57 protein-coding genes, 6 tRNA genes and 1 other RNA gene (2 of these 64 running past the window's edge) are annotated in these 56215 nt (G+C 56.9%); 22 read left to right on the plus strand and 42 right to left on the minus strand.

Translation table 11 applies throughout. The annotated features are described in order from the left end of the window. The 11 genes from N3G78_03915 to N3G78_03965 form a co-directional block, all read right to left on the minus strand. Positions 1-1428, minus strand: the 5' portion of a protein-coding gene (locus N3G78_03915; protein ID MCX8117069.1) for a long-chain fatty acid--CoA ligase. It extends 297 nt beyond the left edge of the window; 1428 of the gene's 1725 nt are visible here — the first part of the coding sequence; its start codon is at positions 1426-1428; its stop codon lies beyond the left edge, outside the window. Between the two features lie 91 nt (positions 1429-1519). Then, positions 1520-2560, minus strand: coding sequence for a branched-chain amino acid ABC transporter permease (locus tag N3G78_03920; GenBank protein MCX8117070.1), 1041 nt, complete (start codon positions 2558-2560; stop codon positions 1520-1522). Position 2561: 1 nt separating this feature from the next. Continuing rightward, complete coding sequence (locus N3G78_03925; GenBank protein MCX8117071.1) at positions 2562-3437, minus strand: branched-chain amino acid ABC transporter permease; 876 nt, start codon at positions 3435-3437, stop codon at positions 2562-2564. A gap of 137 nt (positions 3438-3574) precedes the next feature. Next, complete coding sequence (locus tag N3G78_03930) at positions 3575-4894, minus strand: ABC transporter substrate-binding protein (GenBank protein ID MCX8117072.1); 1320 nt, start codon at positions 4892-4894, stop codon at positions 3575-3577. Between the two features lie 54 nt (positions 4895-4948). After that, positions 4949-7078 carry a 3-hydroxyacyl-CoA dehydrogenase NAD-binding domain-containing protein gene (locus tag N3G78_03935; protein ID MCX8117073.1) on the minus strand — a complete coding sequence of 710 codons (2130 nt, stop codon included), beginning with the start codon at positions 7076-7078 and terminating at the stop codon, positions 4949-4951. A 12-nt stretch (positions 7079-7090) separates the two neighbouring features. Then, positions 7091-8293: an acetyl-CoA C-acetyltransferase gene (locus tag N3G78_03940; protein MCX8117074.1), complete on the minus strand. Its 1203-nt coding sequence runs from the start codon at positions 8291-8293 to the stop codon at positions 7091-7093. 102 nt (positions 8294-8395) lie between these two features. Beyond that, positions 8396-9874, minus strand: coding sequence for an aromatic ring hydroxylase (locus N3G78_03945; GenBank protein MCX8117075.1), 1479 nt, complete (start codon positions 9872-9874; stop codon positions 8396-8398). Continuing rightward, positions 9871-10449, minus strand: a complete 579-nt coding sequence (locus N3G78_03950) for a TetR/AcrR family transcriptional regulator (protein MCX8117076.1) — start codon at positions 10447-10449, stop codon at positions 9871-9873. Before N3G78_03950 ends, N3G78_03945 begins: the two co-directional genes overlap by 4 nt. A gap of 90 nt (positions 10450-10539) precedes the next feature. Beyond that, positions 10540-11439, minus strand: a complete 900-nt coding sequence (locus N3G78_03955) for a 3-hydroxyacyl-CoA dehydrogenase family protein (GenBank protein MCX8117077.1) — start codon at positions 11437-11439, stop codon at positions 10540-10542. A 15-nt stretch (positions 11440-11454) separates the two neighbouring features. Then, positions 11455-12237, minus strand: coding sequence for an enoyl-CoA hydratase-related protein (locus N3G78_03960; protein ID MCX8117078.1), 783 nt, complete (start codon positions 12235-12237; stop codon positions 11455-11457). A 59-nt stretch (positions 12238-12296) separates the two neighbouring features. Next, positions 12297-14075 carry an acyl-CoA dehydrogenase family protein gene (locus N3G78_03965; protein MCX8117079.1) on the minus strand — a complete coding sequence of 593 codons (1779 nt, stop codon included), beginning with the start codon at positions 14073-14075 and terminating at the stop codon, positions 12297-12299. Positions 14076-14341: 266 nt separating this feature from the next. Here N3G78_03965 and N3G78_03970 point away from each other — a divergent pair, with 266 nt between their 5' ends. The 6 genes from N3G78_03970 (at position 14342) to fsa (ending at position 17827) form a co-directional block, all read left to right on the plus strand. Next, positions 14342-14830 (plus strand): helix-turn-helix domain-containing protein, encoded by a 489-nt coding sequence (locus N3G78_03970; protein MCX8117080.1) that lies wholly within the window; start codon positions 14342-14344, stop codon positions 14828-14830. Positions 14831-14974: 144 nt separating this feature from the next. After that, positions 14975-15068, plus strand: a tRNA-Sec gene (locus N3G78_03975). A gap of 86 nt (positions 15069-15154) precedes the next feature. Beyond that, a complete protein-coding gene (locus N3G78_03980) occupies positions 15155-15346 on the plus strand; it encodes a twin-arginine translocase TatA/TatE family subunit (GenBank protein MCX8117081.1) in 192 nt (63 codons plus the stop codon). 26 nt (positions 15347-15372) lie between these two features. Next, positions 15373-15867, plus strand: coding sequence for a 2-amino-4-hydroxy-6-hydroxymethyldihydropteridine diphosphokinase (gene folK, locus N3G78_03985; protein MCX8117082.1), 495 nt, complete (start codon positions 15373-15375; stop codon positions 15865-15867). 341 nt (positions 15868-16208) lie between these two features. Next, positions 16209-17075, plus strand: a complete 867-nt coding sequence (locus tag N3G78_03990) for an OmpA family protein (GenBank protein MCX8117083.1) — start codon at positions 16209-16211, stop codon at positions 17073-17075. A 98-nt stretch (positions 17076-17173) separates the two neighbouring features. Further along, a complete protein-coding gene (gene fsa / locus N3G78_03995; GenBank protein ID MCX8117084.1) occupies positions 17174-17827 on the plus strand; it encodes a fructose-6-phosphate aldolase in 654 nt (217 codons plus the stop codon). A gap of 51 nt (positions 17828-17878) precedes the next feature. On the opposite strand, the gene N3G78_04000 is transcribed toward fsa, so the two are convergent. The 15 genes from N3G78_04000 to tadA form a co-directional block, all read right to left on the minus strand. After that, positions 17879-18328: an Hsp20/alpha crystallin family protein gene (locus tag N3G78_04000; GenBank protein ID MCX8117085.1), complete on the minus strand. Its 450-nt coding sequence runs from the start codon at positions 18326-18328 to the stop codon at positions 17879-17881. Positions 18329-18498: 170 nt separating this feature from the next. Further along, a complete protein-coding gene (locus tag N3G78_04005) occupies positions 18499-19212 on the minus strand; it encodes a 2Fe-2S iron-sulfur cluster-binding protein (GenBank protein ID MCX8117086.1) in 714 nt (237 codons plus the stop codon). 36 nt (positions 19213-19248) lie between these two features. Beyond that, entirely contained in the window at positions 19249-21120 is a 1872-nt protein-coding gene (locus tag N3G78_04010; protein MCX8117087.1) for an NADH-quinone oxidoreductase subunit NuoF, read from the minus strand. Further along, entirely contained in the window at positions 21107-21595 is a 489-nt protein-coding gene (nuoE, locus tag N3G78_04015) for an NADH-quinone oxidoreductase subunit NuoE (protein ID MCX8117088.1), read from the minus strand. Before nuoE ends, N3G78_04010 begins: the two co-directional genes overlap by 14 nt. A 1-nt stretch (position 21596) precedes the next feature. Beyond that, positions 21597-22529 carry a pyruvate synthase subunit PorB gene (gene porB / locus N3G78_04020; GenBank protein ID MCX8117089.1) on the minus strand — a complete coding sequence of 311 codons (933 nt, stop codon included), beginning with the start codon at positions 22527-22529 and terminating at the stop codon, positions 21597-21599. Next, positions 22526-23701 carry a pyruvate ferredoxin oxidoreductase gene (porA, locus tag N3G78_04025; GenBank protein MCX8117090.1) on the minus strand — a complete coding sequence of 392 codons (1176 nt, stop codon included), beginning with the start codon at positions 23699-23701 and terminating at the stop codon, positions 22526-22528. The genes porB and porA overlap by 4 nt, the downstream gene beginning before the upstream one ends. Before the next feature lie 2 nt (positions 23702-23703). Further along, positions 23704-23997 (minus strand): 4Fe-4S binding protein, encoded by a 294-nt coding sequence (locus N3G78_04030; GenBank protein MCX8117091.1) that lies wholly within the window; start codon positions 23995-23997, stop codon positions 23704-23706. 52 nt (positions 23998-24049) lie between these two features. Next, a complete protein-coding gene (locus tag N3G78_04035; protein ID MCX8117092.1) occupies positions 24050-24595 on the minus strand; it encodes a pyruvate ferredoxin oxidoreductase subunit gamma in 546 nt (181 codons plus the stop codon). 174 nt (positions 24596-24769) lie between these two features. Then, on the minus strand, positions 24770-25369 hold the full coding sequence (gene recR, locus N3G78_04040; GenBank protein MCX8117093.1) for a recombination mediator RecR: 600 nt from the start codon (positions 25367-25369) through the stop codon (positions 24770-24772). A 32-nt stretch (positions 25370-25401) separates the two neighbouring features. Next, on the minus strand, positions 25402-25716 hold the full coding sequence (locus tag N3G78_04045; GenBank protein MCX8117094.1) for a YbaB/EbfC family nucleoid-associated protein: 315 nt from the start codon (positions 25714-25716) through the stop codon (positions 25402-25404). A gap of 17 nt (positions 25717-25733) precedes the next feature. Then, entirely contained in the window at positions 25734-27482 is a 1749-nt protein-coding gene (dnaX, locus tag N3G78_04050; GenBank protein ID MCX8117095.1) for a DNA polymerase III subunit gamma/tau, read from the minus strand. Between the two features lie 89 nt (positions 27483-27571). Further along, positions 27572-27670, minus strand: an RNA gene (gene ffs / locus N3G78_04055) — signal recognition particle sRNA small type. Positions 27671-27792: 122 nt separating this feature from the next. Continuing rightward, positions 27793-27885 (minus strand) — tRNA-Ser (locus N3G78_04060). A 51-nt stretch (positions 27886-27936) separates the two neighbouring features. Then, positions 27937-28025: transfer RNA gene (locus N3G78_04065), tRNA-Ser, on the minus strand. A gap of 15 nt (positions 28026-28040) precedes the next feature. Next, positions 28041-28520 (minus strand): tRNA adenosine(34) deaminase TadA, encoded by a 480-nt coding sequence (gene tadA / locus N3G78_04070; GenBank protein ID MCX8117096.1) that lies wholly within the window; start codon positions 28518-28520, stop codon positions 28041-28043. A 262-nt stretch (positions 28521-28782) separates the two neighbouring features. Between tadA and N3G78_04075 the strand changes: the two genes are divergently transcribed. After that, on the plus strand, positions 28783-30696 hold the full coding sequence (locus N3G78_04075) for a hypothetical protein (protein ID MCX8117097.1): 1914 nt from the start codon (positions 28783-28785) through the stop codon (positions 30694-30696). Beyond that, positions 30693-31475, plus strand: coding sequence for a hypothetical protein (locus N3G78_04080; protein MCX8117098.1), 783 nt, complete (start codon positions 30693-30695; stop codon positions 31473-31475). Before N3G78_04075 ends, N3G78_04080 begins: the two co-directional genes overlap by 4 nt. A gap of 290 nt (positions 31476-31765) precedes the next feature. Here the strand turns inward: N3G78_04080 and N3G78_04085 are convergent, their stop codons facing one another. The 9 genes from N3G78_04085 to uvrA all read right to left on the minus strand — a co-directional run bounded on the left by N3G78_04085 (position 31766) and on the right by uvrA (position 38157). Continuing rightward, the gene (locus N3G78_04085; GenBank protein ID MCX8117099.1) at positions 31766-32167 is read right to left on the minus strand and encodes a hypothetical protein; all 402 of its coding nucleotides are present in this window, start codon (positions 32165-32167) and stop codon (positions 31766-31768) included. Positions 32168-32179: 12 nt separating this feature from the next. Beyond that, positions 32180-32256, minus strand: a tRNA-Arg gene (locus N3G78_04090). 5 nt (positions 32257-32261) lie between these two features. Continuing rightward, positions 32262-32414, minus strand: a complete 153-nt coding sequence (locus tag N3G78_04095) for a hypothetical protein (GenBank protein ID MCX8117100.1) — start codon at positions 32412-32414, stop codon at positions 32262-32264. A 356-nt stretch (positions 32415-32770) separates the two neighbouring features. Further along, positions 32771-32864, minus strand: a tRNA-Ser gene (locus tag N3G78_04100). 29 nt (positions 32865-32893) lie between these two features. Beyond that, positions 32894-32979 (minus strand) — tRNA-Ser (locus tag N3G78_04105). Positions 32980-33002: 23 nt separating this feature from the next. Next, positions 33003-34280 (minus strand): serine--tRNA ligase, encoded by a 1278-nt coding sequence (gene serS, locus N3G78_04110; GenBank protein ID MCX8117101.1) that lies wholly within the window; start codon positions 34278-34280, stop codon positions 33003-33005. A gap of 75 nt (positions 34281-34355) precedes the next feature. After that, complete coding sequence (locus N3G78_04115) at positions 34356-34934, minus strand: GerMN domain-containing protein (GenBank protein ID MCX8117102.1); 579 nt, start codon at positions 34932-34934, stop codon at positions 34356-34358. Between the two features lie 9 nt (positions 34935-34943). Beyond that, the gene (locus N3G78_04120; protein ID MCX8117103.1) at positions 34944-35276 is read right to left on the minus strand and encodes a DUF4870 domain-containing protein; all 333 of its coding nucleotides are present in this window, start codon (positions 35274-35276) and stop codon (positions 34944-34946) included. Between the two features lie 64 nt (positions 35277-35340). After that, positions 35341-38157: an excinuclease ABC subunit UvrA gene (gene uvrA, locus N3G78_04125; protein MCX8117104.1), complete on the minus strand. Its 2817-nt coding sequence runs from the start codon at positions 38155-38157 to the stop codon at positions 35341-35343. Positions 38158-38291: 134 nt separating this feature from the next. Here uvrA and N3G78_04130 point away from each other — a divergent pair, with 134 nt between their 5' ends. The 5 genes from N3G78_04130 to speB all read left to right on the plus strand — a co-directional run bounded on the left by N3G78_04130 (position 38292) and on the right by speB (position 42757). Further along, positions 38292-39485: a saccharopine dehydrogenase family protein gene (locus tag N3G78_04130; protein MCX8117105.1), complete on the plus strand. Its 1194-nt coding sequence runs from the start codon at positions 38292-38294 to the stop codon at positions 39483-39485. Next, positions 39485-40618: a carboxynorspermidine decarboxylase gene (gene nspC, locus N3G78_04135; protein MCX8117106.1), complete on the plus strand. Its 1134-nt coding sequence runs from the start codon at positions 39485-39487 to the stop codon at positions 40616-40618. The genes N3G78_04130 and nspC overlap by 1 nt, the downstream gene beginning before the upstream one ends. A gap of 157 nt (positions 40619-40775) precedes the next feature. Further along, the gene (locus N3G78_04140; GenBank protein MCX8117107.1) at positions 40776-41312 is read left to right on the plus strand and encodes an XRE family transcriptional regulator; all 537 of its coding nucleotides are present in this window, start codon (positions 40776-40778) and stop codon (positions 41310-41312) included. A 37-nt stretch (positions 41313-41349) separates the two neighbouring features. After that, the gene (locus N3G78_04145) at positions 41350-41829 is read left to right on the plus strand and encodes an arginine decarboxylase, pyruvoyl-dependent (protein MCX8117108.1); all 480 of its coding nucleotides are present in this window, start codon (positions 41350-41352) and stop codon (positions 41827-41829) included. A gap of 73 nt (positions 41830-41902) precedes the next feature. Next, positions 41903-42757: an agmatinase gene (speB, locus tag N3G78_04150; GenBank protein ID MCX8117109.1), complete on the plus strand. Its 855-nt coding sequence runs from the start codon at positions 41903-41905 to the stop codon at positions 42755-42757. Positions 42758-42985: 228 nt separating this feature from the next. On the opposite strand, the gene N3G78_04155 is transcribed toward speB, so the two are convergent. The 4 genes from N3G78_04155 to N3G78_04170 all read right to left on the minus strand — a co-directional run bounded on the left by N3G78_04155 (position 42986) and on the right by N3G78_04170 (position 46714). Next, on the minus strand, positions 42986-43462 hold the full coding sequence (locus N3G78_04155; protein MCX8117110.1) for a hypothetical protein: 477 nt from the start codon (positions 43460-43462) through the stop codon (positions 42986-42988). Between the two features lie 49 nt (positions 43463-43511). Further along, a complete protein-coding gene (locus N3G78_04160) occupies positions 43512-44606 on the minus strand; it encodes a 4Fe-4S binding protein (GenBank protein MCX8117111.1) in 1095 nt (364 codons plus the stop codon). A gap of 108 nt (positions 44607-44714) precedes the next feature. Further along, entirely contained in the window at positions 44715-45647 is a 933-nt protein-coding gene (locus tag N3G78_04165) for a D-2-hydroxyacid dehydrogenase (GenBank protein MCX8117112.1), read from the minus strand. Then, positions 45644-46714, minus strand: a complete 1071-nt coding sequence (locus N3G78_04170; GenBank protein MCX8117113.1) for a reductive dehalogenase — start codon at positions 46712-46714, stop codon at positions 45644-45646. Before N3G78_04170 ends, N3G78_04165 begins: the two co-directional genes overlap by 4 nt. Before the next feature lie 331 nt (positions 46715-47045). On the opposite strand from N3G78_04170, the gene N3G78_04175 reads away from it, so the two are divergent. The 5 genes from N3G78_04175 (at position 47046) to N3G78_04195 (ending at position 50941) form a co-directional block, all read left to right on the plus strand. Next, entirely contained in the window at positions 47046-47603 is a 558-nt protein-coding gene (locus tag N3G78_04175; protein ID MCX8117114.1) for an NUDIX hydrolase, read from the plus strand. After that, a complete protein-coding gene (locus N3G78_04180) occupies positions 47600-48478 on the plus strand; it encodes a DMT family transporter (protein MCX8117115.1) in 879 nt (292 codons plus the stop codon). The genes N3G78_04175 and N3G78_04180 overlap by 4 nt, the downstream gene beginning before the upstream one ends. A 72-nt stretch (positions 48479-48550) precedes the next feature. Continuing rightward, positions 48551-49306: a histone deacetylase family protein gene (locus N3G78_04185; GenBank protein ID MCX8117116.1), complete on the plus strand. Its 756-nt coding sequence runs from the start codon at positions 48551-48553 to the stop codon at positions 49304-49306. 88 nt (positions 49307-49394) lie between these two features. Continuing rightward, positions 49395-50729, plus strand: a complete 1335-nt coding sequence (locus N3G78_04190; protein ID MCX8117117.1) for a phenylacetate--CoA ligase family protein — start codon at positions 49395-49397, stop codon at positions 50727-50729. 32 nt (positions 50730-50761) lie between these two features. Then, positions 50762-50941, plus strand: coding sequence for a hypothetical protein (locus N3G78_04195; GenBank protein MCX8117118.1), 180 nt, complete (start codon positions 50762-50764; stop codon positions 50939-50941). A gap of 13 nt (positions 50942-50954) precedes the next feature. On the opposite strand, the gene glgC is transcribed toward N3G78_04195, so the two are convergent. Genes glgC through N3G78_04210 form a run of 3 tightly spaced genes read right to left on the minus strand, consistent with a single transcriptional unit; the run spans position 50955 to position 52812 of the window. After that, the gene (gene glgC / locus N3G78_04200; GenBank protein MCX8117119.1) at positions 50955-52157 is read right to left on the minus strand and encodes a glucose-1-phosphate adenylyltransferase; all 1203 of its coding nucleotides are present in this window, start codon (positions 52155-52157) and stop codon (positions 50955-50957) included. Then, positions 52154-52519: a response regulator gene (locus N3G78_04205; GenBank protein ID MCX8117120.1), complete on the minus strand. Its 366-nt coding sequence runs from the start codon at positions 52517-52519 to the stop codon at positions 52154-52156. Before N3G78_04205 ends, glgC begins: the two co-directional genes overlap by 4 nt. A 56-nt stretch (positions 52520-52575) precedes the next feature. Further along, positions 52576-52812 (minus strand): DUF2180 family protein, encoded by a 237-nt coding sequence (locus tag N3G78_04210; GenBank protein MCX8117121.1) that lies wholly within the window; start codon positions 52810-52812, stop codon positions 52576-52578. A 209-nt stretch (positions 52813-53021) separates the two neighbouring features. Here N3G78_04210 and N3G78_04215 point away from each other — a divergent pair, with 209 nt between their 5' ends. The 4 genes from N3G78_04215 to N3G78_04230 all read left to right on the plus strand — a co-directional run. Further along, the gene (locus tag N3G78_04215) at positions 53022-53870 is read left to right on the plus strand and encodes a MoxR family ATPase (GenBank protein MCX8117122.1); all 849 of its coding nucleotides are present in this window, start codon (positions 53022-53024) and stop codon (positions 53868-53870) included. A gap of 9 nt (positions 53871-53879) precedes the next feature. Then, complete coding sequence (locus tag N3G78_04220) at positions 53880-55073, plus strand: hypothetical protein (protein MCX8117123.1); 1194 nt, start codon at positions 53880-53882, stop codon at positions 55071-55073. A gap of 126 nt (positions 55074-55199) precedes the next feature. Then, positions 55200-55580: a cytochrome c family protein gene (locus tag N3G78_04225; protein MCX8117124.1), complete on the plus strand. Its 381-nt coding sequence runs from the start codon at positions 55200-55202 to the stop codon at positions 55578-55580. A gap of 164 nt (positions 55581-55744) precedes the next feature. Further along, positions 55745-56215: the start of an NTP transferase domain-containing protein gene (locus N3G78_04230; protein MCX8117125.1), read on the plus strand. Its footprint extends 618 nt past the window's final position; the window shows 471 of its 1089 coding nt (coding positions 1-471); it begins with the start codon at positions 55745-55747; its stop codon lies off the right edge, out of view.

Below are 56215 nucleotides of genomic sequence, written 5' to 3' on the forward strand. Positions count from 1 at the left end.
CTTGATGAGGTCCCGTTTCCGATCGAAGAAGTGGAAGTAGCCCTCTTCGTCCATGCTGACCAGATCTCCTGTCCTGAGCCACCTCTCTCCGTCGATCTCGATGAAGGCCTCCCGGGTCCCTTCCTCCCTCTTCCAGTAACCCTTCATGATATTGGGGCCGTTGAGGATCAGCTCTCCCACCTCGCCCGGAGGCAAAAAACGGGTCCCCTCGTGTTCGATGATGGCGGCCCTGACTCCGGGAAGGGGCACGCCGAAGGATCCCTTTTTAGGCCGGTGGATCGGGCTTCCATGGCTGATGGCCGTGGTCTCGGTCATCCCGTATCCCTCGAAGATCTTCGTCCCGGTTCTCCGCTCCCAGGCATCGATCGTCGATTCGTGGAGGGTATCGGCGCCGCAGGCGATCAGCTTGAGCCTCTTCCAATTGACCCGGTCCGTCTTTTCGTAATCCTTGAGGTATTCGAAGAGGGTGGGCACGCCGTAGAAGGCGGAGGCCTGGTATCGCTCCATGGCCGAAAGGATGTCCTCGATATCCGGTGTGGTGAAGAGGACCATGGTGAAGCCCTGGCAGAGGCTTCCCAGCATGACGACGACCTGGCCGTAGATATGGAAGAAGGGCAAAAAGGCCATGACCGTCTCGTTCCCTTCCTCGAAGAAGGGCCAGAAGGCCCTCACCTGTGCCTGCAGGGCCACCATGTTTCCGTGGGTGAGGATGGCGGCCTTGGGAAGGCCTGTCGTTCCTCCGGTGTAGGGCAGGGCCACGATGTCCTGCTCCGGATCGATCGTAATCTTTGGAGGTCGGGCCGGATACTTCTTGAGCAGTTCCTGAAAGTGAATCAGCCCCGCCTCCCTGATATATTTCGGCGTGGGCACATGGAGATCCCGGTAGACCTTGCCTAAGGCGCTCTTTCCTAAGAGCCTTTTGAGGGGTGGAAGGTACTCCGAAATATTGGTGAGGATCACATTCTTCAGGGAGAGGCCTGTCTTGTCCACATTGTCATAGAGGATGTCCTGACAGACCACGGTCGTGGCCTCGCTGTCGAGGAGCTGATGTTTGATTTCGTGGCTCGTATAGACCGGGCTGATCGGCGTGACCTTGGCACCGACCTTTAGGGAGGCGAAATAGGCGATCACATACTGGGGGCAGTTGAGGAGGTAGAGGGCGACCGTATCTCCCTTGTTCACGCCCAGCTCGGAGAGGGCGGTGGCAAAACGGTCGACCTGATCCCGCAGTTCTCCGTAGCTCACCTTTTTTCCATAAAAGATCATGGCCGTTTTCTTCGCATACTTCTCCACGACCTGATCGAAGAGATCCGGAACGGAGAGACGGGGGATTTCGACAGTCTCAGGGACGCCCTGTGGATAGTGCTTCAACCAGGGTTTGGAGACGTAGATCTCTTTCGGGTCCATTCTCTTATCCTCGCGGTTCATTCGTGGCCTTTCGGTAGGCCATCCATCCCACCTGATCTCCCTTCATTTAAAGGGATGGGAAAATCCCCTCTGCAACCGGAGACAAAAGGTTTTAATCGAGCGCTGCCGTGCAGATGCGGCAGGTTTGGCGAAAGGCCACGTTTCGGATCTTGCATCGAGGACACTCCTTCTCGGTCTTCTCCCTCAGCCACCGGAAGAGCCCGTCAGGCATGTAGAGGAGGATGATCAGGACGATCAAGGCGAAGATCAGGATTCGGTACTCCTGCCAGAACCGGAGGATCTCCATCAGAGGGAAGAGGACGAAGACGCCGCCCACCGGTCCATAGATCGTCGCGATGCCTCCGAAGATGGCCCAGATGACGACCTGAAAGGAGAGGGAGACCTCGAGCGTCGATGGCCCGGCCACCCTCATGAAGTGGGCGTAGAGGCCACCGGCGATGCCCGCAAAGAAGCCGCTGATGGAGAAGGCCAGGAGCTTGTATCGGGTGGTATTGATGCCCGAGGCCCTGACCGCCAGCTCGTCCTCCCGGATGGCGTGGAAGAGGATGCCCGTTTTGGAATCGGTGATCTTCCACATGACCGTGCAGAGGCCGAGCATGACGACGACCACGATGTAGTAACTGACGATGCGGGAGCGGGCCAACCTCGCGATCCCTGAGATCCCGAGTTCCCCTCCCGTGAAGTCGGGGAAGGCAAAGACGATCCCCAAGAGGATGATGGGAAAGGCGAGGGTGGCCAGGGCCAAATAAGTCCCCCGCAGCCTCAAACAGGGGATGCCGATGATCAATCCGGCCAGGACCGCGGCCAGGGCACCGAGAGGGATCGTCCCCCAAGGAGGGATGGCCATATGTTTATTGAGCAGGGCCGCCCCATAGGCGCCCACCCCGAAGAAGAGGGCGTGTCCGAAATTCATCTGTCCGGTAAATCCGGAGAGAAGGTCCCAGCTTGCGGCCAGGAGGGCGAAGATGCTGGTGAGGGTGAGGATGCGGAGGAGGTAGGGGTCTTCCGTGAAGAGGGGCAGCAGGAGGAGGATGGCGAAGAAGCCCAGAACGGCAATGCGGAAGGGGAGGACGAAGACCTCTTTCCTCAAAATGGTAAGGAGTCTTCGTAGATAGAAGGCGATGAAGGTCATCCTACCTCTCCTCCTCAAAAGCCACACCGAAGAGGCCCTCGGGCCTGAGAAGGAGGGCCAGGATCATGATGGAGAGGGCCACCGAGCCCTTTAAGAAGGCTCCCATGGGAGCGAGAAAGACGACCAAAGCTTCGGCGAAGCCGAGGATATAGGCCCCCAGAAAGCTCCCCTTGAGGCTTCCCAGTCCTCCCAGGACGACCACGGCCATCATCATGATGAGGGGGTGCATCCACATGTGGGGTTCCAAGACCTTCAGAGGGACGATGATGGCCCCGGTCACGGCTGCCAGCCCTACGGAGAGTCCCATGGTCAAGAGGGCGACCCGAGATTCATCGATCCCCATGAGGTTGGCCACCTCCCTGTCCTGAGCGGTGGAGCGGATGGCCAGGCCCAATTTCGTCTTCATCAAGAGGGCCCAGAGGCCGGCCAGGATGAGGAGGGCCACCCCGAAGGTCAGCAGCTGTTGATAGAAGACCTTCACCCCGAGCAGGATGAAGTATCCCTTGATCAGGGAGGGGACGCTCAGGTAGGAGCTCCCGAAGAGGAGGGACATGGCCTCCTGGAAGATCATGGCCAGGGCGATGGTGGCGATCAGCACCGCTCCGTGATGCTCCCGGATGGGATGGATGAGAAGCTGGAAGGAGAGGAGGCCTAATCCCGTCACCAGAACGACCGCGGCCAGCATCGCCCATAGAGGGGCCATCCCCATCCGGGTGGTGATGAAATAGATGAAGTACGAAGCCACCATGTAGAAGGCGGTATGCGCGATATTGACGATGCGCGCCACGCCGAAGATCAGGGAGAAGCCGATGGCGAGAAGGGCCAGCATGCTTCCGCTGATCAGGCCGCTCACCAGGATGTCGATGAGAAGGGACATCTTCGTTAAAATTGGAGGCTCGGAATCCGAAAACCGGAGCCAACTTTCAGATCGGGTTGAGCTTATTCGAGAGTAGCGACCTTCGGCTCTCCGAGGCGATTTCCAATGGCGATATTCGGCCTTCGGATCTGTACGGCCTATTTCTTATACTTTTCCACCACCCAGGGTGGGATCTTGTATGGGACCACCCCTTTGTAGGTGATCTCGGGCGCCTCTGCAGTCGGTTTCCAGCGATTGGGCCAGAAGGCCTTCAGCTCGCCGTCCTGCCACTGGACGCCGAGGGCGGTCAGGTAACCAGGTCCCCAGGTCAATTCGTGGAGGTGTCTCCCCTGGGCATCCTTCATGTATTTGATCGTTCCGGAAGGGGTCTTGTAGACCCGTTCCTCGAGGATGGAGACGATCTTGTCCGGGTCGAGGGAGCCCGCCTGTTCGATGGTCGGCGCAAGTCCATAGACGATGGCCGCATACGTATCGGCCGTATAGGTCGGCGTCTCGCCGAATCGTTTGACATAGGTGTCGACGAAGGGCTTGGTCAATTCGTTCACCTCGACCCCCCGGGCGTAGGTGTTCATCGTGGCCACATAGTTTCCCATCCCTCGGGTGGCCTGCCAGAAGCCGTCCTTCTGGGCCTCGACGTTGATTCCGACCTGGACAGCCGGGATCTTCAGCTCCCCTGCCTGTCTCGCAAAGGGAATCCCGACGGTGGCCGAGAAGATCGTGAAGATGATGTGGGCCTCGGAGCGCTGAATGGCGGAGAGCTCCGCTGTCACGTCGGTGGCCACCTGGGAGGGTCTCCAGACGCCTGCGAGCTCCATCCCCATGCCCGGGATGGCCGTCTCCGCCGCCTTGATCATGGGTTCGGTCCATTCGGCCTTTTCGGCGGCGATCGCCACCTTCACCTTTGGGATGTTGAGAGAACCTTTCAGGATGGCCCCCACCGTCCCTAAATGGATGAAGCTCGTCCGGCCGAGGAAGGTAGAATTGAAGGGTGAGCCCCGGAACCAGTATTTGTACGTTTTATAATCCTTCGCCACCCTCAGACAGAGCTCGTCGTGGGCCGCGCCGACGCCGATGAAGATCTTCTTGTGCTCCATGGCGATGTCCTGCATGGCCAGAACCGCTTCCGTCCTGAAGCCTCCCACGATGAAATGGACCTTGTCCCTCGTGATGAGCCGTTCCATGGCCGTGGTGGCATCGGGGATGCTCAAGAATTCATTGGAGTCGGCCTGGACCAATTCCACCTTCATCTTTTTCGGGCCGACCTGGATCCCGCCTTTGGCATTGAGCTCCTCGGCGGCCATGGTCGCTCCGTTCCAGTGGCCGATGCCCTGGACGAATTTCATCGGGCCGATGACGCCGATCTTGATCACGTCCTGCCCCAAAGAGTCCGCGAAAGAAAATGATAAAGATAAGACGACGATCCCCATCATCAGAAGTCCTCTTTTCCACCTCTCCATCTTCAGACCCTCCTTTCTTTTTGGATCTCGGATCCCTCAGGTTGAAGGGCGTGGCTACCCTTCATAGAACGTCCTTCCGGCTTCGGCCATCTCTTTGAGCAAGGCCGAGGGCTTGAACCGAACCCCATGCTCCCTCTCCAGTTTCAGAAGATGTTCATACACATTGCGGATCCCCCATGAATCGGCATAGCGGAGGATCCCACCCCGATAGGGCGGAAACCCCGTGCCATAGACCATGGCGAGGTCCATGTCCTGGGGCCTGTCGCAGATCCCCTCCTCGATCATGTAGGCGGCCTCGTTGATGGCCCTGGCAAGCATCCGCTCTATGATCTCTTTGTTCGAAACCTTCTTCGGTTGAATGCCCTTCTCCTTCCAATACCTTCGGATCACCTCGAGGACTTTTGGGTTGGGAACCGGCTTTTCTCCGCTGTAATCGTACCAGCCGGCCCCGGTCTTCCGGCCGAAACATCCGGTCTGATAGATCCGTTCGTAAATGGGCGAGACGGTCCAGCGCTCCCCGAGGTTTCGCTCGAAATTCTTGATCACGTGGTAGTTGATGTCGAGGCCGGTGAGGTCACCGAGGGTGGCGGGCCCCATGGGAAGGCCGAAGTCGAGGACGGCCTCCTCGATCTGGGCTGGATCGACGCCCTCGCCCACCAGGAAGGTCGATTCTCCCAGGAGGGCGCCCAATTGTCTCGAGACATAGAAGCCAGGGCCGTCGTTGACCACGATCGGGATCTTCCGGATCGCCCGCGCAAAGGCCACGCTCGTGGCCAGGGTTTGATCGGAGGTCTTCCTTCCGCAGATGATCTCGAGCAGTTGCATCCGCTCCGCGGGATTGAAGAAGTGAAGCCCGATCATTCGGCCCGGGTCTTCCAAGACCGAGGCCATTTCCGTGATGGGAAGGGCTGAAGTGTTGGTGCCGAAGATCACGCTGGGACGACAGATCCCTTCCAGTTTTTTCCACAATCCCTGTTTGATCTCCATATCCTCGAGAACCGCCTCGATGACGAGGTCCACGGGAGCCAGCTCCCCGAGGTCGGTGGTGGGGAGGAGCCGTTCTCCCATCAGCCGTTCCCGTTCCTCCTGGGACATCTTTCCCTTCTTGATGGGGTAGTCGAAGGTCTTCCGGATGGCGGCAAGCCCCTTCTGGATCGCCTCCTCGTCGATGTCCCAGAGGATGGTCCGAAAACCGTTGCTGAGAAGGAGGTTGCAGATGCCCGAGCCCATCGTGCCTCCGCCGAGCATGGCGACCGTTTGGATAGGCTGGGGTTCGATCCCTTTGATCCTCGGAAGCCTGCCTGCAGCCCTCGTATGGAGGAAGATCCCGATGAGGTTCTTTGCTACATCCGAGACCGCGCACTCGCAGAAGAGCTCAGCCTCGATCTTCAGGTCGGCCTCGAAGTCGTCCGAGAGGCCCCGTTCGACCGCCTCGATCGCCTTGAAGGGCGCGATGTAGCCCTTTCCCTTCTTCTCGGCCTCGGCCCGGGCATAGGAGAGGATCATCTTCTTGGAGACGAAATTGGGAAGTTTATCCTTTCGGAAGCGGGTGATCCGGTCTTTATGAGACCACTGGCCGGAGATGAAGCGCCGGGCCGCCTCCAGGGCCTTGGGGAGGAGAGAGTTCAGGGGGACGACCTCGTCGATACACCCCTTTTTCAACCCCTCCTCTGCGGAGATGGGCTGGCCGGTCGCGATCATCTGTAAGGCATCGGGAAGTCCAACCAGCCTGGGAAGCCTCTGGGTCCCGCCCGCTCCGGGGATCAGGCCAATCTGGACCTCGGGCTGTCCGATCTGAACCCCCTCCGCTGCGATCCGGTAGTGGCATGCCATGGCGGTCTCGAGGCCGCCGCCGAGGCAGTTGCCGTTGATGGCGGCGATCACCGGTTTGGGTCCCAGTTCGATCGAGTTGAGAAACCGGTTGTTCTCCATGACGAAGGGGAGGAGGGCCTCCTTCTCTTTAAAGGGCTGGATCTCCGTGATGTCCGCGCCTGCGATAAAGTTCTTTTCGGTCCCCGTGAGGACGACCGCCTTGACCTCATCCTCTTTGAAGGCCTCTTCGAAGGCCATCCGCATCTCCTCTACGAAGGGTTTGGAGAGCTGATTAACAGGCGGATTATTTAAGGTCAGGACCGCCACTCCCCCATCCAGTTCGACTTTTAACGTTCGGTACTCGGTTCTCATCTTTCCTCCGGGCTATCCCTCTCGTTCGATCACGGTCGCCACTCCCTGACCGCCGCCCACGCAGGCATTGGCCAGGCCGTAGCGGCCGTTCTTTACCTTAAGGATCCGGGCAAGGGTCCCCACGAGGCGGATGCCCGTGGCTCCGAGGGCATGTCCGATGGCGATGCCCCCTCCCATGACGTTGACGCGGTCGGGATCGATGCCCAACTCCTTGATGCAGTTGAGGGTGACGATGGCGAAGGCCTCGTTGATCTCCCAGTAGTCGATGTCCTTGACCTGAAGCCCTGCTCGCTCGAGGGCGATGCGGCTTGCCGGGACAGGGCCGATCCCCATGAGGGTCGGATCCACACCGGCAAAACCCATGGAACGGATGGTGGCCAGGGGTTCGATTCCCTTCTTCCGGGCCGTCTCCTTGGCCATGAGGATCATCGAGGCCGCGCCGGCATTGAGGGGCGAGGCGTTTCCGGCGGTGATCACCCCATCGGGCTTGAAGGCGGGTTTAAGATCCCGCATCCCTTCGAGGGTGGCATCGTCCCGAACCGTCTGGTCCCGATCGACGAGGATCGTCTTGCCATCGGCCTGTTCGGCCTCCACGGGCAGGATCTCCTCCTTGAAAAACCCCTCTTTCTGGGCCTTCGAGGCCAACTGATGGGCGCGGGCTCCCCAGGCGTCCATCTCCTCCTTCGTGATCCGCCTCAGAGAAAAGAGCTTTTCTGCGGTGAGCCCCATATTGGTTGAGGTGACCATATCCCAGTGCTTGTAAGCCGGATCGGTAAAGAGCGACGGGTTTAACGAGACGATGCCCTTCTCCTTGAGGGGAGCGCCCATGGGGACGCGGGTCATGTGTTCGAATCCGGCCACCATCACGATGTCCGCATTGCCCGTGGCGATCTCCATCGTTCCGATGTGGATGGCGGCCATTCCCGAACCGCACTGTTGGTCCACAAATTTGGAGGGGATCTTCTCCGGCAGGTTGGCCAAAAAGAGGGGGGTCCTTCCCCCGTAGGTCCATTGCTCGCTCACGCCGTAGGCAGAGCCAATGATGAAGTCGTCGATCTCCTCCGGTTGGAGGCCTGTCCGTTTGATCAATTCCGGGAGGAGTCTGGCCATCAGCTCATCGGCCCTCAATTTATGAAACCAGTCCCTTGCCGGATCGTTGGGCCGCGATCGGGAAAGGGCCGTCCTCAGGTATCCGGCGATCACCACCTCTCTCATCCTCGTCTCTCCTTTGTCTTGAAGTTCAGCCGGTTCAACGATTGTTTGAGGGCCGATCCCACGAGCTCCTTCGATCTCCTCGGAGGCCATCGATAGGTCCTTTTACCGACCTGGCTTCTTATCCTCGATCCCTGCCAGCCGTTTCACCATCCTCTTTCTCGATTCGATGTCGTACTGGGAGGTGATGGCGATGGCCTCCATGACCGGCGAGCCGCCTCCGTGATACGATCCCATCAGATGGATCCCGCCGCTTGCCGAGCAGAGGATGTCTCCGATGTAGCGCCAGAGCTGGGCCGCATCCTCAGGATGGACCTCGGGATTTCGGGTGATGTATTTGTAAAGAAGGTCCCTTGTCTCGGGGTTGAGGAAGTCCCCTTCGTAGGGGAAGGTGGCGGGAATGCCGCCGGCCACGTCGCAAAGGATCTCCGCTTCCCGGTAGACCGCCTCTCCGGTCAAACATCGGCCCACGTTGGCATAGATCGAATGGGGGATGTAACTGCCGGGGCCATAAGGGACGAACCCCACGCCCGGGACGTAGAGCTCGGGTTTTCCGAGCTCCGAGGCGGTAAATCCCGCTGCATAGCCTAATTCCGAAATGAGGATGATCTCGGCCAGTTTATCCCGAACATGGGGGGCCTTGGCGATGCCGTTATATTCCGCGGCCAGGGCCACGGCCCCGAGCATCAAATCTCCCATGGCCGGTTTGCAGCCCGAGTAGCTATGGCGGTGAAAGAGGGCGAAGAGGAGGGCGCAGGCCCCTCCGTGGAGGGTTTCCCCGCAGAGAAAGACCCTCTCCCATGGGACGAAGCAGTCGTCGAAGATGACATAGGAGTCGGTATAGCCCGGCGTGAAGCCCCTTTTAAAATGTTGCCGTTCCCTTAAGTTGTGAACCGAGACGATCTGTTTGATCCCCTCCCAGTCCGCCGGAAGGGCGAAGGCCACGGCCCAGTCCTTCTCTTCGGGAAGAAGGGCCCGGGTGGGAACGACCAGGATCTCATCGGCCACCGAGGCCTCCGAGATGTGGAGCTTTGCCCCGCGGACGACGATCCCGTCGCTCTTTCTCTCGACGACCCGGACATAGAGGTCGGGATCTTTCTGTTCGCTCGGCCGTTTCATCCGGTCGCCCTTCACATCGGTCTGGGCACAACAACCCACGAGGTCCTCCCTCTGAAATCGTTCGAGCCATTGGATAAAATTCCGATGATACTGGGTGGCGCCGTTGTTCTGTTTGTCGGCTTCGTAGGAGACGGCATAGAGGGCGTTGGCCGCATCGATCCCCATGCACCGCTGGATGCAACCGCCCGCAACCTGGCAGAGGAGGCGGGTCATGTCCTGTTTCTTGTGGAGATCCTCTTTGCTCTGGTGGATATGGCAGAACCGGTTGATCTTCTCGCCCGTAAGGTGGGAGGTGGCCGTGCAGAGGCCTTCGTATTTCGGGTCGTGGGCATAGTCGAAGGTCAAGGCCATGGTGTTGATCGTCGGCATCTGGATCTCGTCGTCCCGGGCGATCTTCTCGCCGTTCAGGTAGAGATTCCTCCTCATCTTTCGGAGCCCTTCGAGGTATTGCTGCCTCGTCCTCATCCCTTCGGACCTCCTTTCCGGTCAGGGCCTTTCAGCCCGTGAAGGGCGAACCGGTAGATGAAGTCGACCAGCTCCCCCACCGTGGCCCCCTTTTTCGGATGGAACCAGATCCGGGTCCGGGTGATCATCGAGGCGATCATGAACCCGGCCAGTTTCACGTCCACCTCCGCGAACTCCCCCTTCTCGATTCCCCGGCGGATGACCTTCCGGATGATCCGGTCATAGAGGTCCCGGTATTCGATGATCTTCTTCCGGTGTTCCGGGGAGAGGTTGTTGAGGGCCACATCGAACAGGAGCCGGGAAGACCTCCGGTAACTCAGGGTGACTTTGAGATGGCACTCGATCAGGTGGCGAAGCTGCTCGCTGGGGGGCGCCGAATCCTCTTTTTCGAGATGGCGGATGGGCCGGATGATCTGTTCCATCTCTTCCCTTAGGACCTCGAAGAGGATCTGTTCTTTGTCGGAGAAGAAGTTGTAGATATTGGCCGGCTGGCAGCCATAGGCGAGGGCGATATCCCTCATGCTGGTGGCCCGATAGCCCTTCTCCCAGAAGAGCCTCCGGGCCACCTCCAGCATCTTTGCCTTTTGCAATCCAGGTCGGTCTTTAAAGTTAGGCATGCTCTTTTCCACCCCGAGAAACTCAGCATTGAGATTAATGAACGATCATTAATCTACTTCGCTTCCTTCGCCTTTGTCAAGAAGAAAGTCGTGCCTCCCGTCCGGACCGTATCGATAGAAACCCCACCCCGATTTCCTCCCGAGGCGGCCTTGGGCCACCATTCGCTCCACCAAGTCAGAACGGGGGGCGAGGTGCTCCTCGCCGAGGGCTTTTAAACTTCTGGCGATCCGGGCGCAGGTGTCGAGTCCGGCGTTGTCGGCGATTTCGAAGGGGCCGGCCTTCCAGCCGTAGCCAAGCCTCATTCCCATATCCACATCCTCCGGGCTGACGACGCCCTGATCCACGAGGTCCACGGCCTCCCGGAAGGCGGCCGAGAAGATCCGGTTCAGGACGAAGCCCGGGATGTCCCGATGGACCCGAAGGGGAGTCTTCCCAAGAGACTTTACGAAAGCCACCCCCCGCTCGAAGATATCCTGAGAGGTCTTCTCTCCTTTGACCACTTCCACCAGCCCCATCAAGGGGACGGGTCCGAAGAAATGCAAGCCCAGAACCCTTTGGGGCCTTTTGGTCACCTCGGCAAGGCGGGTGATGGGGATGGAGGAGGTGTTGGTGGCCAAAGGGGTCCCGGGCCTGGAAGTCCCGTCAAGTTCCTGAAAGAGGCGCCGCTTCAACGCTTCGTCTTCAAAGACGGCTTCGATCACCCAGTCGACCTCCGAGGCCAGTCGGAGGTCAATCACGGGAAGGATCCTGGAGACGGTCCTTTCAGGGGCCTCGGCCACCAGACCTTTCGATGACAATTTCTTAAGGGATTTCAGGATGTCGAGACGCGCCCGGTCGATCGCCGAGGGGTCGATGTCCGAAAGGTAGACCTGATACCCGGCTTGGGCGCAGACCTGGGCAATGCCTGAACCCATGAACCCTGCTCCAATCACCATCACCGTTTCCACGGCATCCCATTCCTCCTACTGGCAACGATATCGGGGTTTTCTCTTTTCGAGAAAGGCCCTTGCCCCCTCTTTCATATCCTCTGTGGCTGTCAGGCTGGACCACAATTCTGTCTCAAGCTCCAGTCCCTGTTGAATCGTAAGGTCTCTGGCCCGGTTGATCACCTTCTTGGCCGATGAAACTCCCAGGGGACCCTTCTCGACGATCTTGGCTGCGAGTTCGAGGCAGGCCTCCAGGCTCTTTCCCGGGGGAACGACCTTTTCGACCAGCCCGAGGGAGAGGGCCTCCGTTGCGCTGATGATCTCTCCGGTGAAGACAAGCTCTTTAAGCTTTCCGAGAGGGAGGTGATAGAGGGAGCGGGGGATCCCGCCATTTCCGGGGAAGACGGAGAGATTGACCTCGGGAAATCCCAATTTTGCCGACTCTTCCGCATACCGGATGTCACAGCAGAGGGCCAGTTCCAGCCCTGCTCCCAGACAGAATCCGTGAATGGCGGCGATGACCGGCCAGGAAAAGTTTTCGACGATCGAATAGATCTGGTGGCTCCTCGAAAGCCGCCATCTCGCGATATCCGGGGACAACTCTAAAAAGGTTTTGATGTCCGCCCCGGCGGCGAAGGCCTTCTCACCGGCGCCCCGGAGGATCACGGCCCTGATTTCCTGCCTCCTATCCTCCATTTCCTCGAAGACTTCGGCGAGGGCCTCTTTTGTCGAAGCATCCAGGGCATTCATCGGTGGGTGATCGATGGTGACAATAGCGATCTGCCCTTGAAGTTCGTAAAAGGCGAGTTTTTGGTCCATCTTCCTCTCCTTCCATCCTTAGGAAGCTTCGGATGAAGTCCCTTCGGCCCAGTTCCTCCTTAAAACGGATACTTCCCCGCCTTGAGGACATAATCCGCGATCTCCCGTCTCAAAGCGATCGTATTGACGGGGGTGAAGCGGGTCAATTTCTTAAGAGCGGAAAGCTGAGTTCGCAGCGTATCGCCCTCGGCGAGGGCGGCAAGCGCCCTTTTGGCGTAACCTTCCAATCGTTCAAACGCATCGTGGACGAAGACCTTGGCCATCGCCTTCTGGATCTGGGCCCTCTCGCCTCCCCCTCTTTTTGTCGTTTTCATCGCCCGTAGCAGTCCGCTCTCCATGGCGAAGACCTGGATGACCATATCGCTGATCAGTCCTAATAGTTCCTGCTCCTCTGCCAGTTTCATCATATATTTCTGAACCGCGGCGCCGGTCACGAGGAGGGTGATCTTTTTTGACATCTCGACCATCTCCTGTTGCAGGGCCAATCTCCCGTCATCGCTCTCGACCCTCGGTCTGAGATGGAGAAGTTCGGATGCCACCTTCTGGGCGGCGGCGAGCACCGGAAGCCTCCCTTTCATCGCCCGTTTGGTCAACATATCCACGATGAGGAGGCGATTGATCTCGTTCGTCCCCTCCCAGATCCGGTTGATCCGGGCATCCCGGTATCCCCGCTCGACGGGGTAGTCGTGGATATATCCATACCCGCCGTGGATCTGGACCGCTTCGTCCACAATGGAGCCGGCCATCTCGGAGCAGAAGATCTTGTTGATCGAATCTTCGATATTGTATTCCTCGATTCCGTTGGCCATCTGAATCATGGCGTCTTCGGCATGCCGATCGACCGTTTTGAGGATTCGGTCGGTCAATCCTCCCGTCCGGTAAACCATGCTCTCCATGATGAAACAGAGGGTGGCCATCTCCGCGATCTTCTGCCGGATCAGTCCGAATTCGGCGATGGGCCTTCCAAACTGAACCCTCTTCTTCGCATAGGAGACGGATTCCTGGAGGGCCTGTTTGGCCCCTCCCAAGTTTCCTGCTCCCAAGGCAAAACGGCCCATGTTGAGGACGTTGAGGGCGACCAGATGTCCCTTCCCTACCTCCCCGAGGACGTTTTCGACGGGGACCTTGACGTCAGAGAAGATGACGCTTCGCGTCGAGGAACCCTTTACGCCCATCTTGTTCTCTTCCTCGTCCACCGAAACCCCTTCGTAGCCCCGTTCGACGATGAAGGCGGTAAATTTCGTCCCGTCCACCTTGGCATAGGTGGTGAAGAGGTCTGCAATGCCGGCATTCGTGATGAACTGCTTCTGACCGTTCAAGAGGTAATATGTCCCGTCGGGGCTGAGGGTGGCCGTGGTCTTCGCATTGAGGGCATCGGAGCCCGCCTCGGGTTCGGTCAAGGCATAGGCGCCGATGAGCTTCCCCGTGGCCAGGCCGGGGAGGTAGCGCCTCTTCTGCTCCGGAGTTCCGAAGAAGACAATGGGGAGGGAGCCGATTCCGGTATGGGTTCCGAAGGTGGCCATAAAAGACCCCCCGGCATGGGCCATCTTCTCCCAGAGGAGAAGGGAAGTGACCTTGTCGAGATCCTGGCCACCGTATTCCTCCGGGATGTCTGCCGAGAGGAACCCAAGCTCCCCAGCCTTCCTGAGCAGGCGGACCAGGAGTCCCTCTTTCTTCTCCTCGATCTCCTCGCTCACCGGGTGGATCTCACCCTCCACGAATTCGGTCACCGCCTTGGCGATCAGCAGCTGCTCTTCGGTGAAATCCTCCGGCGTGAAGGCCTCCTCGGGCGAAATCGACTCGATCAAAAACGCTCCCCCTTTCACGATCGGTTCCATGAGCCCCTCCTTGATCCAACTTGCCTTGAGAATAGAATGGTTAATGAACGACCATTAATCTATAAAAACCAGAAAGGGTTGTCAAGCAATTTTTTTTAAGCTGAATCACGGGGCCCCCAAAACCAAAAATACTTAATGGTTCTTTTTTTCCTCTCCCCCCTGAAAAAGTTAAGATACATTTGCGACATGGGTAGGAAATAATGGATCATTATGCCAGAGCTTATTCGGTATTCCATGGAATACGGGGCTACAGGAGGATTTGGCCTATGCTTAGGAGCCTTCGGGGCTTTGGCGGGAGTGAGGTGGCCCAGCAGCGGATGAAGATCCTTAAATTCTATGAGGTTTACGGGGAGGCGGCGACGAAGGAGGCCTTTGGGGCGGATCGGAAGGTCATCCATCGGTGGAGGAAGCGGTTGAGGGAGGGGGAGGGGAGTCTCAGTGCGTTGGTTCCCCATTCGACTCGTCCTCGGAGGGTGCGTTCCTCTCCGGTGCATCCTAAAGTCATTGGGTATATTCGGGAGCTTCGTCAGGAGCATCCTCGTCTGGGGAAGGAGAAGATCAAGCCTCTGTTGGATGCCTATTGTCAGAAAGAGGGATTTCCTCTGATTTCGGTCTCCACGATAGGGAACCTCATCCGGAGGCATAAGCTCTTTTTTCAGAGGGCCGGGAGGGTCTATCATGATCCCTCCTCGGGTCATGCCCGCTTTCGGAGCAAGGAGAGGCGGAAGAGGATCAAACGATCCCCCAAGGCTTAAGAGTTCGGTCATATGGCTTTGGAAAGACAAACAGCTTTCGAGCAAGGCCATGGAAGACTTCTATGGGCGCTTTCAAATTGTCACAAATGTCCTTGAATTATACAGTGCCTTGACTTAAAAGGGAAAATCCTTTAGGCTATAAATGGAAGTGGACAGGTCCTGGTGGGCCTCCTGGACTTCAAATCCAGTGATCCCGTTGACCCGGGATGGTGGGTTCGATTCCCATGCACTTCCGCCAAAAAAGTCAGAGACGGTGCCTCAAGCAGGGCGCTGGGAAAGAGGGCGCCCATCAACCAACCCCCCACCGTTTAAAAAGGAGAGGCCATGTTCGGAATAGGCATGCCGGAGCTTTTGATCATCCTGGTCATCATCCTCGTCATCTTTGGGGCTGGCAAACTCCCTCAGATAGGAGAAGGCCTCGGAAAGGGAATTCGGAATTTCAAAAAGGCCACCCGGGAACGGGATGAGATCGATGTCACTCCGAAGAAAACCGAAGAAATCCCGGAGAAGAAATAACCTCTGTCCTTCGACTTACCCATTCTATGGGATACACCGCTCACATCGGGATCGGTTCGAATCTCGGGGACAAAACCGCCTTTTGTGAAAGGGCCATCTCAGAGATTCTTGCCCTCGACCACAACCGGCTTTTGGCCAGGTCTTCTTTCTTTCGGACGAGGCCCATGGGTTACCCCGATCAAGATTGGTTTGTCAATGGTGTGATCAAGATCGAGACGGACCTTGAGCCTTTCGACCTCCATCGGGCGCTGAAGCGCATCGAAATGAAATTAGGGCGCCAAAAAACATTTCCGGGAGGGCCTCGGGTCATCGACCTCGACCTCCTCTTCTTCGAAGATCGAAGGATCGAGACGGAGGAACTTCAGGTCCCCCATCCCCGCCTACACCTCCGGCAGTTCGTCTTGATCCCTTTGATGGAGATCGACCCCCAGCTTCCACACCCCGTGTTGAATAAGACCGTCGAACTTCTATTGAAGGAGATCGAAGAGGACCAGGGAGTAGAAAGGTTGATTCCTGCATGACCCGTCTCCTCTTTTATCTTCTCCTCTTCTCCCTCCTTTACATGCTTTTTCGCTTTCTCATCGGGAGTTTAACGGGCTCCAAGAAGAAACCCCCGCAAGGAGCGGAGGAGCTTGTGCAGGACCCTCATTGTCTAACGTATATCCCCAAAAGCCTGGCATTGAAGAAGAAGAGAGGGGGAGTCCTTTTATATTTTTGTAGCGAAAAATGTGCCAAACATTACAGGGTAGAAAAGAAAAAAGATGGCTAAAAGGATTGACAATCTCACAAAAAATCTTTACGATGAAATCACTTACTTTTCGTCTTTCCTTTAAAGGATAGACAGAGGAGAGGAGGGAATCTCATGAGTAGAAGAGAGTTGGTTTGCGGCTTGGCGATGGTCCTCGTCCTCCTGTTCGGGACTTCCTGTACGAGACAGCACTTCGGAGTCACCTACAGGGCGATCCTACCCCCTTCGGATTTTGACAAGACCGATGCGGCCATCTCCCAAGCCGAGCGATCGGAAGGGGCCAAGTATTGCCCAGAGAAGATCGCAAAGGCCAAGGAGCTCGGGAAAAAGGCCATTGACACCTACCTCGCCTGCAGAACAGAGGAGGCTTTGAAATTGCTTGCCGAGGCCAGGAAGTTGGCCAAAGAGGCAGAGGCTTGTCAGCCTCCCCCTGCCCCTGTTACACCCGCGCCACCTCGGCCAGCACCTCCGACTCCACCTCCTCCTGCGCCACAACCCCCCGCTCCCACACCACCCCCCCCGGCCCCTGCTCCGGCTCCTGCGCCTGCCGTGACACCACCTCCGCCGCCTGCACCAGCACCCCCTCCACCGGCTCCGGCTCCAACCCCGGCGCCTCAACCTCCTGCGCCGCCTCCAAAACCTGTGCCGGTTTTGGAAACGATCTACTTCGCCCCGAACAAAACGACCATCACCCCATTTATGGCCAAATCGCTCGACCGCACTGGCGCCGTCCTGAAGGCGAATCCCGCCATGAAGGTCGAGATCGGTGGCCACACCGATCCGACGGGCAATGAGAAAGCCAATCAGCTCATTTCGGAGAAGAGGGCGCTCAGCGCCAAGAAATACCTTGTGGACAAATTCGGGATCGAAGAGAACCGTTTGGTCGTCAAGGGGTATGGGGCGACCAAACCGATCGCGGACAATAAAACCGAGGAGGGCCGCTCCAAAAACCGCAGAGTCGAATTCAGGGTCCTTCCCTAATCCCCTTTGAGAAGAGGCCCGTCGTTGGATAAGGTCGTCTCGAAGGTGGTGAGAGGATTTTCTCACCACCTCTTTTTTACCTCCGGGAGGGTCGACTTATGAAATTCTTTATCGATACAGCCAATCCGGCCGAGATTCGAAAGGCCTTTGAGATGGGCGTGATCGATGGCGTCACCACCAACCCTTCTCTCATTGCCAAGGAGAATCGGCCCTTCGACTCCCTGATCGAAGAAATCTGTGAAATCATACAGGGCCTTCCCATCAGTTTGGAGGTCCTCGGCCTTCGGGCGGAGGAGATGATCGAGGAGGCGAGGAGCCTCGCTAAAATAGGTGACAATGTGGTGGTGAAGATTCCGATGACCTCCGAAGGCCTTAAGGCGATCAAGGTCCTCGTTTCGGAAGGCATCAAGACGAATACGACCCTTATCTTCTCGGCCACCCAGGCCCTCCTCGCCGCCAAGGCGGGATCGACCTACGTCAGTCCCTTCATCGGAAGGCTGGATGACCTCTCTCAGAGGGGGATGGAGCTCGTCGAACAGATCGTGACGATCTTCAACCACTATGAGGATCTCCAATCCGAGGTGATCGTCGCAAGCGTCCGCCATCCCGTCCATGTGTTGGAGGCCGCCCTCATCGGGGCAGATGTGGCCACCCTGCCCTATAAGGTGATCGAGCAGCTGGTGAAACATCCTTTGACCGATATCGGGATGGAAAGGTTCCTCGAGGATTGGAAGAAGGTGCCGCGAAAATAAAAAAGCCCTCTAAGAGGGCTCAAGGCATGGACCCCGGAGGGATCGAGGGCTCTAAGTCGTCTCGATGGTGATCTGTTTGGGTTGAACCTCTTTCTTTTTCGGAAGGCTAATCCTGAGGACCCCGTCTTTGTAAGAGGCCTTGATCTCCTCCTGGTTGATCGCTTTGGGCAGCGCGAAGGTTCGTTGGAATTGACCATAGGGTCTTTCAATCTGGACATACCGCTCTTCTGGATTCTCCTTAATCAACCGCCGCTCCCCTTGAATGATCAACATATTCTCTTCCACTTTCACATCGATGTCGCTCTGGCTCATCTCCGGGAGATCGATCTTCAAAAAGACCTCGTGTTCTCGTTCAATGACGTCCACCGGAGGCGACCAACCGCCGGCTCTCGGGACCTCCTCTTTGAACACACGGGAAAGGGTCTCATCGAAGAGCCGGGCCATCCTCTCCTGCATGGCGACCAGGTCGCGGAAGGGTTCCCATTTGACATAGTGTACCATCCTTCATCCCTCCCCCGTTGGCTTTTATCTAAATATACGTCCTCTTGGCCTAAATTTCAACCGTTCCTTTTCGAGTCCTCAGCCCAACGGAGTTCCCTGCGCAACCGGTCCGCAGGCCACGCCTTCAATTCATGGACAGATTTTAGGAGGAGGGGTGGCAGGGGCCATCCTCAGGTTCGGCAAGTGAAACAGACGTCGTAGAAATCCTTGGGGAGCTTCGCCTTGGCCCGGAAGGTCTCGAGCTGGAACCAGGGTGCGAAATAGTTGCCGCACACCTTGCACGCCTTCATCTTCAAGGTGCGCTTCCACCGGAGGATCGTCCGCTCATCACCCTCTTCCTTCATCCCGATCACATTGACCGGGCAGACCACGACGCAGGCACCGCAGGCGATGCAGTTCATCGGCTCCGTACCGAAAGGCGTGGTCATCTCCCTTCGATCGCCACGGGAGGCAAATTGAATGGCGTGGGCCCCCACGACCTCGTCGCAGACCCGGGCGCAGAGGCCGCAGAGGATGCAGTCCTTGTCTTCCTTCTTAAACCGGACCTCGTGGACTCCCATCTCCTCGGCCATCTCCTGGAGGAGACGGTCTCCAGGGCACATGGCCAGCAGAAGTTCAATGATCAGCCGCCTCGCCCGGATCACCTTCTCCGAACGGGTCGAGACCTCGATCCCCTCCATCACAGGGTAATTGCAGGAGGTGGTCATCCGGGTCCGACCTTTTCGGGTCACCTCCACCAGACAGAGCCTGCAGGCCCCGTAGGGTTTGACCGATTCGTTATAGCAGAGGTGGGGGATTTCGAAACCGAAATCGAGGGCCGCCTCCAGAAGATAGGAACCCTCTTTGGCTTCCACGGGTTGACCATCGATCGTAAATGAAATCATGCGACGCTCCTTCTCCAAGGGTTGGGGTCGATGCTCCTATTCGACGTGGACCGCTTCGAACTTGCAGGATTCGAAACAGAGACCGCATTTGATACACTTGGCCGGGTCGATCACGAAGGGTTGCCCTTTCTCCTTCTTCGTCTTCTGGATGCCGGTGATCGCCTTCTCCGGGCAGACCTTGGCGCATCGACCGCAGGCGGTGCATCGGTCGGCGAGGATCTGGTACCGGAGCAAAGGCCGGCAGACCTTTGCTGGGCAGCGCCGGTTCAGAATGTGCTCTTCGTACTCCTGCCTGAAGTACCGGAGGGTCGACAGCACGGGGTTGGGCGCGGTCCCGCCGAGGGCGCAGAGGGAGGCCTCTGCCGTGACCCATCCCAGCTCCTCCAAGAGGCCGAGGTGCTCGGGTCTGCCCCGACCCTCGGTGATCTCGGTCAGGATCTCGTGCATCCGCTTCGTCCCCTCCCGGCAGGAGGTACACTTGCCGCACGACTCGTCCTTGAGGAAGTTCATGAAGTATTTGGCCACGTCGACCATGCAGGTGGACTCGTCCATGACGATCATCCCGCCGGACCCCATCATGGAGCCCGCCTCGGTGAGACGGTCGAAATCGACGGGCAGATCGATCAGCGACTCAGGGATGCAGCCTCCCGAGGGGCCCCCGGTCTGAACGGCCTTGAATCGTTTCCCATCGGGAATCCCTCCGCCGATCTCATAGACGATTTCGCGTAATGTGATCCCCATCGGAACTTCCACCAGTCCGGTGTTGTTCACCTTGCCGACGAGGGAAAAGATTTTGGTCCCCTTGCTCCCCTCTGTGCCGATCTGGGTATACCAGTCCGCCCCTTCATTGATGATGACGGGGACGTTGGCCCAAGTCTCCACGTTGTTCAGATTGGTCGGCCGCTCATAGAGTCCACTGATGACCGTATGGATGTGTTTCGCCCTCGGCTCCCCGACATTGCCCTCGATGGTCGCCATCAGGGCGGTCGACTCCCCGGCCACAAAGGCTCCCCCTCCCCGACTGATCTTCACGTCGAAATCGAATCCGGAACCGAGGATGTCCTTGCCGAGAAGCCCCCAGGCCCTGGCCTGCTCGATGGCGATGCCGATGTTCTGCAGGGCGAGGGGATACTCGTGCCGGACGAAGACATATCCTTCGTGGGCGCCGATGGCATAGGCCCCGATGATCATCCCTTCGAGAACGCTGTGGGGGTTGCCTTCGAGGAGGCTCCGGTCCATATAGGCGCCCGGATCGCCCTCATCCGCATTGCAGATCACATACTTGATCGAGCCCGGGGCGTTTCTGCACTGCTCCCATTTCAGACCCGCTGGGAATCCGCCGCCTCCCCGCCCCCTCAGGTTCGCCTTCTTCACCTCCCGGATGATCTCTTCGGGTTTCATCGAAAAGAGGGCCTTGACCAGAGCCCGGTAGCCACCGATGGCCAGATAGTCCTCAATTCGGGTGGGGTCGATGCTCCCGTTATTTCCGAAGATGATCCGCTTCTGCTTCTTGTAGAAGGGGACCTCCTCTTCGAAAACGATCTTCTCTCCGGTGGTCGGATGCTGGTAGAGAAGATCCTCGAGGATCTTCCCCTGAAGGACCGTCTTTTCGAAGATGTCCGGGACATCCTCGGGCCTCACCTTCTGATAGAAAACCTTTTTGGGATGGATGACGACCAGCGGCCCCCTTTCACAGAAGCCATGACATCCCGTCACCCGCAGACCGACCCCATTGCCGGAGGCCTGCTTCTTGAGGATTTCTTGAAAGGCCTCCACCACGGCGTGACAGCCGGAGGCGTGACAGCCCGTCCCTCCGCAGACCGTAATGAGGGGACGATGGGGATCCCTCTGGCGGAGAATCTCTTCCCTTCTGGTTTCGAGCTCCTGAGGAGAATTAAGCCTTGCCATGGGCTCCCTCCTTCTTCTTGTCGGGGCGGAATTTCTTCAGCGTGCCCTCGATCTTCGCAGGGCTCATCTTTCCGAAGTACTGCCCATCGATCGAGATCACCGGCCCGGACGCACAGACCCCGAGGCAGTTGACGGTCTCCAACGTGAACTGTTGATCCTTGGTGGTCTCTCCCGGACGGATCCCCAACTCCAGTTTGAGCTGATCGACCAGGCGCTGCGCCCCTCGGACATGGCAGGCCGTCCCCATGCAGACGCAGATTTCATGCTTTCCTCGGGGCATGAGGCTTAACGCCCGGTAAAAGGTGGCGATTCGATAGATCTTGTTGATGGGGATGCCCATCCTTTCGGACACATATTCGAGGGCCTCTCGCGGAAGGTACTTCTCCTTCGTCTGGATGTCCTGAAGGATGGCAAGGAGGGCCGATTCCTTCCTCTCGTATTGTTCGATGATGGTTTCGATCTCTGAATGTGTCATGTTAGAATCCTCTCTTCGAGCGCTCTCGCAAAATCTCATATTCCCGCCGGACCCGCTCCTGGATCTCCTCGATCATCTCCTCGGTCAGGTGTCGAAACCTCCCCTGGAGCTTAAAGTACTCTTTCACCGGTTTTAACTGGGGGAAATCGAGGCTCAGCCGATACCGCCCGTGCTCCACTTCGTAAAGGGGGAAGACGCCGGTCTCTACGGCGAGCCTTCCCAGTTTGATCGAGAGCTCCGGCGCCGACCTCCAGCCCGTTGGGCAGACCGAGAGGATGTGGATATAAGCCGCCCCTTGGATATCCGCTGCCTTCCGGACCTTCTGCACGAGGTCGATGGGATAGCTCGGACAGGCCGTGGCCACATAGGGAATATTATGGGCTGCGGCGATGGCCGCCATGTTCTTTTTCCAGGTGACCTGCCCACCTTTCAACTTTCCCGCAGGTGAGGTGGTCGTCGAGGCGCCAAAGGGCGTGGAGGAGGAGCGCTGGATGCCGGTGTTCATGTAGGCTTCGTTGTCGGTGCAGACATAGATGAAGTCATGGCCTCGCTCGAGGGCCCCGGAGAGCGCCTGAAGGCCGATATCGGCCGTTCCACCGTCCCCGGCCATTGCCACCGTGACGATCTTCTTTTTGGGAATCCTTCCCTTTCGCATCAAGACCTTCAGGCCCACCTCGATGCCGGAAGCCACCGCTGCGGTGTTTTCAAAGGCACAGTGAAACCATGGCACCCGCCAGGAGGTGTAGGGAAGGGGCGAGGAGACGATCTCCATACACCCCGTGGCCGCGGCGATGATGATATTTCGACCCAGGGCCTTACAGACCAACCTGACCGCCAGGGCCTCGGCGCATCCCTGACAGGAACGGTGGCCTGGGGCGAAATACTCCTTCTGGGTCAACGTTCTTACGGCAAAGACATTCAGGTTTCCAGTCATTCTCTCACCCCGTAAAGTTCGTAACCGTCCTTCCGGCCTTCCTCGATCTCGATCTCGGCTTTGTCCACCATTTTGATGAAGTCGAAAGGAGCCACATCCCTCCCTGAAATTCCGGCCACGAAACTGTAGACGTTAGGTCGGACCGGCTCGCCATAGATGGCCGCCTTCACCTCCGAGGCCACCGGGCCGCCCGGTCCGCCAACGGAGACGCACCGATCGATGACCACCAAATTCTTGGCGTGGAGGGTGGCCTGTTTTAACGCCTCAAAAGGGAAGGGCCGCCACAAGCGGATCTTGACCAGCCCGACCGACCGTCCCTCTTGGCGCATCTGATCCACCGCCACCGAAGCGGTCTCCCCGATGCTCCCCATGGTGACGAGCAGGGTCTCGGCGTCCTCCGCCTTATAGGCCTCCACGGGATTGTAATATCGGCCGGTCATATCGCCGAATTCCTTCCAGACCTCGAGGATCTTCGGATAGGCGGCCCGCAAGGCCACCTCCTGGGCTTTCTTCGTCTCGGCAAAGATCGCCGGAAGGGCGAAGGCGCCCATGGTGATCGGTCGATCGGGATGGAGCGGATAGAGAGGTCGGTAGGGAGGGAGGAACCGATCGATCTTCTCCTGCTCGATCAGCTCGATCGGCTCGATCACGTGGCTCAAGATGAAACCGTCCATATTGATGATGGTCGGGAACAGGACGCTGCGGTCCTCGCCGACCCGATAGGCGATGAAGACGTGGTCGTAGACCTCCTGCCCGTTCTCGGCAAAAAACTGGATCCACCCGCAATCCCGAATCATCATCGTGTCGCTATGGTCGTTCCAAATGCTGAGGGGAGAGGATAGGGTCCGGTTCGAGATGATCATGAGGATGGGAAGTCTCAAACCCGAGGCAATATAGGTCATCTCCGCCATCAAGGCTAACCCCTGGGCGCTGGTACAGGTGAAGGAGCGCGCCCCGACGGCCTCGCTTCCGATGCAGATGCTCATGGCCGAATGCTCCGATTCGACGCAGAAGAATTCCGCATCCAGCTCCCCGTTGGCCACCAGCTCCGAGAGACGCTCCACGATATGGGTCTGCGGTGTGATCGGGTAAGCCGAAATCACATCCACATTGGCCTGCCTGACGGCCTCGGCCGCGGCTACCGAAACCTCCATTCCAACCCGTCTTCCCATAATCACTCCTCCTCCACCACCATGGTGATCGCACCGGTGGGACACTCCTTCGAACAGATCCCACAACCTTTGCAGTAATAGAGGTCGGCGATGAAGTACCCCTCTTGGTCGAGGTTGTAGGCCATATCCGGGCAGAAGATGTAGCAGAGTCCGCAGTGGACGCACAGCTCCTTGTTGAGGATCGGCCGGAAACTCCTCCAGTCCCCTGTCCGATAGACACTGGCATTGCCCGGCTCCAGAATCACATTGCCCACAGGGATTTCTTTCCATGTCCATTCATATTCGGGTTTGGTCATCTCTTTCACCTCTTGTTTCGTCCCCTTCGGATGCAACGGGAAGGAATAAGGATCAAACGACCACGGTCTCCTGATAGGCCCGTTCGAAGGCGGCGATGTTCTTTTCAGCGATTCGACCGAATCGTTCTTTAAAGGGCGGGACGAACGATTCTTTCTTCACCAGTCCGGTGGCTTTCACCACCGAGCCTAACATGGTCGTGTTGGTGATGGGAAGCCCGAGGATCTCGAGGGCGATCTTCGAGGCGTTGACCACCCCGATCCGGTTCCCCACCTTCAGGAACTCCTTGACTTTCTCCGGAGGTTCTTTGCTTGTGGTGACGATGAGGCCATCCGCCTTCAGCCCTGCTGCCACATTGACGATCTTTAAAAGAGAGGCATCGAGGACGACGACGATGTCGGGGGTGTAGATATTGGCCCGGACCCGGATGGGTTCATCGCTGATTCGGCAGAAAGCCACCACAGGCGCTCCCCTTCGCTCCGGCCCGAAACTGGGAAAGGCCTGTGCATACTTTCCTTCATGAATCGCGGCCAGGGCCAAGAGTTCCGCAGAGGTAACCGCTCCCTGACCTCCCCTTCCGTGAAAACGAATCTCGATCATCTAAGGCTCCTCAAAAAGTAATTTAAAACGGCAATGAACCTTTCCTCTGGCCTTCAAGATTTGAAGGGTAAATTTGATGCGTTAACGTTAACACTTCAAGTTTATCATGTCAAGGGATGGTCCGAGGGTTTGATTTAACTGTTTGAAATAAAATGATTTTTTTGTTTTCACCCGTTAGACCTCCCTTCTTCCTTCCAGAGCCTTCGATAGGGTCATTCCATCCGAATATTCAATCTCCCCTCCCATTGGGACACCATAGGCGATCCTTGTGACCCTGATTCCCAAGGGTCGAAGCAGATCGGAAAGGTAGAGTGCCGTGGCACTCCCCTCCACGGTGGGATTGGTGGCGAGGATGACCTCGGAAACCTTTTCGCGGTTCAATCGCACCATCAGCTCCTTGATCTTCAATGCCTCCGGCCCGATCCCGTCCAGCGGAGAGAGGGCACCGTGGAGGACATGATATCTTCCATGAAAGGCGCCGGTGTTTTCGATGGCGATGAGGTCATTGGGGTTTTCGACGACGCAAAGGATCTCGGTGTTCCGCTTGGGATCCTGGCAGATCCAACAGGGGTCCTCATCCGTCAGATTGAAGCAGATCGAGCAGAGGCGGATCTTCTCTTTGACTTCTATGATCGCCTTTGCCAAGGCCTGGGCCTCCGAAGGGCTTGATCTCAAAATATGGTAAGCCAGCCGCGAGGCGGTCTTCTTTCCGATTCCGGGTAACTTGGAGAGGGCCTCGATCAGCTGGTCGATGGGCTTGGCATGGACCGGCATCGTGGATCCTTTCGGTGCGAAATGGACAAGGGTCAGAAGAGTCCGGGAATGGTTAATCCCCCTGTGATCTTCTTCATCTCCTCGGTCATCATCTCCTGGGATTTTCGGATGGCCTCGTTGACGGCGGCAAGCACCAGATCCTGAAGCATTTCCACATCCTCTTTGTTGACGACCTCGGGATCGATCCGGAGGGAGAGGACTTCCTGGCGGCCGTTCATCACGATCCGGACCATTCCTCCGCCGGAGCTGGCCTCCACCGTCTTCCCCGCCATCTCCTCCTGAAGCTGGGTGATCTTGGTGTGAATCTGCTGGGCCTGTTTCAAGAGATTTCCAAACCCTTTTGACATGGGTCCCTCCTTGAGGATCAGCTCTTTACGATCTTGCCGCCGAAGATTCGAAGGGCATCCTGGATCAAGGGGTCTTCCTCCAACCTTCCCCGGCTCTTCACCCCTTTTCCTGCGCCCCCTCTTCCGCCTTGGGCCAGGTCCGCCGAAGGTTTCGACCCCCTCTCCATCCCAGTCAGGATCACCTTCGTCTTCTTCTTGAAGTATTCCCGACAGATCGATTCCAGCTGGTTAAAATAGCTCTTCTCCGACAGGCGGTCGTGGTGAAACGATCCTTTCTCAAATCCGATCTCCACCAGCTCATCGGACAGGCGGAGGGGGGTCCCAAAGATCAGATAAGAACCTAAGATGAGATTTTTGGCCCTTGCAAAATCGACCAGGCCTCTCCATAGATCTTCCGAAGGTTCTAAAGATTCCTCCTGACTTCTGTGTTCCCGGTATACCTCAAGGTCCTCTGGCCTCCGGGGAGGAGAGTCTCCTCCCATGACCGTTTCGGAGCTGACCTCATCCTCCCCTTCTGGGTCCCCCTTCGAAGCCGTGTCGGCAGAGGCCTTGCGCAACTCGGCCCTGTTTTGACTCGGGGGGGGAGATGGCGAGGCGGTTACACCCGAAGGCTCAAAAGGGCCAGACCTCTCCAAGGCGTCCAACCTCTTCAAGATCTCGTCAATGGGAAGGATGGGCCGATGGGTAGCCATCCGGATCAAAGTGATCTCCAGGAGGGCCCGGGGAAAGGTCGACTGGGCGATCTCCGTTTCCCCTTTCAGGAGGAGGTTGAAGAGGTGATTGAGGTGTTCGAAATGGAATCGCTTGGCCTGCCCCTTTAAGATCTCCAGCTCCTCGGGAGGCAATGGGATCAAACGGCCGCAATCTTCGCTCACCTTGATCAGGAGGAGGTTCCGAAGGGTCTGAAGGAGCTCCTGGCAGAATCGTTGAATGTCGTAGCCATACTGGTAGATCTCCTCCACAATCTCCACGCATCTCCGTGGATCGTTATTGGCGAAGGCCTCGATCGTATCGGCGAGGAGCTTTCGGTCGATCAACCCGAGGACTTCGGCGACGTCTTCATCGCGGATCCGGCTGCCCCCGTAGGAGATCACCTGATCGAGGAGGCTCTGGGCATCCCGCATACTGCCGTCCGATTCTCGGACGAGCATGAAAAGGGCCTTGGGGCTGATCTCAATCCCTTCGGCCTCCGCGATCCGTCTCAGGTTTTCCATCATCTCTTTAAAGGGGATCCTTTTGAAATCGTACCGCTGGCATCGGGAAAGGATCGTGGCGGGGATCTTGTGAGGCTCGGTGGTCGCAAAGATAAAGACGATGTGCCCCGGAGGTTCTTCGAGGGTCTTCAGGAGGGCATTGAAGGCCTCCCGGGTCAGCATGTGGACTTCGTCGATGATGTAGATTTTATAACGGCCCCTTGCGGGCGTATAACGAACATTCTCCCTCAACTCCCGGATCTCCTCGATCCCCCGATTCGATGCGCCATCGATCTCGATCACATCCATCGAGATCCCTTCCGTAATCTCCCTGCATTGGGAACAGGTGTTGCAGGGGTTGATCAGACGGGGCCCCTTTTCGCAATTCAGGGCCTTGGCTAAGATCCGAGCCGTGGAGGTCTTTCCCACCCCCCGGGGGCCTGTGAACAAGAAGGCGTGGGAGACCCGATCCTGGGCAAGGGCATTCTGAAGGGTCCTGGTGATCGACCTCTGCCCGATCACCTCTTCGAAGACCTGGGGCCTCCACTGTCTGGCCAGTACAAGGTAGGACATGGGTGTTCTATCAGGGGGACGGAGAGATTTAGGTCGCGTTTAGGTCCGGCTCGTTTCGACGATCCCCTTCCCGGTTATGATCGATGAAAGGTAGCCAGGCTCCCCTGCGGCACACAAGGGGGATTACTACCGTTGCTTCCTTCCGGACCTGGCGGGGTTTGTAATCTCTTGTTGCGCAGGACCCGGCTACCATCCTTGATTCGTTGATTCGTTCCGCCTCCCCCGCCTGAAGCGGGGTCGCCGAACCCATTCCCCTAACCGGGGAAGGGTTCTCATCCCTAAAACCACCCAACCCTCAATAAAAAATAAGTGGCGGAGAGAGAGGGATTCGAACCCTCGATCCCGTTTTTAGCAGGATACTCGCTTAGCAGGCGAGCCCCTTCGGCCTCTCGGGCATCTCTCCGCGACCATCCCCTTTAGCCCATTCTCCAATTTAAAATAGAAAAAGCAATTTTGGCGGAGAGGGTGGGATTCGAACCCACGTCTCCTTTCGGGAGAACCGCTTTTCGAGAGCGGCGCCTTAAACCCCTCGGCAACCTCTCCCCTAAACAAAATCGATCAATCTTGGAAAGACCCGTCCGGTTCCTCTGACTTAAAACGGTCCGGTTGTTCCCTTCTTTCCCTGAAGAAGTTCCTTAATACCTCCGCACATTCCTTTTCAAGAACCCCTGCCGTCACCTCTATCCTATGATTAAGACTCCCATTCTGCAACAGTTTGAACCTTGAGACCACGGCCCCGGATTTGGGCTCGTAGGCGCCAAAGACGAGCCTCGAGATCCGGCTGTGGACCATGGCCGAGGCACACATCGGGCAGGGTTCGACGGTGACGTAAACAACCGCCCCATTCAATCGATAATTTTTCAGGGCCTCCCCTGCCCTCCTCAAAATCAGGATCTCCGCATGGGCGGTGGGGTCGCTCAGCTCCACACACCGGTTGTGATCCTTTGCAATGACCTTCCCCTCTAATATTAAAACGGCCCCGACTGGAACCTCTTCGGCCAAGGTCGCCCTTTTGGCCTCCTCGAGAGCCAGTTTCATATAAAATTCATCAAAATCACTAACCATTTCTAAATGTTTGGTGCCCTTCCAACGATCTCTAATTCATAACACAAATCGATACCATTTTACCACCTGGCTTCCTTATTATATAACCCCACCTCTGAACGAAGGGCACCTCCGTTTCTGAGAAAAAGTGGAACTGCCAAAAAGACATAGCTTCCATGATTGAATCCGGTTCACAATCTCTCGGACATAAGCTATAATAGGATGATCCCAGACCAAGAGTCATCTCGACCCCCCTATGATCCAACCGCACTGGCAATTCCGAAAGATGAGCAAAGGAGAGATGAATATCGACCCCATCGAGGGCGAATTCTTCTCCACAGAGGCCCTCGGAAGCCTCTCTGATGCACTGATCCGGGAAACGATTCAGAATTCCCTGGATGCCGCCATCCCGGGAGAGAAGGTCAAGCTCGTCTTCACCTTTCCCTCCCCCGCACAATACCTCCCGCCATATAGGAGCGAGCCTTATTTGAGAGGCTTGAGAAACCACCTTGGGGCCCGTGGATGTGGCCTCCTAAGTCGTGTTACCATGGACGAGCCGATGGACTTCCTGATCATCGAAGACTTTGGGACGAGGGGACTCGAAGGGGATATCCGGGAGGACGAGGAGGGAGAGATCGGAGGGAAGAAGAACGATTTCTTCTATTTCTGGAGAAATATCGGACGGGCCTTGGAAGGGACAACCGCCCGGGGAAGGTGGGGCCTCGGGAAGACGGTTTTTCAAGCCTCCTCAAGGATCAACTCCTTTTTTGGGTTGACGATCAGGAGGCAACCCCCTGCCAAACTCCTCATGGGGCAGTCCGTCTTAAAAATCCACTGGTGTGACGGGTCGAAATACGGCCCTTACGGATATTTCGGCCTTTTCGAGGGGGATTTTGCACTTCCTTGCGAAGACCCGAAATTCATCGAAACCTTCTCCAATGACTTCTGCCTCTGCCGCAAAGAAGAACCGGGGCTTTCGATCGTCGTGCCTTTCCCTGAGAAGGAACTCACTCCCGGGGAGGTCCTCCGAGCGGTGGTGAACCAGTATTTCTTCCCCATCCTGTCCGGAGACCTTGCGGTCACGGTGGTGGAGGGAAACCGCGAGCAGGAATTGAGCCGTCTCAGTATCCTCCGTTTCGTCGAAAATAGCAACCTCCCTGATCGGGATTCGATCCGGCGGAGGTTGGAATTTGCAAAATGGGCCATCGAGCTTCCGGAAGAGTCCTGTGCCTCCTTAAAAGAACCCCCGGTAGATCAAGGCCCTAAATGGGACGAGAACCTATTCGAGCCCGAACAATTGACCCGCCTCCGGAGGAGCCTCGACGAAGGGGAACGTATAGCCCTCCGGGTCCCCCTCTGGGTCAAAAAGGAGGCAGGGGAGCTTCAGCGTTCCTTCTTCAAGGTCTACCTCGAAAGAGACCATTACCTCGAACCGGGTGAGGACTTCTTCATCAGGGATGGAATCACCATCACCGGTGTCTCCTCCCTCAGGCAGGGAGGGATGCGGGTGATCGTCACGGTCTCTGACAGGCCTCTCTCTAGGCTTCTGGGCGATTCGGAAAACCCGGCTCATACCGAATGGCAGGAACGATCCCCTAAATTTAGAGGCCGTTATGTTCGAGGCCCTTCCTGTTTGCGTTTCGTCAAAAACAGTCCAAAGGAGATCGTTAAGATCCTCTCCAAACCGGCTGAAGGCCGAGACGCCGACCTCCTCAGAGAGCTTTTTTATCTCGAGCTCCCAAGAAGCCAGGCTGCGCCGGGTTCAAGAATGAGGCCAACAAAATATACCGGAAGCGATGGCCCTGAGGGAGGGGTGGGGCCTCAAGGGGTGAGCGCCGATCGATTCCTCTTCCTCCAACGAACGGAGCAAGGATTTCGACTCTCCGCCCTTCCCCATGCCGATATCCTTCCGAAAGAGATCGAGGTGGAGATGGCTTATGACGTCCGGCAGGGCAATCCCTTTCATCGCTACAGCCCGCTCGATTTCGAACTGAACAAACCTCCCATCAAGATCAAGGGGAGGGGGGTTAAGGTCTCCATCTCAAAACCCAACAGGCTCCACGTAGTGATAGAGGAGAGGGGGTTCCAGCTCTTGGTAACCGGTTTCGATCCGAACCGGGATTTGAAGATCCGGACGACGACCTCTCTGGATCTGGATGGGATGCTATGATCCGAAGGTTCAATTATACGGGAAGGAAGAGGATCCCAAGGCCGAAACTCTCGTTCTCGCTCCGTAAGAGTTCGAAAAACACCCTTTCTTTCGATGCCTCCATCGATTTCACGAGCCTCGACCTCCCAGGAAGTGCCCAGATCTACATCGAAGCTTACCGGAGGGCCTATTTCCAAAGGTTCGCCTGCGGGACTGTCTCGGCCCCCAGGTTTCCGGTCAACTCCCCCCTCGAGGGCCTCGATCCCGACGCCCTGGTTCTTTTTCGGGTTAAGGTTGTGGACCGGAAGGGGAGGATCCTGGCCTCGGCCGATAGCATCCGTCCCAAACGGAAAGAAGAAGACGAGGGCGCGAGGGAGTCCCTCCTTCCCGTCGAATTCGTCGACCTTGGAAATCTCGTCTGGCGCCTCGACCTCGAGGGAGACCTTCCCATCCTCCAATTGAACAAACGGGTCGAAAATATAAGGGAAATCGCCCGTTCCGATGGCCACTTTCTCGGCCTGGTCTATCCCGAAGTCTTCCGCCAAATCCTCTTGAAGATCGTCGTAGAAGAGGATTGCAATGATCCCGATGCCGAGGCCGGGGACGAAGTGGAAGGGATGGGCCAGTGGCTCAGGTTCGCCATTCAGGTCCTGGGAAGAAGGCATCTCCCTCCTCCGGGACAGTCGGAGCCCGCAAGGCAACAGAAGCTGAGGTGGATCGACGAAGTGGTCGAGGCCTTCTGCTCGAATCACCAGGTTCTCGAACGATTTGTTAAAGAGCAGAGGCCAAAAGGTAAATGATGGCCGAGATACTTCGAAGATTAAACCAAAAGGGAATCCTGGAGTTCAGGAATTTTTTAGGTAGCCTCCGCCAGGGCTCAAAGCTTCCCGTTCCGAAGGAGCTTCTGACGGATCCCTCGACCTCCTTAAAGCTTCCGAAGAGCCCATCGGTCGAAAACCATCTCTTCAAAACCAAGTTGGAGATGGTGAGGTACCTCGATGAAGTGTTACAGGGCTTTTCCTTTTCTCAGATCGATCAGGACGTCGGCCTCTGGAGCTGGCTCTCCCTCTACTATTTCGACCAGTTATGTTTAAAAACGAGATCCGGCCAGTGGCTTTGCAATCAAGATTACCGTTATATCCTCGACCTCGACGATAGGCGGTATTATCGCCATCTCATGGCCGGCCCCTATTCGGTTTTCAAGCTTCATAAGGACCGGGCCCCATTGCTGATGGCAGGTCCCTTGTATCATCTCAACCGATTTTACGAAGAGATCTTTTCCCGAAAGGGTTTGATGGCCAACCCGGGCGTCATCGAGGCAGCCCACCTTCTCTATTTCGATCCAAAGGGAGGTAAACCGAAGCGGGGAGGGGCCTCCCGAATCCAAAAACCAGGGGGGCTTCGCCGTTTCATCGACGTCGTTCAGCAGCTCGACCTTACCTATGACCTTTACAGTATGAAGGGGGAGGAGGTGGTGGCCCTTCTTCCCCAAGAATTCGATGTGTGGCGCGCCCAGCCCGACTCGAACGGGCGACCTGCGGATTCGTAGTCCGACGCTCTATCCAACTGAGCTATGGGCGCACCTTTTATTTCTTCGGAGGGGATGGAGTGGGAAGGATCTCTACCTGAGAGGCCACATTTTGCCCCCTTTTCAAAAAATAGGTGACCCTCACTCTCTCACCAACGGCGGGCAGGCGAGAAGGGACGTAAACGGTGCGCCTGCCGACGGCGAAGCTCATCGTCTCTCCTTTATCTCCTTGCACACCGAGGGTGCCTCTATGGATACTCACTACTTTCCCAGTAAAGTTGAAAAATTGCTGGGCGGAGACCTCATCCTGTCCAAGGGCAAGAGCCATAAAGAACCCTGTGACTGCAAAGAAGATCGCCCCTTTTTTAAGAAGATGCTTCATATCCTCGCTCCTTTCTCCCCCTGATCGACCGAAATGATCCAACATGATTCTGTGGGATTGCCAGAGACAAGGATGGGTCTCCTCGCTCCGCCTCCCCCGCCTTAGGCGGGGTCGCCGAACCCATTCCCCTAACCGGGGAAGGGTTCTCATCCCTAAATCCCCTGAAAACCACTTAAAAGATGTTCTGGCGGAGAGAGAGGGATTCGAACCCTCGGTCCCGATTTTAGTCGGAACACACGATTTCCAGTCGTGCCCCTTCGGCCTCTCGGGCATCTCTCCGTTGCTTAATCCTTATTTATTGGATTTATTGGCGGAGGGAGTAGGATTCGAACCCACGGGGCTTTCGCCCAGCGGTTTTCAAGACCGCCGCCTTAAACCACTCGGCCATCCCTCCGTCCCCTGAAACTATTTCGCCCTTCACTTTTTGACGATCCGATCTACCCCATCCATATAGGGTCGTAAGACCTCCGGGATCAGCACGCTTCCATCGGCCTGTTGATAATTCTCCAAGATGGCCACGAGCGTTCTCCCCACGGCCAACCCGGATCCATTGAGGGTATGAACATACTCCGTCTTTGATTTGCCAGCAATACGGTACCGAATCTTTGCCCTTCTGGCCTGAAAATCCTCGAAGTTGCTGCAGGAGGAGATCTCCTTGAAGGTCTCCTGGCCCGGAAGCCAGACCTCGATGTCGTAGGTCTTGGAGGCCGAAAAACCGAGGTCCCCTGTACAGAGGTTCACCACCCGATAGGGAAGGTTCAGTCGCCTCAAAACCTCTTCGGCATCGCGGAGCAGTTTCTCCAGCTCATCGTAAGAATCTTCCGGCTTGGTAAATTTAACCAGCTCCACCTTGTTGAACTGGTGCTGCCGGATCAATCCCCGGGTATCCTTTCCGTAAGAGCCAGCCTCCTTCCTGAAACAGGGAGTATAGGCGGTGTAATAAAGAGGGAGCTCCTTCTCCTCCAAAACCTCATCCTGATGGATATTGGTTACGGGCACCTCTGCCGTTGGAATCAGAAAGTAGTCCATCCCCTCGACCTTAAAGAGCTCTTCTTCGAATTTTGGAAGCTGCCCTGTCCCGGTCATGGTCACCCGGTTGACCATAAAGGGAGGGAGGACCTCCCGGTAGCCGTGCTCCCGGGTGTGGAGATCCAGCATGAAATTGATAAGGGCCCTCTCCAGCTTCGCCCCGAGGTCCCGGTAAAGGGTGAATCGGGCCCCGGCGATCTTGACCCCTGCCTTGAAATCGAGAATCCCGAGCTCTTCCCCGATCTCCCAATGGGGTCTCGGTTTGAAATCGAACTTTGGGATCTCGCCCCACCGCCTCACTTCTACATTTTCAGAAGAGTCTTTTCCAATCGGCACCGATACATGGGGGAGGTTCGGTAGGGTGAGAAGGAGATCCTGCAAGGCCCTCTCTTTTTCCTGAACCACGTCATCCAGGGCCTTCAGCTCTTGAGAGACCTTCTTCATTTCGGCGATGAGATCGGTCGCATCCTCTCCCTCCTTCTTCTTCTGGCTCACCTCCTCGGAAACCTTTTTCTGAAGGGCCCTCAACCTTTCCCATTCCTGTAGGGCCCTGCGTCGTTCGGCATCGATCGCCACAAATCGGTCAAGAGCGATGTTTTGCCCTCTTGTGGCCAGCCTGGCCTTCACCTCTTCCAGATGTTCCCGGATATATCTCGCCTCAAGCATAAAACCCTTTATGTTTGAAGGGTTGTCCTTCGAAAGGATTTTTTAGATATTAGCACCAAATTCACTGTAAATCAATTATTGCTTGCCCATTAAATCCGGTTTGGCGGTCAGGGGGTGCTTCAAAGAGAGGTGTCCTGCAATGGTTTCGACGGGCTTTCCCTCGATCAGGATCTGAACCTGTTTGATCTGGGGAAAGTTCTGGGTGAGGGAATGGACGATCGAGTAGGCCGTAAGAATCTCTGCAGAGCTCCCTCCCGGATGGTCCTTTAAAAGCGTCCGGTCGAAATCGATGCTGGCCACCCCCTTCTCGTTCAGCCTGAGGCTGAGACACCGGGTCTTCGGGGGGAGGGTGGGAAGGAGGCCTCCTCTGGGTCCCCGGATGAGCTCCTTGACGAGCTCTTTGCCCTCTTCGATGGGGTCTCCCCTCTTCGCGATCTTCCGCCTCTCCCCGACCAGAAACTCTCCCTTTTCGTCCGAAAAGTAGAGGACAACCTCTCTCGTCTCTTCGAGGAGCCTTTTCTGCTTGGGCTTCGGATGGAGGAGGTGGGCGAACTCGTCCTTAAAAAAGAGGATCAGCACCCCGACCGTTCCAACGAGAAAAAACAGAAGGACGAGCTTTTCGAACCATCGCCTCTTCTTCCGTCGCTTTGCCATCGAAGGGCTTTAATCTTCCTTCACTTCGGCCAGCTTACCGATGATCGGCAGGACATATCGCTGTCCCCGAAGCGCCTTCACCATGAGCACGAGCCAAAGGATGAGACCCAAGATCCAGAGGGGCACCACTAACAGGTTGAGGAGGGGGATGAAGCCGAGGACTCCCATGACGACGAAGAGACCGAGGAAGGTAATCGTGGATTGCCTGGCATGGAACTTCACGAAGCTGCTCTTCCTCTCCACAACGAGAAAGACGATTCCCGTGATAAATCCCAAAAGATAACAAAGGAATCCTGCTACGTTGTCCTCAAGCCCGGTGCTCGATTTCTCCCGCGGTTCCATCGATCCCTCCTGGCCAGAATCTCCCATTCCCTCTCTAATTCATGACTCATGGATGGTTTAAAAGTCAATGATCGAAGGAGGGCAGCTTTTTCCTGAGATACTGCCCCGTGTAGGACCTCTCCACCCGGGCCACCTCCTCCGGGGTTCCGGCGGCCACGATCCATCCTCCTTCCTCCCCACCCTCAGGCCCGAGGTCGATGATATAATCGGCCGACTTGATCACCTCCAGATTGTGCTCGATGACGATAAGGGTGTTCCCTCTGTCGGCAAGCTGGTGGAGGATATCAAGAAGCCTCTGAACATCGGCAAAATGGAGACCCGTGGTCGGTTCGTCGAGAAGATAGACCGTCCGGCCCGTCCCTTTTCTGCTCAATTCTTTGGCCAGCTTGATCCGCTGCGCCTCCCCTCCCGAGAGCGTCGTGGCCGACTGCCCTAACTTGATGTACCCCAGGCCCACCTCGCAAAGGGTTTGAAGTTTCTGGAAGATGGCAGGCACGGGTTTGAAAAACTCGCAGGCCTCTTCTGCTGTCATCTCCAAGACCTCGGAGATGTTCTTCCCCTTATAACGGATGGTGAGGGTCTCTCGATTGTATCGCTTGCCATGACAGGCTTCGCAGGGGACATAGACGTCGGGAAGAAAGTTCATCTCCACCTTGAGGATTCCGTCCCCATGGCAGGCCTCGCACCGTCCCCCCGGAACATTGAAGCTGAAACGGCCGGGTCTAAACCCCTTCGCTTTCGACTCGGGGAGGAGGGAAAAAAGTTCCCGGATGGGCTGAAAGAGGCCTGTATAGGTGGCCGGATTGGAACGGGGCGTCCGGCCAATGGGCATCTGATCCACATGGATCACCTTGTCGATATGTTCGAGCCCCTCGACCGACCGGACGAATTCACCCAGCTTCCCCCTCCGGTGGAGATGACGGGATAACAGGCTGTAAAGGGTGTCGATCACCAGGGTCGACTTTCCGGATCCCGAGACCCCCGTGACACAGATGAAGACGCCCAGGGGAATCTTCACATCGATATTCTTCAGGTTATTCGCCTTGACCCCTTTGAGGAAGAGGTATTTCCCTTCCAAAGGCCGCCTCTTTTCGGGCAAGGGGATGCAACGCCTTCCCGAGAGATACTGGCCGGTCAGGGAGTTCTCCTCCTCCAGCAGCGCCTCCGGAGGCCCGGCGAAGACGATCTCACCCCCTTTGTCTCCTGGGCCGGGTCCCATATCGATCACATAGTCGGCCGAACGGATCGTCTCCTCATCGTGCTCTACCACCACCACGGTGTTTCCGAGATCTCTCAGCCGTTTGAGGGTGTTCAAGAGTCGAAGATGATCCCTTGGATGAAGGCCGATGCTCGGCTCGTCGAGCACATAGAGGACCCCGACGAGGCTTGAGCCGATCTGCGTGGCCAGGCGGATGCGTTGGGATTCCCCTCCGGAAAGGGAAGAGGCGCTCCGGTCGAGGGTCAGGTAATCGAGGCCTACCTCCATCATAAATTGCAACCGTTCTTCGATCTCCCTCAGGATGGCCTGTGCAATTCTCTGGGCGCGAGGGGAGAGGCGAAGTCTCCGGAAAAATGCCAAGGCCTCTCGGATGCTCAGGCAGGTCAACTCAGCGATCGACTTCCCTCCCACGCGAATCGAAAGGACCTCGCGTTTGAGACGGCGACCTCCACATTCAGGGCAGGGGATGAGGCTCATGAACGATTCGAAATCGGCGCCATCGTCCCCGTCTTCCTTAAGCCTTCGTTCCAGCTGGGGGATCACCCCCTCGAAGATCTCTCGGAAGTGATCACGCCCCCTCCTCCCCTCGGCCTTGAAAGAGACCTTCTCCCCTTCCGAGCCGTAGAGCAAAAGACGCTGCACCGATTTGCTCAACCGTTTGAAAGGGGTATCGAGGCTGAACCGATATCGTCTCGCCAAGCCCTCCAAGATGGGTCGGACATAGGCCTCTCCCTTCTCCCTCCACGGAAGGATCGCCCCCTGGTTTAAAGAGAGAGAGGGGTCGGGGACGATCAGGTCCGGATCGAAATATCGCCTCGTCCCTAATCCGTCGCAGGCGGGACAGGCGCCTACCGGGCTGTTGAAGGAGAACATCCTCGGGGTGAGCTCAGGATAGCTGAAGCCACACTCCGGACAGGAGAATTTCTGACTGAAGAGGAGGGGAGCCCCCCCCTCCGGTTCGACCCTTGCGATCCCTCCGGAGAGTCGAAGGGCGATCTCCAGCGATTCTCTGATCCTCTTCTCCCCGCCCTCCTTTAACACGGGGCGATCGACCACGACCTCGATGTCGTGCCTCTTGTTTTTGTCCAGCCTAACCTCCTCGCTCAGATCCCTCTCGATCCCGTCAATCCTCACCTTTACAAACCCCTTCTTCCGGAGATCGTCCAGCTCCTTCCGGTACTCCCCCTTTCTGCCTCGGACGATGGGGGAGAGGAGGGTGAGGAGACTTCCCTTCGGCAACCGGAAGAGGGCCTCGGTCATCTGTTGAAGGGTTTGCGAGGCAATCGGGATCCCGCAGTGAGGGCAAAACGGCTCCCCCACCCGCGCATAAAGGAGCCTTAGATAGTCATAGATCTCCGTGATGGTTCCCACGGTGGAACGGGGGCTTCGCGACAGGTGCCGCTGGTCGATGGCGATGGCAGGAGAGAGCCCTTCGATCGACTCGACCTCCGCCCTCTCGAGCTGCTCCAAGAACTGACGGGCGTAGGCAGAAAGGGACTCGACATATCGGCGCTGTCCCTCCGCATAGAGGGTGTCGAAGGCGAGGGTGGACTTGCCGGAACCGCTCAGGCCAGTGATGACCACCAGCCGATTCCTCGGAATCTCCACGTCGATGTTTTTGAGGTTATGGACTTTGGCCCCGCGGATGATGATCTTTTCCATCTCGTCCCCGTTTCAAAAAGTAACCCAAAAGGGGGGAGGTGTAAACCCTGAGGGGGAATGCTTGACAATCCGGAAAACGGGGTTATAATTGCCCGTAGTTTAGTTTATTAAACTTTATTCTTCTTAAACTGGTTATGGCCAAAATCCTCATCCTCGGAGCCGGAGGCGTCGGAAGGGTCGTCGCCCACAAGGTGGCCTCGGTCCCTGAGGTGTTCACAGAAATCCTCCTCGCCAGCCGGACCCTCGCCAAATGCGAGGCCATTGCCCAGGCGGTGGGTTCGGACCGGATCCGAACCGCCAAAGTCAACGCGGACGACCTCTTCGAGCTCGTCGCGTTGATGAAAGCCTTCCGGCCCGACCTCGTCATCCACGTGGCCCTCCCTTATCAGGATCTCACCGTCATGGAGGCCTGTCTCGAGGTGGGAGCTCACTACCTCGATACGGCCAACTATGAACCCCCGGACGTTCCGAAATTCGAGTACCGGTGGCAATGGGCCTTCCATGACCGTTTCAAAGAGGCCGGCCTGACCGCCATCTTGGGCTGTGGGTTCGATCCCGGGGTCTCGGGCGTCTTCACCGCCTATGCGGCCAAACACCATTTCGACGAAATTCATTATCTGGACATCGTCGACTGCAACGCCGGCGACCATGGGAAACCCTTCGCCACGAACTTTAACCCCGAAATCAACATCCGGGAGGTGACCCAAAAGGGGAAATACTGGGAAAACGGCCAGTGGGTCGAAACCGAACCCCACCAGATCCACCGTCCCCTCACCTACCCGAATATCGGTCCCCGGGAATCCTACCTCATTTACCACGAAGAACTGGAATCCCTGGTCAAGCACTTTCCCACCTTGAAAAGGGCCCGCTTCTGGATGACCTTCAGCGAGGAGTATCTCACCCACCTCCGGGTGATCCAGAACATCGGGATGGCCAGCATCACCCCGATTCTATACGAGGGGAAGGAGATCGTGCCGATCCAATTTCTCAAGGCGGTCCTCCCCGATCCGGCCTCCCTCGGTGAACACTATGTGGGGGAGACCTCGATCGGCTGCCGCATTCGGGGCATCAAGGACGGCAAAGAGAAGACCTATTACATATATAACAACTGCCGGCATCAGGATGCCTATCGGGAGACCGGGACCCAAGCGGTGAGTTATACGACGGGGGTCCCGGCCATGATCGGGGCCCTGTTGTGCTTGACCGGAAAATGGAAGGCGGCCGGCGTCTTCAACACCGAACAGTTCGATCCGGACCCGTTCATGGAGCTCTTGCCTCTTTACGGCCTTCCCTGGGAGGAACGGCACGACGTCGATCTGGAAGTGTAATGCCCGTCGACTTCTCCAAGGTCCCCTCTCCCTGTTACGTCATCGACGAAACCCTCCTTCGCAAGAATCTCGAAACGATCAAAAGGGTCGAAGAGGCCGCCGGGGTCGAGATCCTCGTCTCTTTCAAGGCCTTTGCCAACTGGGGCGTCTTTCCCATCTTCAAGGAATATGGCTTCGGGGCATCGGCCAGCTCCCTCTATGAGGCGCGCTTGGCCTTCGAAGAACTGGGCGTCAAAGCCCACACCTACGCCCCGGCTTACGAGGAGAACGCTTTTGGGGACCTCCTCCGGTACAGCAGCCACGTGACCTTCAATTCCCTTCGGCAATTCCAAAAATTCTTCAGGCAGGCCAGAGAGGCAGGGCTCTCCCTCGGCCTTCGGGTCAATCCGGAGTTCTCCGAAACCCCCTACGCCCTCTACAATCCGTGCACACCGGGCTCCCGGTTGGGGATGACGGCAGACCTCCTTGGAGAGCATCTGCCCAAGGAAGTGGAAGGGCTGCATTTCCACTCCCTCTTCGAAGCTGACTCCTTCGCCCTGGAGAGGTTGCTTGCCGTCTTTGTGGAGAAATTCGGCCGCTACCTCCCCCATCTCCAATGGGTGAATATGGGTGGGGGACACCTGATGACGAAAGAAGGATACGATCGGAACCATCTGGTCCGGACCCTCACCCAATTTAAGGATCGATACGGGGTCAGGGTCTTCCTTGAGCCCGGGAGCGCCTTCACCTATCAAACCGGTTACCTGGTCTCCACCGTTCTGGACATCGTGGAAAACCACGGCATCCGAACCGCTCTCCTCGACGTCTCCTTCACCTGCCACATGCCCGACTGCCTCGAGATGCCTTACAAACCGGCCATCTTGGGGGCCCACGACGGGGGGGCGGGCCCTTTCACCTACCGCATGGGAGGGATCAGCTGTCTGGCAGGGGATTTCATGGGAGACTGGTCCTTCGATCGGGAGCTGAAACCCGGAGATCGGATCGTCTTCGAGGACATGATCCATTACACGACGGTCAAGACGACCATGTTCAACGGCATCCCTCACCCTTCGATCGGGCTATGGAACGACCGATCGGGCCTGACCCTGATCCGAAGGTTCACCTATGAGGACTACAAGAGCCGCCTGTCCTGAGGACCCTTGCCCCCTCGGCCTCTCCAGCCTCAACCCCCTTGACAAATCCAAAAAGATCGTTATACTTAACCAAAGTTTAATTTGCTAAACTAAATTCTTTCTATACTGTCTTACATGTTACTAAACTAAATTCTTTCTAAACTGAACGGACGGGCCGATGAAGATCGGAGAACGGATCAAAACCCTGAGGCAGCTGAGCAACCTGACCCAGGAGGAGCTGGCGCAGCGGGCCAACCTGACCAAGGGGTTCATCTCCCAGGTGGAACGGGATCTGACCTCCATCTCTTTGGACAGCCTGATTCAGATCCTCGAGGCCCTGGACGAAGACATCTCCGACTTTTTCAAAGAGGCCTCCCAGGAGAAGATCGTCTACCGGATTCGGGATCGGGTGGCCATCGAAAAGGAGAAGATCGCCAAGTTCGAACTCCTCGTCCCGGGATCCACCAACCGGCGGCTGGAACCGATTCTTCTGACCCTCAAAAAGGGAGAATCGACGCCAAAGGAGAAACCCCATGAAGGGGAGGAGTTCGGCTTCGTCCTCCGGGGGAGGGTCAACCTCCGTTTCGGAAGGGAGGTGTTGCGATTGAAACGGGGGGAGTGCTTCTACCTCACCGCGGAGAAGGAGCACTGGCTCCACAACACCAGCTCGAAGGAGGCGGTTGTCCTCTGGATCAGTTCGCCCCCTTCTTTTTAGAGACATAGAAATCTCAACGCCGAAAAGGAGAGGAGCCGTGATCATCAAAACACCCACACACTATTTTCTCGTCTCCGGTGCTTCGGAGGGATTCACCCCGCTCAACGCCTTCGATGGAGCCCTCCTCCGAGCAGGGATCGGGGATACCAACCTGGTGAAGATGAGCAGCATCGTCCCCCCTCGATGCCAGCTGATCGACCCCGTTCCCCTCCCGCCCGGCGCCCTCGTGCCCACGGCCTACGCCTCGATGACCTGCGATGTGCCGGGGGAGCTCATCGCCTCCGCCGTGGCCGTCGCCCTTCCGGAAGACCCGGCATATCCCGGCCTGATCATGGAGTATTCGGCCCGGGGTCCAAAGACAGAAATCGAGGAGATGGTCAGGCAGATGGCGATCGAGGGGATGAAAGTGAGGGGACGGGTGATCCGGGACCTCACATCCATCGCAGTGGAGCACAGGGTGAAAAGGGTGGGAGCTACCTTTGCCGCGGTCGTCCTCTGGGAGAAAAAAGAGGAGTAAAAGGGCCCCTCGTTCCTCTGACGGAGTTTCTGGCAAAGGAGCCTTCTTCGAACGCCCCCGAGGATCATCCGGAATGAACGTTTCCCTGATCGACCCATCCTACCTCTCCGCATCCGTTCCCTATGAAAAAGCAAAAGCCGTGATCCTCGGTTGTCCCTACGACGGTTCAGCCTCCTTCCGGCCCGGCGCCCGCTTCGGACCCTCGGCCATCCGGAAAGCCTCCTGGGGCATTGAAACTTACAGTCCCTACCTCGGAAAAGATCTTGGCCAGCATCTCATCCACGACCTGGGAGACCTCGAACTCCCCCTTGGGGAGAAAAGGATCGCTTTGGACTGGATTCGGAAGGCCCTGAAGACGATCCTCGAGGCACGAAAATTTCCGATCCTTCTCGGAGGGGACCATCTCATCACCCTCCCGATCGTCGAGGAGATCCAAAAGGTATATCCGGATCTCCATCTCTTGCACCTCGATGCCCATGCCGACCTGAGGGACCACTACCTCGGCGAGGCCCTCTCCCATAGCACGGTCATGCGAAGGGTAATCGAACGGATTGGCGAAGGAAGGCTGTTTCAGGTGGGGATCCGATCCGGAACCGAAGAGGAATTTGCCCTCTCAAGGAAGATGAAGTCCCTCGTCAAAATCGATGAGCCCTCGATCCAATCTTTGGTGAAACGTCTCGGCAAAAAACCGGTCTATATCAGCCTCGACCTCGATATCCTCGATCCGGGGGTTTGCCCTGGAGTAGGAACCCCGGAACCTGGAGGGTTAACCTTCCGGGAGCTCCTCTCCCTCCTCAAGATCCTCTGCCCTCTTCGGGTGATCGGATTCGATCTGGTGGAACTCACCCCCGATTACGACCCTGCCCAAATCTCCTCTGTAACCGCCTCGGTCCTCCTGAGGGAGATGATCCTCGCCTTCTGCCCTTAAAGGGGAAGGTGATGAAGGAGAGGAATCCCCCCTTGTTAAGGTTCTCCGATGGGTCCCCAAATGGGGGAGGGGCCTCTCCCGATGCGATACAGATCGGCCAAAAACGCCCTGGGATTGGCAGAGAAAAAGGGATGGGGATTCACGGCCCTGCTTTGATGATCCCCCTCGAGGGTTATCGGTGCCACGTTGTTCGAGAGGTTTAATAGGTTGCAACGGGGGTCATCCCCTTCAGTCCGTTCGGTGGATCGGTTGCCTCGAGGCCCTGATCAGGTGGGATCGATTTTGATCATCCCTCAGCTCCAAGACGACCTCCACGTGGAGGCCGGGCCCCCACTTCGGCCCATCCCGCAGCGTGATGTTCAATAGGGAAGGAGGGCCGTCTTCCCTTATCACCTCCTTTTTGGCTGGAATCCAAACCTCCTCACCCTTGACAAGCCATATCCTCGCCACTTTGAGACCCTTTGGAAGGAGTGTGCCGTCGACCGTTTTGAGCCGTATGGAGGCCATCAACGGTCTCCCGCCAGGCGGTGAGATGGGCATAAAGTCCCGCCACAGATAAGCCTCCACCGAAAGGTCCTTGCCCCCCACCGTTATCCTTTCCGGGGTGGCGATCAGCTCCTTCACCGTGGGATCCCTTGGGGAAAAGGAGTCTCCGAGCCCCAGAGGTCCGGATAGGAGAAGGAATAGGACCAAAGTGGATTTCATCATCTCGTGCCTTTGTGTCTGGAGAAGAAGCTTCTCCTTTCTCGCCGCCCTAAATCCTCCCCTTCTCTTGCATTAGACGGACCATCAGCTCTTTGTAGGTTTTGGGAGGGATGACCCGCTTTTCCCTCTCCTTCATCTTCATCGCTTCGGTGGGGCAGAAGTGGCTGCAGACCCCGCAACCGATACAGACCTCCTCAGCAACCACGGGATAATCCCCTTTTAGCTGGAGGGCTTTGATCTGGCAGCGATCCACACATACCCCGCAGCCATTGCAAGCCTCCTTGTCCAGCTGAGGAAGGTAATTCGTGGTGGTCAGAGCATGTTGGAGATGATGTTTGGTGATCCCTTCGAGAAACCCGCAACAGCAACCGCAGCAATTGCAGATGAAGGTCGTCTGGTCCTGGACATTGTCGCCGATGTGGACCAAACCGAGATCCTCCGCCCTTTTCAGGACGTCGAGCAGTTCATCCACGGTTGCCCTTCGGGCAAACCCCTGCTCGACCAGAAAATCGGAGGCCGCCCCGAGGCTTAGGCAGATCTCGTCGATGGGGGCCGAACAATTCTTTCCGAGGTGCCACGCCTCATGCCGGCAGTAACATTTGCCGATGCTTCCCCGGCCTGCCTTTCGGATATGTTCGGCCGCCTCGTCGAACCTCAACACCTCGCTCCTCACCGGCGGAAGGACCCCGCTGTACACGTAAGCCTTGGCTCGGGTGGTGGCCGTCGAGGCAAATTCCTGGAGGAACTCCGGCGTATTCCGATAGGCGTGCATCAGCTCAGCCAGCCGCTTCATGGGAAGGGATTCATTCGTTCGCATGAAGGTGAATTCGAAGAACCCCGTCAGGCCCGGCGAGAGCAGGTAGCGGACTTTTCCATCCTTGACCGAAGAGACGACCAACCCCTTCTTCATCATCCCTTTCAAGATCCCTTCCAATTCCCCTTGATCGATTCCGGTGACGCTCTGAAGTTCTTCGATCGAGGCCAGACCTAAAGGAAACTTGGCCCCCACCTCGGCCTCTTTTTCGGTATAGAGGATCGATAGAATCTCATAAACCGTCGCATGTTCCGGAAGCCCCACAGGGTTCTTGTGAAGCCTCTTCTGAAGCTGTCTCAAAATCTCTTCCTTTCCCGCAAGATGGCCCATAATATCCTCCTTCCTTCCAGATGAAACGGGAAGCACGACATCCGAAACAGTCCAAAGAAGAGAACCGGCCTCGGGCGGCCTTCGTTTTTGTCCTTCCCATTTGAGGATTCAATACCCCTTTTCACGGTCTACCAAACCCACCAGTTGCTCCCCCCTCACCCAACGCCCATAGTTGGCCACAAATTCCTCACAGATCTCCTCCGGCAGGTTGATCCCGGAGACATGGGGGGTGACGGTGACGTTGTCGAGGGTCCAGAGCTCGCTTGCGGGCGGAAGGGGCTCCTCCTCGAAGACGTCGAGGACGGCCCGGATCTTCCGCTCCCTGAGGACTTGGATCAAGGCCCTTTCGTCGATCGTCCTTCCCCGGCCGACGTTGAAAAGGACCGTCCCCTCCCTCAATAAACGAAGCTCTTTCTCTCCAAGAAGGCGATCCGTTTCAGGGGTGAGGGGAAGGGCATTGACGAGATAATCGACCATGGGGAGCATCTTTTTCAACCCATCGGGAGGGAAGACCTGATCGACGTTCTCCACCGGTCCGGGATGTCGTTTCACACCGATGACCGTCATCCCGAACTGCTTCCCCCTCTTGGCGATCTCTCTCCCGACGGATCCGAGCCCCAGGAGTCCCAGGACCCTCCCTCTCAACCGTCCCGGCCGTTGGGGATCCCACCTCTTCTTTTTCTGATCTTCTCGGTATTTCTCCGTTTCGCGGATGAAGGAGAGGAGGTAGGCAAAGACGTACTCCGCCATCATCTCCCCATAAACCGTCACCTTGGTGAAGGGGATCGTCGGGGGGATGAGAGGATTCCGAAGGAGGTGTTCGTTTCCCGCTCCCAGGGAGGCGAACCACTTCAGGTTGTAAGCCTTTCGGAGCAATTCGTCAGGAATTTTCCAGGTGAGAAGGATCTCGGCCTTCTCGATAAATTCGGCCGCCTCTTCCGGACGGGAGGCCATACAGAGGTCGAGATCGGGGATCTTCTTACGGAGGATCTCTCCGTAGAGGGGGGCTTCGGGATGGTAGATCAGAAGGGGATGGCTCATCGCCTCTCCAGCTGTCCCTCGACCTCTTCGAGATCGAACCACCATTTCCGCTCGGGCTTAGGCCTTCCGTAGCCGAAGAGGTCATCCGCTCTCACGGCGATGCTTCGGGCAAGGGAAGAACGCCTCACGGCCCAGCCCACGGCCCGATGAAAAAGGGTATAGGGTTTGTTGGCCGGGCAGACCTTGATGCAGGTGCCGCAACCCGACCCCTTGGGGTTTCCCACCCGCATCTTGGTGCATTTTTCGACGTCGGTGGGCCACCGTTCGTAACCATGATACACGATCTTACCGCCATCGCTGAGGGCACCGGAGGGACACTCACGAGCGCACTTCTTACATTTCGTGCAGAGATCCTGCACTCCAAAATCGATCGGTTTGTCCACCGAAAGGGGAAGGTCGGTCGTCACCACGGCGGCCTTGAACCTCGGGCCTAAAAAGGGATGGAGCACGCAGTCTCCGATCCGGCACATCTCGCCCAAGCCGGCCCACAGAAGGATGGGCGGGACCACGACCTGATAATTCCTCGCATGGTGGGCCCTCGCCGGGTAACCGAGCCTCCGGATGTAGTCGGCGATGATGCAGGCGATGAAGGCCGAACTCGAATAGGCCATGAAACTCATCGAATTGCTGATCCAATCGTGGCCATTGAAGGCCTCGGCCGTCGGCCAGTCCTGGTCGACGAGGATGGCGATGGCATATCGATGGTTGAGCTCGACCGGCTCTCCATCGGGAAACCGATGGGAATAGACCGCATAGGCCGGAAGCCTGCAGATGCCCACGGCATCCGCCCGGAGGAAGTAGGCAAGTTCTTTGATATGCCGTGAAAGGAGAACGGGGTCTTCTGGCAACGGAGCCTTCTGTTTGGCCACCAGGCCGTCCACCACATCCTTCAGATAACCCGTCATCCAGGCGAGGGCCCCGGACAGGGGATGTTTGACGACGAATCGCATCCGTTCCTGCTGGAAATGAGGCCCGTAATCACCCCGGAGGGCTTTGTTGAAGCCGCTCTCCCGTTCGTCCACCCGCCTCACCTGATCCTCGAAGATCTTCGTGGTCGGCTGATCCACCCTCCTGAGGGTATGCATGGGAAAGGGTTCAAGGCGACGTCTTGGATAATCCCTCATGCTTGCTCCTTGGGCCTCCACTTCATCCGGACTCCTCCCATCATAAGACAAAACGGAAAGATTGCAACTCCCCGATTTGACAAACTTGTCCCCCCCCACATAGAATACCGTCTAACCGTCTCCTGAAACAGTCCGTTTCCGGAAGGACGTCTCATCCCTTCGGAAGCAGAACTCCTTGAGGGTCAAGGTTTCCTTAAGCCCCGCTGATGGGGGAGGGACGATCGTTGAAAGCTTCTTAACATCCTGCCCACACAAGGAAGCGAGGGAAACCCAGATGATCAAACCGTGGCCGAAGATTCGAACCCGATCCAAACATCCCTACCGGGTCTTCTCCGTCCGAACCGATGTGGTCCTCTCCCCTCGAACCCATCGACCACACGACTTCTACATCATCGAATCGAACGATTGGGTCAACATCATCCCGATCACCGAGGATCACCGGGTCGTCATGGTCAGGCAATTCCGGCATGGCCCGAGAAAGGTGACGCTCGAGATCCCTGGGGGCCTGGTGGAAGATCGCGACACCCCGAAAAGGGCCGCCGCGAGGGAACTGCTTGAGGAGACCGGCTATCGGGCAAAACGCTGGCTGAAAATCGGCTGCATCAATCCCAACCCTGCCCTCTTTCAAAATCGCTGTTACACCTACCTGGCCCTCGACCTGAAGAAGGTGGCGGACCTCAATCCGGACCAGACCGAGGACATCGAGGTCGTGCTCGTCCCCCTTTCGGCAATCCCGGACATGATCCGAAAAGGGCGGATCGACCATGCCATCGTCATCGCGGCCTTCACCCACTACTTTCTCCGGTATCCAGGAGGAATAATAAACCCTTGACCCCTCTCAGCATCCTCCTCGTCCTCCTTTCAGCCCTCATCCACGCCTCTTGGAACTTTTTTTCCAAAAGGGAAAACCTCCCCGTCTCCTTCTTCTTCCAGGTCTTTCTTTGGGGGACCCTGATCGGCTTTCCTGGGTTGATCCTCTTCGGCAACCTCTATGAGGCTTTGCAAAAGGCTCCTCTCTCCCTCGTCGGGTTAACCCTCCTATCCGGCCTTTTTGAAACGATTTACTTTATCTGTCTCATCGAAGCCTATCAGCAAGGCCCCCTTTCACTGGTCTACCCCCTCTCGAGATCGGCCCCCCTCTTCACGCAACTCTGGGCCTATTGGTGGATCGGCGAAAAGGTCTCTTCAAAGGGGGCCTTCGGAATCGGCCTGGTCATGGCAGGCCTCCTCTGCCTATCCTTGGAGAGAGATCCTGAAAAAGTCCCTCCTCTGCTTTCCAGGGGGAAGGGGAAGCCCTATCTGTTGGCCTTGGCTGCTGGCCTGGCGAGCTCCATCTATTCGGTCATCGATAAGGCCGGGGTCCAGTGGATCCATCCCCTCCCTTACCTCTGGCTCATCAACCTCTGGATGACCCTCTTTACGGGAATCTATCTCCTCTCCCGAAAGGAATATGCGGTCCTCAGGCCTTGGGCCATCTCCAAGGGATCCCTCTTCGTCGTCCTGCTGTTGCAGAACGGGGCCTATCTCCTCATCCTGCTTGCCATGACCATGAGTAAGGTAAGTTATGTCGTGGCCTTTCGACAGGCCGGAGCCCTTTTCGGGGCCTTGATGGGGATCCTCTGGTTAAAGGAGAAGGATTGGAAGGTCCGTCTCGGCGGGGTCCTCCTCTTGACCATTGGGCTCGTTATGATAGGGCAGGAGGGCTAAAGGCCTCTATCTTTTTGGAGGACCCTTGTGGTAAAATAGGCTTACGCTTTTTTGACCGTAAGGAGGGTCGGGATGAAAGTCATGTTCCATCCGAAGTTCTACGAGGTCTACACCTCGGACCCAGCAGCGGCCAAGGGAAGGATGGAGGCCATCGTCAAGGCCCTAAAAGAGGGATTTGAATTCATCGAACCTGAGCCGGCTACGGAGAGGGATCTTGAGAGGGTCCACGGAAGGCAACATATCGAATCGGTCAGGAGAGATCGACAGGTGTACGAGATCGCCCTTCTTGCAGCAGGGGGAGCCATTCGAGCTGCGGAGTGGGCCTTCGAAGGAGAGCCCGCCTTCGGCCTTATTCGCCCGCCAGGCCATCACGCCAGCCCCCATTCCTGCTGGGGCTTCTGTTATTTCAACAACATCGCCATCGCCGTCAAAAAACTGCTGAGCGAAGAAAAAATCAAAAGCGCCCTGATTCTCGATTTCGACCTTCACTACGGAGACGGCACCGCCAACGCCTTCAGCGGGTCCAAAGAGGTGAGCTATTTTCATCCCGAAGGGGCGAATCGACAATCCTTCCTCAACGAAGTCCAAACCTGCCTTCGAACCGAACAACCCTTCGAGATCATCGGGGTCTCGGCGGGGTTTGATCGCCACGAAGAGGATTGGGGAGGTCTTTTGAAGACAGAGGACTATTTAACGATCGGAAGATGGGTTAGAGAGGTCTCTCTGGAACGATGCCGGGGAAGAAGATTTGGGGTCCTCGAAGGAGGTTACAACCATTCGGTTCTGGGAAGAAACGTCCGGGCCTTTCTCGAAGGCCTGGCCGGCTGAGGACCGGTTTGACAAAACGGACGCCCCTTTTTACAATGCTTCCGACCGTTCATCTCGCTCAAGGAGAATCGACATGAGGACAAAGAAGATGGACCCGACGGTGTACTGGAACCCCGTGGTGGAGACGCTTCCCTTGGAGAAGCTAAGAGACCTCCAGCTCAAAAAGTTCAGAAAGATCGTCCAGTGGGCCTACGATCGATCCAAATTCCACCGAAAGCTCTATCAGGAGGCGGGTCTCGAACCCGGGGATATCAAAACCTTCGAGGACGTCGCCAAGGTCCCGAAGGTCGAAAAGTCGATGATGCGCGACATCCAGAGAAAGGATCCCTTTCCTTACGGCGATGCCCTCTGTGTCCCTCTCGAGGAGGTGACCGAATTTCGCCAGACCAGCGGAACCACGGGAACACCGGTCTACCAGCCCGATACCTGGCAGGACTGGGAGTGGTGGTCCGAATGCTGGGCCTATCTCCTCTATGCCCAAGGATACCGGAATACGGACCGGGTCTTTCTCCCCTTCGGTTACAACATCTTCGTCGCCTTCTGGGCGGGCCATTACGCAGCAGAGAAGATCGGATGCGAGGTCGTCCCCGGGGGCGTGCTCGATACCGAGGCCAGGATCTTAAAGATTCAGGAGTTGAAGGCGACCGCCATGATGGCCACCCCCACCTATGTCCTCGGGATGGCCGATACGGCGAAGAAAAAATTGGGGATCGATCCGGCCCGGGACCTCACCATCCGAAAGATCACCTGCGCGGGCGAGCCCGGCGCGAGCATCCCCTCGACCAAAAAGAGAATGGAAGAGGCCTGGGGCGCCAAGGTCTACGACCATGTGGGGGCGACCGAGATCGGCGCCTGGGGCTTCGAATGCACGGCCCAGCCCGGAGGCCTCCATGTGAACGACGCCCTCTTTCTCACCCAGATCGAGGATCTCGAGACAGGCCAGATCATCGAGGAGCCTGGCCGGAGAGGCAAGATCGTGATCACCGCCCTCGATCGGATCGCCCAACCCTGTATCCGCTTCGACTCCAAGGACGTGGCCGAATGGTCGAGCGAACCCTGTCCCTGTGGACGGACCTTCCGGCTCATCAAGGGAGGGGTCGTCGGTCGAGCCGATGACATCACGAAGATCAAGGGGGTCCTCGTCGCTCCCTCGGCCATCGAGGAGGTCGTCCGGTCGATTCAGGGATTGAGCGATGAGTTCGAGATCGTCGTGACCAAGAAAGGGGACCTCGACGACATCACCTTGAAGATCGAACTGCTTCCCGAGGCAGAAGGCAACCGCGAGGCCATCCTCAATCAGCTCAAAGATCAGCTCCGGTTGAAGACAAACCTCGGCTACAACATCGAAGTCCATCCCTACCGCTCCCTCCCTCGTTATGAGGTGAAGGCGAAGCGGTTCAAGGATCTGAGGAAACAGGGGTGAGGGGAGTCGGTCGAACGCGAGGAGAGGTGACCATGAGCTCGGCAAAGCTGAAAAAGTTGGATCGTCAGATTAAAAAAATCAGAAAGGCCGCTGAGGAATTGAAGGCGCTCTGCGGCGGGATTCAGGCCATTCAATGCAACGCCAACCGGATCCTCGCCTCGGTCAAGATGCTCGAGATCAACGTGAGTGACCTTCTCGATCTCGACCGATGACTCCGGATCGAGGTCAGAGCTTGATCCACTTCGGCACGACCACGATCCCCGAAGGACTCACCGTGAACCGTTTGGCATCCTCCTCCAGATCGTAACCGATCCGGGTCCCCTCCGGAATCCGAACCTCTTTGTCGATGATCGTCCGCCGGATCCTGGCATGCCGGCCCACATCCACCCCCTCGAGAAGGATCGAATCCTCGACCTCCGCATAACTGTGGATTTGGACCCTGGGAGAGAGAATGGAACGCTTCACGGTGCCACCGCTGATGATCGTGCCGTTGGAGACGATGGAGTTGAGGGCTGTGCCGACCCTGCCCTCCTCGATCAGGACCGTCTTGGCCGGTGGATAGGGAGGCTGGTAGGTGAAGATGGGCCAGTCGGGGTCATAGAGATTGAGCTGGGGGGTGACCGAGACCAGGTCCATGTTGGCCTCGTAGTAGGCCTCGATCGTCCCCACATCCCGCCAGTATCCGACCTTTCCGCAATCCCCCTGCCTGAAATCGAAAGCGAAGACCCGATCCCTCTCGATCATGGAGGGGATCACGTCCTTTCCAAAATCGTGGCTCGAATCGGAGCGAGCATCCTCGATCAGCCTTCGCACCAGGATCTCGGTGTTAAAGACATAAATCCCCATCGAGGCGAGGATCCCCTCTGGATCTCCGGGGATCGTTTTAGGCTCCGCCGGCTTCTCCTGAAACCCGAGGATCCTCCCCTCCCCATCGACCTCCATCACCCCGAACTCCCTGGAGAGGCTCCGGTCCATCCGGATTGAGGCCACAGTGAGGTCTGCCTCCTTCTCCAGATGGTAGGCGATCATCTTGCGGTAGTCCATCTTATAGATGTGATCCCCCGAGAGGATGAGGACGAGATCGGGCCTTTCGTTCTGGAGGGTATAGAGGTTCTGAAAGACGGCATCCGCGGTGCCCTGATACCAGTGTTCGTCGATCCTCTGCTGGGCCGGGATGATCTCGATGAACTCCCCGAGGGCGGTGGCGAGGATGTTCCATCCCAGCTGGATGTGGCGTTGGAGGGAGGTCGATTTGTACTGGGTGAGGATGTAGATCCGCCGGATGTCCGAATTAACACAATTGGAAAGCGTGAAGTCGATGATCCGGTAGATGGCGCCGAAGGGGACAGCGGGTTTAGCCCGGTCTCGGGTTAAGGGGTAGAGCCTCTCGCCTCTCCCCCCCGCCAAGAGCATGGTGAGGACTTTCATCGAGCCTCGCCCTTCTCCAAGAGCTTCTTCACGGTGGCTTTAAGCTCTTCGAGATCGCTCGACTTGGTCACATAGGCGTCCGCCACCCAACTCATGAAGTCGTCACGATATCCGGAGTAAGAGGTGTTGAGGATGATGGGGATCTTTCGGTCCTTCAAAACGATCTTGCCGAGGGCCTCCATCCCATCCATCACCGGCATGACAATGTCGAGGATGATCAGGTCGGGCCTTCCTTTCTCCAGCTCCTGGAGGGCCTCTTTGCCATTGCGGGCCGTGATGACCTCGTAACCTTCTGCCTCCAGCTCTTCTTTGTAAAGGAGCCTCAATCCCTCTTCATCCTCAACGACCAGGATCCTCTTCATGACTTGACGAATCCTCTCGGGAAGATCACCCTGTGCCGGGGAACCCGGAAATCGGATTATCGCTTCTCCACCCTCTTCCTCTGCTCAATCGCCAACTTGCACTCGGCGCAGATAAAACGGGGAATCGTAAAGGGATAGGTATATTCTTCCTTGCCGAACCCCCAATCGATGATATCCTTCACCGATAGGCTCTCCTTGATGGCATGACCTAAACAGAGCCCCATCCCGCAGATCACGCAGACCGCCACGGCCTGGGAATCCACCCCCTGCTTGGCACAGATATAACACTTCATCTCCCCGTCTCCCTTTCAATTTTTATGCAAACGCATACCCTATTATTACCACGTAAGCGACTAAAAATCAAAATTGATCCCTTCGAAAGGTCCCGCCTCCAGTCGGAAACGACCTCCTGAGGTCGGCCTCAGGTTGAAAGGTCGCAGGGGAAGGGTTATCATATATGGTAAAAAATTCACAACCTTGGGAGGGAGGAAAGGATTCAGCGATGAGTAGACCTGAGCACCGTCCTTTTACCGGAGCCTCGAAATATGTCCTCGACGAGGAACTGGCCAAAATTGTCAATATTTCCATCGCCCTCGAGATGCCCCTCTTGCTCAAAGGGGAACCCGGAACGGGCAAGACGATGTTGGCCCACGCCATCGCAGAGGCCTTGAAGATGCCGTTGATCGTGCTCAACGTCAAGTCGAACATGAAGCTAATCGACGCCCTTTACCAGTACGATACCCTCACCCGGCTCAACGACAGCCGATTCGGAGATTCGAAACGGGACGTCAGCAATATCGAGGAGTATATCCGCATGGGAAAGATCGGTCAGGCCTTCGTCTCGGAGGAAAGGGTCGTTCTTCTCATCGACGAAATCGACAAGGCCGATACCGATTTTCAGGACGATATGCTCGATGTGCTGGACCAGATGCAATTCGATATCATCGAGATCGACAAGACGATCAAGGCCAAACACCGGCCCGTCATCATCATCACCTCCAATGCCAAGAAGGACCTCTCCGATCCCTTCCTCGGAAGATGCAATTTCCACCATATCGCCTTTCCCGAACCAGAGATGATGAGGAAGATCGTCTCCGTCCATTTCCCCGATATCGATAAAGAGCTGCTCGACAGTGCGGTCCGGACCTTTTACCGGCTCCGGGAGATCAAAGGGGTCGAGAAAAAACCGGCCACCCGGGAGTTGATCAACTGGATTCGGGCCTTGCGATCCGATCCTGATTTTAAGGTCAAGGACCTGATCAAAGGGGAGGTCCCTTACCTCGGCGTCCTTTTCAAGAAGAGCCCGGACTACGTGGTGGCCCAGAATGCGGTCTCGAGGTTCAGGGCCTAAAGATTCCCTATGTTCGTCGACTTCTTCTATCTCCTCAAGAAGGTGGGCATCCCGGTCTCGCCGACCTCTTTTTTGAGGCTCCAAAAGGCCCTCCACCTGGGCCTGGTCAACTCGATCGAGGATTTCTATACCGCCGCCCGATCCATCCTGATCAAGAGCGAGCGGTACTTCGACCTCTATGACCAGGTCTTTGCCCACCATTTCCAAGGGGTCGAGCTGAAGGAACCCGATGCCTTCGAAATCTCGGAGGTGGTCCGCGCCCTGCTCGACGAGTGGCTGAAGAACCCCCGTGAACTGGCAGAGCTTCTCGGCATCAAAGAAGAAGAGCTGGGCAAGATGACCCCTGAAGAGCTCGTTCAGTATTTCCTCGATCGCCTGAAGGAACAGACCGAAGCCCATCATGGTGGGAGCAAGTGGATCGGAACCGGAGGGACCTCGCCAGTGGGCCACTCGGGATACCATCCCGGTGGGATGCGGGTCGGGGGCGTCTCGAGGAATAAATCTGCGGTCAAGGTGGCCCTCGAACGTCGCTACCGGGACTACTCACAGGAAGGGCCCCTGACCGAATCGCAGATGGGAGAGGCCCTGAAACGGTTAAGGAACATGGTCCCCCACGGGCCCAAGGACAAGGTCAATATCGAAAAGACGATCTACGAGACGATGAAGAACGCCGGCGAGATCGAGATCGTCTTCGATCAGAGCCTCAGGGATCGGCTGAAGGTGATCCTGGCCATCGACAACGGGGGATGGTCGATGGACCCATATATCGGCATCGTCCAGACGCTCTTCAACTACGCCCGGGCCCAGTTCAAGGATCTCAAAACGTTCTATTTCCACAACACGATTTACGACTACCTCTGGGAGGATCCTCAGCGAAGATACAAACCTTTCCCCGTGGTCGAGCTCCCGCGTCTCGATCCCGAAACCCGGTTCATCATCGTCGGCGATGCCAGCATGGCGCCCTACGAACTGCTCTCCACGGACGGTTCGATCTACGTGGGGGAGCGCTCTGGCAAGCCCAGTTACATGAGGCTCGAATTTATTGCCAAGACCTTCCGCCACTCCGTCTGGCTCAACCCCGTCCCTCAGGCGGAATGGCCCTATACCCGGACGATCCAGCATATTAGGGAAATCTTTCCGATGTTCGAACTCACCCTGGACGGTCTTGAAAAGGCGGTCACCCACCTGATGCGAAAAAATTGACCACCGAGGGCTTAAGCAACCCAGGCCTTCTCCGAGAATTCTTCCTGCCTATTTTTCCCTTGACAAAATTTGAATATCTGTTAGACTTTCGGCGTCTAACACGTCAAAAAGAAAGGAGGTGAAAAAATGAGGAAAGGGCTGATCAGCATGGGGGTGCTTGCCGGGTTTGTTTGCTCATTGCTCATCGTGAGCGGCGCTTTCGCCAAGGACGTGGTCACCTATGACGTCCCTTACGGGAAGGTCACCTTCACCCACAAAAAACATATTGAAAATTACAAGATCGACTGTCTAAAGTGCCACCATACCTGGAAAAAGGGCGAAACCACCGGCAAACTTTGCAAAGACTGTCATAAAGCGACCAAGGAGGCCTCCAAAGATGGGAAAGGACTCATCGCCAAGGAGGCCTACCATAAGAGTTGCAAAGGCTGCCACGATGATCTGAAGAAGGCCAAGAAACCCACCGGTCCTGCAGGCTGTAACGAGTGCCATGTGAAGGCGAAAAAGTAACCTGTCATTGGTAAAGGTTCCATAAAAGGGGTAGGCTGATTTCATAGCTGCCCCTTTTTTTATCCTCGGGGGGCGAAGAGGGAGCCGTAAAGGATGTCGAATTTGACCCCTCCAACCGGATCGTTGTATATAAAGATTTAAATTCCTTAGAGACGGGATGGGCCATGGACCGAATCGCCACCGTCATCCTGGCTGCCGGCAGAGGGACCCGGATGAAGTCCAACCTGACCAAGGTCCTCCATCCCCTTCTTGGACTTCCTATGCTCTCCTACCCCCTTGGCCTCTCTCTCCATCACCTCCAAGCGGAGAAGACCATCGTCGTCGTCGGTCATCAGGCCGACGAGGTGGAGAAGAGATTCCGCGACCTCCCCATCGAATTCGTCCGCCAGGATGAACCCTTAGGGACGGGCCATGCCGTGCTCCAGGCCCTCCCACGCCTCGGGGATTTTTCTGGAACCATTCTCATCCTCTCGGCCGATGTCCCCCTCGTCAAAGGGGAGACGATAAGAGCGTTCCTCGACACCTTCCTCGGCAATGATTCCACGGTTGCGGTCCTGACCGCCGTGGTGAAGGATCCGACCGGATACGGCCGCATCCTCCGGAGCGAGGCCGGTTGGTTAGAGAGGATCGTCGAG

This window comes from Thermodesulfobacteriota bacterium (assembly GCA_026415035.1).
Taxonomy (GTDB): Bacteria; Desulfobacterota; BSN033; order BSN033; family UBA1163; genus RBG-16-49-23.

Excerpts from the sequence above, each read along its gene's own strand:
- N3G78_03920 (MCX8117070.1), bottom strand. The coding sequence starts at position 2,560 with ATGACCTTCATCGCCTTCTATCTACGAAGACTCCTTACCATTTTGAGG.
- N3G78_03925 (MCX8117071.1), bottom strand. The coding sequence starts at position 3,437 with ATGTCCCTTCTCATCGACATCCTGGTGAGCGGCCTGATCAGCGGAAGC.
- N3G78_03930 (MCX8117072.1), bottom strand. The coding sequence starts at position 4,894 with ATGGAGAGGTGGAAAAGAGGACTTCTGATGATGGGGATCGTCGTCTTA.
- N3G78_03935 (MCX8117073.1), bottom strand. The coding sequence starts at position 7,078 with ATGAGAACCGAGTACCGAACGTTAAAAGTCGAACTGGATGGGGGAGTG.
- N3G78_03940 (MCX8117074.1), bottom strand. The coding sequence starts at position 8,293 with ATGAGAGAGGTGGTGATCGCCGGATACCTGAGGACGGCCCTTTCCCGA.
- N3G78_03945 (MCX8117075.1), bottom strand. The coding sequence starts at position 9,874 with ATGAGGACGAGGCAGCAATACCTCGAAGGGCTCCGAAAGATGAGGAGG.
- N3G78_03950 (MCX8117076.1), bottom strand. The coding sequence starts at position 10,449 with ATGCTGGAGGTGGCCCGGAGGCTCTTCTGGGAGAAGGGCTATCGGGCC.
- N3G78_03960 (MCX8117078.1), bottom strand. The coding sequence starts at position 12,237 with ATGGACCAAAAACTCGCCTTTTACGAACTTCAAGGGCAGATCGCTATT.
- N3G78_03965 (MCX8117079.1), bottom strand. The coding sequence starts at position 14,075 with ATGGAACCGATCGTGAAAGGGGGAGCGTTTTTGATCGAGTCGATTTCG.
- N3G78_03970 (MCX8117080.1), top strand. The coding sequence starts at position 14,342 with ATGCTTAGGAGCCTTCGGGGCTTTGGCGGGAGTGAGGTGGCCCAGCAG.
- N3G78_03980 (MCX8117081.1), top strand. The coding sequence starts at position 15,155 with ATGTTCGGAATAGGCATGCCGGAGCTTTTGATCATCCTGGTCATCATC.
- folK (MCX8117082.1), top strand. The coding sequence starts at position 15,373 with ATGGGATACACCGCTCACATCGGGATCGGTTCGAATCTCGGGGACAAA.
- N3G78_03990 (MCX8117083.1), top strand. The coding sequence starts at position 16,209 with ATGAGTAGAAGAGAGTTGGTTTGCGGCTTGGCGATGGTCCTCGTCCTC.
- fsa (MCX8117084.1), top strand. The coding sequence starts at position 17,174 with ATGAAATTCTTTATCGATACAGCCAATCCGGCCGAGATTCGAAAGGCC.
- N3G78_04000 (MCX8117085.1), bottom strand. The coding sequence starts at position 18,328 with ATGGTACACTATGTCAAATGGGAACCCTTCCGCGACCTGGTCGCCATG.
- N3G78_04005 (MCX8117086.1), bottom strand. The coding sequence starts at position 19,212 with ATGATTTCATTTACGATCGATGGTCAACCCGTGGAAGCCAAAGAGGGT.
- N3G78_04010 (MCX8117087.1), bottom strand. The coding sequence starts at position 21,120 with ATGGCAAGGCTTAATTCTCCTCAGGAGCTCGAAACCAGAAGGGAAGAG.
- nuoE (MCX8117088.1), bottom strand. The coding sequence starts at position 21,595 with ATGACACATTCAGAGATCGAAACCATCATCGAACAATACGAGAGGAAG.
- porB (MCX8117089.1), bottom strand. The coding sequence starts at position 22,529 with ATGACTGGAAACCTGAATGTCTTTGCCGTAAGAACGTTGACCCAGAAG.
- porA (MCX8117090.1), bottom strand. The coding sequence starts at position 23,701 with ATGGGAAGACGGGTTGGAATGGAGGTTTCGGTAGCCGCGGCCGAGGCC.
- N3G78_04030 (MCX8117091.1), bottom strand. The coding sequence starts at position 23,997 with ATGACCAAACCCGAATATGAATGGACATGGAAAGAAATCCCTGTGGGC.
- N3G78_04035 (MCX8117092.1), bottom strand. The coding sequence starts at position 24,595 with ATGATCGAGATTCGTTTTCACGGAAGGGGAGGTCAGGGAGCGGTTACC.
- recR (MCX8117093.1), bottom strand. The coding sequence starts at position 25,369 with ATGCCGGTCCATGCCAAGCCCATCGACCAGCTGATCGAGGCCCTCTCC.
- N3G78_04045 (MCX8117094.1), bottom strand. The coding sequence starts at position 25,716 with ATGTCAAAAGGGTTTGGAAATCTCTTGAAACAGGCCCAGCAGATTCAC.
- dnaX (MCX8117095.1), bottom strand. The coding sequence starts at position 27,482 with ATGTCCTACCTTGTACTGGCCAGACAGTGGAGGCCCCAGGTCTTCGAA.
- tadA (MCX8117096.1), bottom strand. The coding sequence starts at position 28,520 with ATGAAACTGGCTCTCGAGGAGGCCAAAAGGGCGACCTTGGCCGAAGAG.
- N3G78_04075 (MCX8117097.1), top strand. The coding sequence starts at position 28,783 with ATGATCCAACCGCACTGGCAATTCCGAAAGATGAGCAAAGGAGAGATG.
- N3G78_04080 (MCX8117098.1), top strand. The coding sequence starts at position 30,693 with ATGATCCGAAGGTTCAATTATACGGGAAGGAAGAGGATCCCAAGGCCG.
- N3G78_04095 (MCX8117100.1), bottom strand. The coding sequence starts at position 32,414 with ATGAGCTTCGCCGTCGGCAGGCGCACCGTTTACGTCCCTTCTCGCCTG.
- serS (MCX8117101.1), bottom strand. The coding sequence starts at position 34,280 with ATGCTTGAGGCGAGATATATCCGGGAACATCTGGAAGAGGTGAAGGCC.
- N3G78_04115 (MCX8117102.1), bottom strand. The coding sequence starts at position 34,934 with ATGGCAAAGCGACGGAAGAAGAGGCGATGGTTCGAAAAGCTCGTCCTT.
- N3G78_04120 (MCX8117103.1), bottom strand. The coding sequence starts at position 35,276 with ATGGAACCGCGGGAGAAATCGAGCACCGGGCTTGAGGACAACGTAGCA.
- uvrA (MCX8117104.1), bottom strand. The coding sequence starts at position 38,157 with ATGGAAAAGATCATCATCCGCGGGGCCAAAGTCCATAACCTCAAAAAC.
- N3G78_04130 (MCX8117105.1), top strand. The coding sequence starts at position 38,292 with ATGGCCAAAATCCTCATCCTCGGAGCCGGAGGCGTCGGAAGGGTCGTC.
- nspC (MCX8117106.1), top strand. The coding sequence starts at position 39,485 with ATGCCCGTCGACTTCTCCAAGGTCCCCTCTCCCTGTTACGTCATCGAC.
- N3G78_04140 (MCX8117107.1), top strand. The coding sequence starts at position 40,776 with ATGAAGATCGGAGAACGGATCAAAACCCTGAGGCAGCTGAGCAACCTG.
- speB (MCX8117109.1), top strand. The coding sequence starts at position 41,903 with ATGAACGTTTCCCTGATCGACCCATCCTACCTCTCCGCATCCGTTCCC.
- N3G78_04155 (MCX8117110.1), bottom strand. The coding sequence starts at position 43,462 with ATGAAATCCACTTTGGTCCTATTCCTTCTCCTATCCGGACCTCTGGGG.
- N3G78_04160 (MCX8117111.1), bottom strand. The coding sequence starts at position 44,606 with ATGGGCCATCTTGCGGGAAAGGAAGAGATTTTGAGACAGCTTCAGAAG.
- N3G78_04165 (MCX8117112.1), bottom strand. The coding sequence starts at position 45,647 with ATGAGCCATCCCCTTCTGATCTACCATCCCGAAGCCCCCCTCTACGGA.
- N3G78_04175 (MCX8117114.1), top strand. The coding sequence starts at position 47,046 with ATGATCAAACCGTGGCCGAAGATTCGAACCCGATCCAAACATCCCTAC.
- N3G78_04185 (MCX8117116.1), top strand. The coding sequence starts at position 48,551 with ATGAAAGTCATGTTCCATCCGAAGTTCTACGAGGTCTACACCTCGGAC.
- N3G78_04190 (MCX8117117.1), top strand. The coding sequence starts at position 49,395 with ATGGACCCGACGGTGTACTGGAACCCCGTGGTGGAGACGCTTCCCTTG.
- N3G78_04195 (MCX8117118.1), top strand. The coding sequence starts at position 50,762 with ATGAGCTCGGCAAAGCTGAAAAAGTTGGATCGTCAGATTAAAAAAATC.
- glgC (MCX8117119.1), bottom strand. The coding sequence starts at position 52,157 with ATGAAAGTCCTCACCATGCTCTTGGCGGGGGGGAGAGGCGAGAGGCTC.
- N3G78_04205 (MCX8117120.1), bottom strand. The coding sequence starts at position 52,519 with ATGAAGAGGATCCTGGTCGTTGAGGATGAAGAGGGATTGAGGCTCCTT.
- N3G78_04210 (MCX8117121.1), bottom strand. The coding sequence starts at position 52,812 with ATGAAGTGTTATATCTGTGCCAAGCAGGGGGTGGATTCCCAGGCCGTG.
- N3G78_04215 (MCX8117122.1), top strand. The coding sequence starts at position 53,022 with ATGAGTAGACCTGAGCACCGTCCTTTTACCGGAGCCTCGAAATATGTC.
- N3G78_04220 (MCX8117123.1), top strand. The coding sequence starts at position 53,880 with ATGTTCGTCGACTTCTTCTATCTCCTCAAGAAGGTGGGCATCCCGGTC.
- N3G78_04225 (MCX8117124.1), top strand. The coding sequence starts at position 55,200 with ATGAGGAAAGGGCTGATCAGCATGGGGGTGCTTGCCGGGTTTGTTTGC.